The following is a 55731-nucleotide window of genomic DNA, read 5'->3' as shown; positions in this document are numbered from 1 at the left end:
CCCGCGCGGGCCACTGGACGAAGGGGGCGCGTGGGATGTGGATCGGTCGATGCAGGCCGAGGGCGACTGGACGTCCGTGACGCTGACGATCAGCGGGCCATGGGAATGGGGCGAGGCACTGGTGGCGGCATGGGCGTCCACACACCATTGACGCCTATTTGTCCTTGCAAATCATGGAACACCGCTCCGCAATTGCAAGGATGTTTGATCGCCAAGCCACCCCCCGCCTGCTGCGTGGCCTGATCGACCAGGCGCCTGCGCCGCCGCCCGCGCCCGCGCCAGCCGCTCGCGCACCTCGGGGTGGGTGCCCGCCGTCAGCAGGGGCGAACCTTTCACCTCGGCGCCGTGGATTTTCGCCAGCGCGCTGGCCATGGCCGCCGGGCGGCGACCAACCTGGCGCAGCAGCTCGATGCCGCGCAGATCAGCGGCGTGTTTCTGCGCATGCAGCACCTCGCGCGCCTCGCGTGCCAGCCGCGAGTGCGGGTTGAACATCTGCAGGCCCATCTGCTCGCGCGCGGCTTCGATGCTGAGCTGCGGCTGCCCCAGGCGGTCCAGCAAGCCGCAGGCTTCCACCAGCGCGTCGTGGTTTTCGATGTGCGCCAGCTCATGCGCGATGACCGCCGCCAGCTCGTCTTCGTCGAGTGGCGCCGCGCCACGCCACAGTGCGCTGCTGAGAATGACCAAGCCGTGGTTGGCTGCGTAGGCGTTGTACTCGGGGTCGTCAAAGGCGAGCAGGTGAATGGCCGGCCCGGCCTTCAGGCGTGGGGAGGCAGCCACGAGGCTGCGCAGCATCTGGTGCAGCGTCTCGGGCACGGCCAGCACCGGATGCTGCTCCACCATGTCGGTAAGCTCCATTTCGTCCAGCACGCGCAGCTCGTGCACGCGGGCCGGGTCGCGCACGCAGGCTTCGCGGGCCAATGCGGGCGAGGCGGCCAGAACACCACCGAGGACGAGGCTGAAAAAACGAGCCATACCGTTCATACCGTTTCTCCGACGAACCCTTTGTACGCCAATTCCACGGCGCAAGCCAGTCAGCACGGCACCCCATGGCGCGCTGGCGCGACGAGCGGCAGGCGTGCGGCCCCGCGGGCTGGTACGCCACATCGATGGCGTGACCGAAGGCGCGGCCGACCCGCGCAGCGATGGCCTGGGGGCGAGCGTCTAGCCGGAGATGGCGCGCGCCGTCTGACCGAACAGAACCTGCCGCGACGTCGCGTCCGTCACCACCGGCACCTCGTTCACCCGCGCGCCCGCCTCATACGCCCTTTGCACCGCCGGTCGCTCAGCGATGCGCGCGAGCCAGGCCTGTATGGCGGGGAACTGCGAGATTTCCTGCTGCGCCCGCTTGTGCAGGATCATCCACGGGTAGCAGGCCATGTCGGCGATGCTGTAGGCTTCCCCCGCAATGAAGAACCTTCCACCCAGGCGCTTCTCCAGCACGCCATAGAGGCGGTTGGTCTCCTGGACGTAACGCGTCATGGCGTAGGGCAGTTTCTCCGGCGCGTAGTAATTGAAGTGGTGGTTCTGCCCGGCCATCGGGCCCAGCCCCGCCATCTGCCAGAACAGCCATTGGTCGATCTCCAGCGCCTCGCGTGCCGTGGCGCCGTGGAAGAGCCCGGTCTTTCCTGCGAGGTATTGAAGAATGGCGCCCGACTCGAACACCGGAATCGCACGCCCGCCGTCCGCGGGAAGCAGGTCCACGATCGCAGGGATCCGGTTGTTCGGACTGATCTCCAGAAAGTCGGGGGCGAACTGCTCCCCTTTCGAGATGTTGACCGGCACCAGCCGGTAGGGCAGCGCCGCCTCTTCGAGGAAGATCAGCACCTTGTAGGCGTTGGGTGTGGTCCAGAAATGGAGATCGATCAAGCGCAGCTCCTCAGAGAAGCACCGTGACCAGCTTCGGGAACACGATCAACAGAACGGTGACGGCCAGCATCGCGGCGATGAAAGGCAGCACGCCCTTGAAGATGGTGGCCAGCCGGATGCGCTGATCCGCCAGGCTGGCCTTCACCGCGAAAGCCGACAGGCCCAGCGGCGGCGTGAGCAGCCCCACCTCCACCACGATCACCGTGATCAGGCCGAACCAGATAAGGTCCATGCCGAAGGCGCGGGCGATCGGCACGGCCAATGGCGTGATGATCAGCAGGATCGACGTGGAGTCGAGGATCATGCCCATGAGCAACAGGATGACGATGTAGCCGCCGAGAAAGACGTATTCGCCATGGCCCTGCAACATCATGCCCAGCCACTCCGGCATGCCCGCGAGGGTGATCATGCGGCTGTACATGGCGGCGGTGATCAACAGGAAAAGGATGGCCACCGAAACGTAGCCGGTCTCCAGCAGACACTTCCACAACCGGGCCAGGGTCAGCCGTCGCTTGGCCAGCGCCAGCACCAGCGCACCGAAAGCACCGACTGCCCCCGCTTCCGTGGGCGTGAAGACGCCGGAGTAGAGCCCCCCCAGCATCACGACCACGAGCGCCATGATGGGAACGAACTTCGCCACCGCCTCGGTCCAGCGCATGTCCGGATCGACCTCGGTGTCCTGCCGCTGCATGGTGCCGGCAAAGCCCTTGAAGAAGATGGCGGTCACGTAGATCGTGAGGCAGAAGGCCAGCGCCATCAGGATGCCGGGCACCAGGCCTGCGATGAAGAGCTTGCCGATCGACTGTTCGGCAATCACGCCGTACATGATCAGCAGGACGCTGGGCGGAATCAGCATGCCCAGAATGGACGAGCCCGCCACGGTGCCCACCGCGAACGCAGGTGAGTAACCGTGCCGAAGCATTTCGGGCACGGCCACCTTGGTGAACACGCTCGCCGATGCCAGGCTCACGCCGGTGACGGCGGCAAACACGGTGTTGGACGCCACCGTCGCCATGCCCAGCCCACCCGCCACCTTGCGCAGTGCCCAGCCCGCGACGTCGAAGGTGTCCTTGCCCACGTCCGAGACCGCAATCAGCATCCCCATGAGCACGAACAGCGGGATGGTCGCAAACACATATTCCTGAATGCCGCTGTAGGCCGCCATGGACACCAGCTTCTCGGCAATCACCAGGTTGTCCTTGATGAGCCAGACCCCCAAGAACGAGAGGGACAGCAGGGCAATGCCGATGTCGACGCCAATCACGACGAGCGTGACCATCAAGCCCACCATGGTGAGCGCGATCTGGATGTCGGTCACGGTTTTTTCCCCTGGGTGAAGAAGAGGGATATCTCTTTGAACACCAGCGTCAGGTAACACAGCGTGGCCAGCACGCTGCCCAGCAGCACCATGCCGCGGAACGGCCAGGTGGCCACCTGGAACACACCGGCCGTTCCCAGGGTCTCGTGGTCCATCCATGCGGAAACAAACGGTTCCAGGCTCACGCGCGCCAGAAGCCCCATGGTGCAGGCACCGAGCAGCTGGAACAACGCGCCGAGCAGATGGCCCAGACGGGGCAGCTTGCGCGCGACCCACTGCGAGATGAAGTCCGCCTTGACCATGCGCCCACCCTGCACGGCGGAAGCCAGCTGCAGGTAGACGATGCCGACGATGGAGAGCCCTGCCACCTCGGCCACGCCGTCGATGGGGCGGTTGAAGAGAAAGCGCATGCCGAGATCGGCCAGCATCATGCACATCAGCCCGAAGATCCAGGCCGAACCGATCGCGTTCAGCACCCGGGCCACGGCACCCAGGCCGGTGTTCCAGAGCGACGAAGGACCTGATGCCTGGAAACGGTCCTCCTGGCGCACGGAGTTCAGCGCGTGCGTCTCGATGGACGACATCATTTGTCCCAGTCGCGGCCCGGCTTGTCTCCCGCCTTGCGCACCTCGGCCATGTAAGCCTCCATCACCTGGCGTGCGGGCTGGCCCTTGGCTTCTGCCGCCTTGATCCAGTCGCCCCCAATGTCGGGCAGGCCAGCGATCCAGCGCTTGCGATCGGCTTCGGGCAAGGTCTGGATCTTCGAACCGCCGGCCTCCAGCGTCTTCTTGGCATCTGCGATCTTGAGTTCGGTTTCCTGGATCACACGCTGGCTGAATCCAGCGCCCGCCTTGACCAACGCGTTCTGCACTTCGGGCGGCAGCTTCTGAAAGCGGCTGCGGTTCACGGCCAGCGCACCGGGCACCATGGGCCCAATGCCGGTGGCGGTGACGTGTTTGGCGACCTCGAAGATCTTGAGGCCCATCATCGCCGTGTGCAGGCTCACCGCGCCATCGGCGACGCCGGTCTGGATGTTCGTGTAGAACGAAGGCAACCCACCGTCCACCGCGACCGCGCCCGTGCCTTGCAGCCAGCGCGAGGCCGTTCCCGGTGCCATGAGCTTGCGCCCCTTCAGGTCGTCGAGCTTCGCCACCGGAAAGCTGGTCCACAGGTCATAGTGTTCCACCACGATCGGCGCCAGATAGACCAGGTTGTTGCGCTCCCACTCGGCGGCCACCGCCTTGTTGTTGCGCACCAGGTTCTCCACCGCGCGGGCCTGCACGGCCATGCTGTTGCTGGCGAAGGGCGTGAAGAAGGTAATGCCCGACAGCGGCATCTTGTCCGACTCCCACACGGTGCCGACGTAACCGACGTCGGCCAGCCCATCCTTCACGGCCGCCAGGGTTTCGGTGAACTTGAACAGCGTGCCGCCATAACCCTCGTTCCAGGTCACCTTGTACTTGTTGCCACCTTCCTTGAGCAGGCGGTCCACCTCGGGCTGGAAGTGGTTCTTCATGACGGCCACCGGCACCAGAGCCGGCCCCGCATGCGAACCGATGGTGAGCTTGATCTCCTGCTGCGCCCAGGCGCCACCGGAGGCTGCGAGGCCCAGAGCCAGTGCGCCGAGCGCGCGGGCCGGAAGGGGGAATTTCATGTGTGTCTCCTGATGCTCGTGATGGGTGGGGAAAGCGCTCGACTCAGATCGCCTCGAATTCATCGGTCCCGACGCCGCAGACCGGGCAGGCGTAGTCCGGTCCCAGCGCTTCGAAACGTGTCCCCGGCGGGATTCCCTGTTCAGGCGCACCGTGCGCCGGGTCATAGACATGGCCGCAAGGCAGGCACATCCATTGCGCGTCCTGCACCTGGGCCAGCGGCTCACTCATAGGCGGCCTCGGGGGCGACATCCTTCTCCCCGCCTTGCGCGGGCAGGAAGTTCGGCGCACGGTCGTAGATGGCGAGAAACAGCGAGCCTTCGTCGCCGCTGCGCAGCGGGCCGTAGTTCAGCCCGACCTGCTCGTACTGCATGAAGCCGGGTCCGAACTTCTTGTTGCCGATGGACCACTCACCCTCCAGGATGTAGTGGAAGACATCGCCTTCGTGCGAATGGCGTTCGACCACCACCCCGGGCTCGTGCTTGACGAGGTAGAACCAGGGGCCCACGCCTTCCTTGCCAAAGAACTTGCATTGAATGCCGGGGATGTCGGTGCCCCCGAAACCAGGGGTGTCCTTGAGCAGTTGCCAGGACAGTTTGGCTTCTTCGGCAAAGGCGACGCGGATGTTGGCGAGCGACATGGTGGATCTCCTGTGACGGCGGGTGGAAATGTCTCAGATTGCGAGACGACTCCAAGTCAGAGCCGCACTGCTTGGCGTGGTCAGATCAATGTAGGCACGAGGAAGATGCACGTCAAAAGGGTTTGCACCAGTTTCTTGGTATCACTTTGTGGAACAAACTCGGGGCATGCAAACCACCCAAGGCGCTCAGAGCATTCGTCGGGCTGCGGCCCTGCTTCGCATCGTTGCCATGGCCGGCGATCGAGGCACCTCGCTCACCGCCGTCGCGCAGGTCTCGGGGCTGCACAAGGCCACCGCCCACCGCATCCTGCGCGTGCTCTTCGAAGAGGGCCTGCTGGAGTTCGATGACGGCTCGAAGCACTACCGGGTGGGTGCCGAGATCTACGCGCTCAGCCGCGCCATGAGCGACAAGTTCGACATCGGTGCGATCGCCCAGCCCTCGCTGGACAAGCTCTGCCACGAGTCGGGCGATACCGTGTACTTTGCCGTTCGCAGTGGCTACGACGGCCTCTGCCTGGGCATGGCCGAGGGCAGCTACCCGGAAAAGGCACTCCGCCTGAACCTGCGCGACCGCTGGCCGCTCGGGGTGGGCGCCTTCAGCATGGCCTTGCTGGCCTTTTTGCCGGACAACGAGGTGGCCGATATCGTTCGCCACAACGCCAGGCGGCTCGCAGACCACGACCAGTACACCGAGGCCCGCCTGCTCGAGCAGGTCGAACAGGCGCGCAAGCTGGGTTATGCCGTCACGCAGATCCTGTCGTATCCGGTGACCTGCGCGGTCGGCGTGCCGGTGTGCGATCCGCACGGCCGCCCCATCGCCTCGTTGTGCATCACCGCCGTGGCCGCGCGCATGGACGAGGCCCGGCGCAAGCAGCTCTCGCGCAAGATGAAGGACGAGGCCCGGCTGATTGCAGACACCTGGTCGGCCCTGCGCGGCGGCACCGGCACCGACTCCTGGCAGGGCGTCGCGCACGCGGTGCGCTCGGTCAAGGCCAGCGGCCCTTCGGGATCAAACGTCTCATGATGTGATCCCAAAAATCCGGTAGAAACCCCCTCAAGGTCTTTCCACCCTCCCTCCTAAACTGACCTCGGCCAGGTGCAACCGTGTTGGCCTGCATCTCGAGTATCACAGGATGGGACCATATGCAAATCGAGGGATCTGACGAAAACCTGTTGAAGGTCAATGGAGCAGAACTTTTTGTCAGCATGAAAGGCCCTGTTGGGGCGCCATGGGTGGTGCTGTTGAATTCGATGGCAGCCGACACCAGCATGTGGGCACCGCAGGCGCAGGCGCTTTCCCACCGCTACCGCGTGATGTGCATGGACTGGCGCGGTCACGGCCGCTCCCGCAACGAGCCCGCACCGTACACGCTGGACATGCTCTGCAGCGACGTGCTGGAGACCATGCGGGCACTGGGCATTCAGCGTCCCCACCTGGTCGGTACGTCGCTGGGCGGAATGATCGGCATGATCATCGCCATCGAACGGCTTGCGCCCCTCGCCAGTCTCACGGTCTGTTCCGCGTTGCCCCGCATTGCGCCGGCCATGGCGGCCTGGTGGAGCGAGATCGCTACCCAGGTGCGGCGCGAAGGCATTGCGATGGCGGTGGATGGCACCATTTCGCGCTGGTTCACGCCCGCCTACGCCGAAGCCAACCCCGCCGTGGTCGAGCAGACGCGGCGCATGATCGCGTCGACCACCTCAGACGCCTACACCGGCTGCATCGCCGCCTTTCGCGAGCTGGACCTGTTCGAAGGCCTGTCCAGGATTCAGGTGCCCTCGCTGTTCGTGGTGGGTGAAAACGACCCCGCATCCACGCCGGAGATCATGCGCGGCATGCACGAGCGGGTGCTCCACTCCCGTTTCGAGATGATTCGCCAGGCGGCGCACCTGCCCAGCCTGGAGCAGCCGCAGGCCGTCACGCAGGTGCTGCTGGATTTCTTTGACACCGTCCAGGCGCAAGGCACCGCATGAACCTCGCCAGGCTCCTGGCCAGCGCCGCCAGAACGTACCCCGACCGGATCGCGATCACGGACCTGGACGCGCCTGGGGGTCGCAGCGACATCCGCTACCACGAGCTGTGGCAGCAGGTGCAGCACACCGCCCAGGCACTTCGCGACCTGGGCATGCGGCCCGGCGACCGGGTGGCCATGCTGCTGGGCAATTCGTGGGAGTACGTGCAGACCTTCATGGCCATTGCCAGCGCGGGCATGGTGGCGGTGCCGATGAACATACGGCTGCTGGAAGACGAACTGCTTCACATCCTCAAGGACTCGGGCGCAAGTCTGCTGATCGCGCAGCACGCCTTGCTGCACACCCGCCCCGGGTTGCGCGGCGTGGCCCCGCTGGGTGAGGTCATTGCTCGGCCGATCGCGCCGCTGGACAACGGGCAGCGGACTTTCGAGTCCTTGGCATCTGCCAACGCCACGCCCGAACCCGAGGAGGTGAGCGCCGATCAACTCGCCGTCATTGCCTACACCAGCGGCACCACGGGCGCACCCAAGGGCACCATGCTCGCGCACCGCACCTGGACCATCGTCTCCGAATACACAAGATCCCTGCTGTCGTTTGCCGAAGACGAAGTCACCATCCACACGGCCGCGCTCACGCACGGCTCGGGCTACCTGCTGCTCCCGACCATGGAGGTGGGCGGCAGGGCACTGCTGTGCAGCAAGTTCGATCCGGCCCTGACGCTGGACCTCCTGCGCGAAGAACGCGTGACCAGCGGGTTCATGGTGCCTTCGATGATCCAGATGCTGCTGGACTCGCACGGCGACAGCCCCCCCCTGCGCGGCCTTGCCTTGCGCTCGCTGTACTACGCCGGCTCGCCCATCGCCCCGTCCACGCTGGCAGGCGCGCTCCATGTCTTTGGCGATGTGCTGATCCAGTCTTTCGCCCAGACCGAGAGCCCGATGTTCCTCACCGCCATGGGGCATGAGGACCATCGCCGCATCAACGGTGACTGTCCCCACCTGATCCGCGCCGCCGGACGCGTCGTGCGGGGCGTCACCTTGCGCATCGTGGACGACGAGGGGCACGAAGTCCCGCTCGGCGAACCGGGTGAAGTGACGGCGCAAGGCCCGCACGTGATGCTTGGCTACTGGAACCGGCCGCAGGCCACCGCCGAGACGCTGGCACAAGGCTGGCTGCACACGGGGGACATCGGGCGCATGGACGAGCAGGGCTACCTCTTCATCGTGGATCGCAAGAAGGACATGATCATCAGTGGCGGCTCGAACGTGTACGCCCGCGAAGTGGAAGAAGTGCTGCAGCGGGCGCCCGGCATCAAGGAGGCGGCGGTGATCGGACTGCCGCATCCGAAGTGGGGCGAGATGGTCGCGGCGGTGCTGGTGGCGCAGGAAGGCACCGCGATGTCGGAGCCCGAGCTGGAAGCCTTCTGCCGGCGCGAGATCGCCGACTACCGGCGTCCCAAGGCCTTCTTCCTGGCCGCAGCCTTGCCCCGCAACGCCTACGGCAAGGTGCTCAAGCGTGAGCTGCGCGATCGCCTGGACAGCTTTGCCACCCCCCTCTGAAGGAATCCCCATGAGCTCGCACATCATCGGCTGGGCCCACACCCCGTTCGGCCGGCTGCCTCAACAAAGCATTGAAGATCTGATCCGTGAAGTGGCGGTGCCCGCCATCGAGCATGCGGGGCTGGTGCCCGAGGACATCGACGCCGTCTTTGTCGGCCTGTTCAACAACGGCTTCCTGAAACAGGATTTCCCTTCGTCGCTCGTGTTGCAGGTGGCGCCTGGGTTGCGCTACAAGCCCGCCACGCGACTGGAGAACGCCTGCGCCACGGGATCGGCCGCCATCCACGCGGCCTTGCATTTCGTCGAGTCGGGTCGAGGACGCACCGCGCTGGTGATCGGCGCCGAGAAGATGACCGCCTTGTCCAGCCGGCAAGCAGGCGAAGTGCTGCTGGCGGCCTCGTACCACGCCGAGGGCGAAGGCAGCGGACCCGGTGGCTTCGCCGGTGTGTTCGGCGAAATCGCCCAGGCCTACTTCGCACGGCACGGCGACCGCTCCGACAGCCTGGCGCGCATCGCCGCCAAGAACCACCGCAATGGCGCGGCCAATCCCCTGGCGCAGATCCGCAAGGACCTCGGCTACGAGTTCTGCCGCACCGCGAGCGACGGCAACCCCTACGTCGCCGGTCCGCTTCGTCGCACCGATTGCTCCCCGATATCCGACGGCGCCGCTGCGCTGGTGATCGCGATCGACGACGTTGCCCGTCAGGCGCCGCAGGCGGTGCGGTTCCGCGCGGCGGCCCACGTCAACGACTTCCTGCCTTTGTCCAGGCGCGATCCAACGCGCCTGCAAGGTTGCGAGGTGGCCTGGAAGAAGGCGATGCACGAGGCGACCTTGAGCCTGGACGACCTGGACCTCGTGGAAACGCACGACTGTTTCACCATCGCCGAACTCATGGAATACGAGGCGATGGGCCTGACACAGGCCGGTCAGGGGTATCGGGCCATCGACGAGGGATGGGTCGAGCGCGACGGCAAACTGCCGGTCAATCCTTCGGGCGGTCTCAAGGCCAAGGGCCACCCCATCGGAGCGACCGGCGTTTCCATGCACGTCATGGCGGCCATGCAACTGACGGGAACGGCAGCAAACCTGCAGATCCCGAATGCACTCCGTGCAGGTGTTTTCAACATGGGCGGCACCGGCGTGGCCAACTACGTGTCCATCCTCGAGCGCAGTCGCTGAAGAAGCCAGCCCCATGACCTGCACCCTGTTCGAACTGCGCGCCGCCGACGGCCGCGCTTTCAGCCCCTTTTGCTGGCGCGCCCGCATGGCACTGGCGCACAAGGGCGTGGAGCCGGCGCTGCGCGCGGTCCGCTTCTGCGACATCGCCGACATCGGCCATGGAGCGACCACCGTGCCCGTATTGCTCGACGAGGATGCGGTCGTGCGCGACAGCTGGGACATCGCCATCCACCTGGATCAGCGCTGGCCCGACCGGCCCCCGCTGTTGCCCACCGAAGGCGACCGCCGCATGGCGCAGTTCGTCCACCAGTGGACCGTGACGCAGCTTCACCTGCCCATCTTCAAGATCATCGCGGCCGACATCTGGGACGCGCTGGACGCTCAGGATCAGCCCTACTTCCGGGCGTCGCGCGAGAAGCGGCTGAATGCGACGCTGGAAAGCGTGCGCAACGTGCAGGCAGGCAACCTGGCGCAATTGCGCGCCAACCTGGCGCCCCTGCGCGGCGTGTTCAGCACACAAGCGTTCCTCGGGGGCGCACAGCCCCTCTACGCCGACTACATCGTCTTCGGTGCCCTGCAATGGGCGCGCGTGGTCGGCCAGGTGAAGTTGCTCGACGGTGACGACGCGGTCAGCCAATGGTTCGAGCGTTGCCTGGACCTGCACGAAGGCCTCGGACGGCGCGAACCCGCAGGCGTCTAGCGCCCCTGAAACCGCGCCACGCGCCGCTCCTGGAACGACAGCACGCCTTCGCGCGCGTCCTCGCTCTGCGAAAGCCGCTGCTGTGTCGACTCGAATTCGGCCGCCGCCGCCATCGGCCCTTCTTCCACCGCCTTGCGCGCATTGAGCCGCGTGGCCACCACGGCCAGCGGCGCCTGCAGCGCGATCTGGCCCGCGATGCGCAGGGCTTCGTCGAGTTCGCTGCCAGCGGGCACCACGCGCTGCACGAAGTTCAGCCGCAGGGCCTCGGCGCTGTCGAACACATCGGCCGTGAGCAGGTGCAGCATGGCGTTGCCCAGGCCGGCGCGTTCGGCCATGCGCAGCGTGGCACCGCCCGTGGCCATGATGCCGCGCTGCACTTCAAGCTGCGAGAAGCGACCATCGTCGGCGGCCACCACGATGTCGGCCGCCAGCATGAGTTCGATGCCGATGGTGTAGGTGATGCCCTTGACCGCCACCACCACGGGTTTGTCGCGGCGCCGGTAGCCCGCGCGGCCCACATCGGTGGGGTCGACCAGGCCAGGTGTGATGGCGCGTTCACCACGCTGCATGAACGGCGCGAAGGCCGGCAGGTCGAGCCCGGCCGTGAAGTGATCGCCGACGGCGTGCAGCACGCCCACGCGCAGGGCGGGGTCGTCGTCCAGCCGGGTGTAGGCCTCGGCCAGCGCCTGCAGCATGGCCGGCGTGAAGCCGTTGCGCTTGGCCGGCCGATCGATGCCGATCAACAGGATGTGATCGCGCACCTCGGTGAGGATGCGGCCTTCGGAGGACGGGGTGGCGGTGTGCATGCCGCTACCATACCGCGTACTCCAAAGGCCATATGTCGCCCACCTTCCCAGCCAGTCAGCGCATGCCGCTCATCGACGCCTTCAAGGCCGTCGCCTCGCAGCTCATCGTGCTGCACCACCTGGCCTTCTACGGCCCCATGTCCGACTGGACGCACCGCATGCTGCCCGACCTGGTGGCCTGGTTCAGCCAGGACGCGCGCATGGCCGTGCAGGTGTTCCTGGTGGTGGCGGGTTTCCTGGCGGCACGCGGCCTGGCGCCCGATGGCGCGCTGGTCACCACCCCGTCGCCCGGTCGCCTGCTGTGGCAACGCTATGTGCGCATCGCGCTGCCCTACATCGCCGCGCTGGTGGTGGCGATGCTGTGCACCGAGCTGGCCCGCCAGTGGATGGCACACGACTCACTGCCGGATGCGCCCGAGTTCTGGCAATTCGTCTGGCACGCGCTGCTGCTGCACACGCTGCTCGACGTGGACTCGCTCTCGGCGGGCGTGTGGTACGTGGCAATCGACTTCCAGCTCTACGCGCTGCTGCTCGGTCTGCTGTGGATCTCGCGCGGTGTGCGCAGCCCCTGGCCGCAGGTGCTGGTGGCGGTGGTGGTGCTGGCCTCGCTGTTCCATTTCAACGTGGATGCCGACTGGGACAGCTGGGCGCTGTATTTCTTCGGCGCCTACGGCATGGGCGTGCTCACCGCGTGGGCCACACGCAACCCGGCCGCATGGCGCGAAGGCCGCTGGGCCATGGCCGCCCTGCTTGCCCTCGCCCTTCTTGCGCTGGCGCTCGACTTCCGGGGCCGCATCGCGCTGGCGCTGGTGGTCAGCGCGGTGCTGGCCGCAGCGCAACTGCACGGCTGGCTCAGCACCTGGCCCCGCAGCCGCGCGGTGGCCTACCTGGGGCGCATTTCGTATTCGGTGTTCCTGCTCAATTTTCCGGTGGCGCTGGTGGTGAACGCGCTGTTCACCCGCTATGGCAGCGCAGACCCGCTGGTGCAGACGCTGGGTGTGCTGCTGGCCTGGCTGGCCTGCAACCTGGCCGGCGCAGCGTTCCACCACGCGGTGGAGCAACCCCTTGGCCGCCTGGGCCGCACACCACGAACCGCCGTCAGCGCGCCGGCGCCAGCACCGGTGCCAGTGCCGCCTGGCTCATCAACTCCGTGAACCACACGCGGTAGCCCGCGTCGCTGGGGTGCAGGCCGTCCACGGCGTTCAGCTCGCGTTGCTGCGCAAACGGGTCGCTGGCCTTGTCCTTGTACAGGTTCACATACACCGCGCCGTGGCGCTGGGCGGATGCCCGCACCAGGCCATGCAGCGTGCGCGAGCGCGAGCTCATCCACCACGACACCGGTGGGTAGAAAAACGGCGCATTGCCCACGTTGCCGGCCGGCATCAGGATCACGCGTTCACCGCGCGACTCGGCCAGCGTGAGCACGCGCTCGATGTCGGCCCCCACGGTGTCCATGTTGCGCAGGCGGATCACGTCGTTGCCGCCGGCCTGGATCAGCACGAGGTCGTAGCGATCAGTGCCACCCAGCTGGTTCGCCAGGTCGTCGAATTTCGCACCGTCGCGCGCGCGGTTGTCGATGCGCAGGCGCGGGTATTCGCGCGCCAGCAGGCCAGCCAGGCTGGTCTGCGGTGAACTGGCGCCGGTGCCCACCGCCGTGCTGTCGCCCACGATCAACAGGCGCAGGGCCGGGCTGGCCGGCGTGTGCTGCAGCGGTTCGCTGCGTTTCGCCAGATCGCCCGCCTGGCCGATGCGCCAGACCGTGCAGCCAGACAGGCCGAGCAGCGCCAGCGCCGCCAGGCCGGCAAGCAGCAGGGTCCAGGGCCAGGAGGTTGGGGTGGTCATGTGGCACAAACTAACATAGCCTCCAGCGTGAGCCCGCCCACCTTCTCCAAAGCCCCCATGTCAGCCGCCCCTTCAGCCCTCGACCCCACACGCTGCCCGCTCTGCGGCGCAGACAACCGCTGCGCGATGGAGATTCAGCGCGAGACCGGCCTGGCGCAGCCCCCTTGCTGGTGCGTGAGCGCGACCTTCCCGCCCGGTCTTCTGGACACCCTGCCCGAGGCCGCTCGCGGCCAGGCCTGCCTGTGCGCCGCTTGCGTGGCCGCAGCGCTTGAGGCCCGCCATGGCTGAGGAACGCGACAACTCCCTGCCCGCGCTGCAGGCGCGCCATGGGCCGCGCTTCCGTTGGCTGCTGCTGTTCGTGGTCATGGTGGGCACGATGGCGTCGATCATGTCCTCGACCATTGTCAACGTGGCGATTCCCGACCTGAGCCAGCATTTCGCGCTGGGCCAGGAACGCGCGCAATGGGTGTCCTCCGGCTTCATGGCGGCCATGACCGTCTCCATGCTCACCACGCCCTGGCTGCTTTCGCGCTACGGCTATCGACGCACCTACATGGGTTGCATGTGGCTGCTGCTGCTGGGTGGCGTGGTGGGCGGTTTCGCCAACAACTACCCGCTGGTGCTGGCCGCGCGCGTGGCCGAGGGCCTGGCCGCGGGTGTGGTGCAGCCGATTCCGGCCATCATCATCCTGCGCGCCTTCGGACCGAACGAGCAGGGCCGCGCCAGCGGCATCTTCGGCATGGGCGTGGTGCTGGCGCCCGCGCTGGGTCCCAGCATCGGCGGCCTGCTGGTGGACGGCTTTGGCTGGCGCTCCATCTTCTTCATGGTCGTGCCGCTCTGCCTGATTTCCCTGTGGCTGGCCAGGCGCTACGTGCCCACCACCGCGCCCGGCGGCGTGGCGGCCGACCGCACCGGTGCCGCGCTGGACTGGCGCGGCCTGCTGCTGGCCACCGCCGCCACGCTGTGCCTGCTCAATGGTCTGGTGGAACTGCACGGCGGCACCATGCCGGCCGCTCTGGCGCTGCTGGTGCTGGCCGCGCTGCTGCTGCTGGTGTTCGTGTGGTTGCAGCGCCGCACCCTGAAAAAGCGCAGTCACGGCCACGGCGTCGATCCGCTGATGAACCTTTCGCTGTTCAACGACCGGCGCTTCGCCATGGGCAGCGTCGTGGCGTTCATCTACGGCATCGCCCTGTTCGGCTCCACCTACCTGCTGCCGGTGTACATGCAGATGGGCCTGGGCCTCTCGCCTTCCTATGTGGGCACCATCCTGCTGCCGGCGGGCATCGTGCTGGCGGTGTGCATCGCCATGGTGGGCCGCATGGCCGACCAGCAGCCCACCCACCGGCTGGTGACCATCGGCCTGGTGCTGCTGGCCGCATCGTTCGCGCTCATGGTCACCGTGAACCCGGCGCGGCCTGCGCAAGTGATTCCGCTGCTGGTGATCTGGGCGGTGCTCGGGCGCATCGGCCTGGGCTTCATCCTGCCTTCGCTCAACATCGGTTCCATGCGCGGCCTGGAACGCATGCACATTCCGCAGGGGGCGAGCGTCATCAACTTCCTGCGCATGCTCGGCGGTTCGGCCGGCGTGAGCCTGTGCGGCATCGTGCTCGAGTGGCGCCTGGCCGCGCACGGCGCCGACCGCATGGCGGCTTTCGACGAGACTTTTCTCATGCTTGCCGGCATTTGTGCACTGGCGATCGTGGCGGCGCTGAAGATGCGCGCGACACCTGTTGCCGAAGGGGCAAAATAGCTTTCATGTGCCAGCTTCTCGGACTCAACTGCGCCACCCCGACCGATGCGTCGTTCAGCTTCACCGGCTTCTGCCAGCGCGGCGGCAAGACCGACCACCACGCAGACGGATGGGGCATCGCCTTCTTCGAAGGCAAGGGCCTGCGCCTGTTCGTCGACCACGCGAGTGCTCACGACTCGCCCATGGCCGAGTTCCTGCAGAGCTACCCGCTCAAGAGCCGCAACATCATTGCCCACGTGCGCAAGGCCACCATTGGCGAAGTGGCGCTGGAGAACGCCCACCCCTTCGTGCGCCAGCTCTGGGGCAGGCAATGGGTGTTTGCCCACAACGGCGACCTGAAGGACTACCACCCGCCGCTGCACAGCCTGTTCCGCCCCGTGGGCACCACCGACAGCGAGCGCGCCTTCTGCTGGCTGATGCAGGAGCTGGCCAAGTCGCACGCCAGCCTGCCCGATGTGGATGAACTCACCCTGACCCTGCGCGAGCTGGTGCCGCAGGTGCGCCGCTTCGGCACCTTCAACTTCCTGCTCTCCAACGGTGAGGCGCTGTGGGCGCACTGCAGCACCAAGCTGCACTGGCTGGTGCGCCAGCACCCATTTGCCCAGGCCACGCTGATGGACCGCGACTGGACCGTGAACTTCGCCGACCTGAACCAGCCCGGCGACCGTGCTGCCGTGGTGGTGACCACGCCACTGACCAGCAACGAGCAGTGGACCGCCTTCGAGCCCGACGAGCTCAAGGTGTTCGTCGACGGCCTGCCCCAGCCCTGAACACCGAACGCGGCGCGTGTCGGGGATGTCCCGGGTGGCACCGGGGGGAAAGTCAGGGCCTACTATCATGGCTCGCCGTGGCGCCACCGATGTGCTGCGCTGACTTCCCGCCATCCACCCAGGAGACAACACCGTGCAAAGACGACACCTCATCGCAGGCGGCCTCGCCGCCGCCACCCTGCCCTCGTTCAGCTTCGCGCAGAACCTGGAGAAGCCCAAGGCCACCATTGCCGTGGGCGGCAAGAACCTGCTGTACTACCTCCCGCTGACGGTCGCCGAGCAACTGGGCTACTTCAAGGCCGAGGGCCTGGACCTCACCATCGTGGACTTTGCCGGCGGCTCGCGCGCCCTGGCCGCCGTGGTGGGTGGCAGTGCCGACGTGGTCTCGGGCGCCTTCGAGCACACGGTGAACATGCAGTTCAAGGGCCAGCCCATGCGCGCCTTCGCGCTGCAGGGCCTGGCGCCGCAGATCGTGCTGGGCGTCAACCCCAAGACGATGGCCAACTTCAAGACCATCACCGACCTCAAGGGCAAGAAGATCGGTGTGACCGCGCCCGGCAGCTCCACCAACGTCATGGTGAACTTCGTGCTGGCCAAGGCCGGTCTGAAACCGAGCGACGTGAGCATCGTCGGCGTGGGCGCGGGCAACGGTGCCGTGGCCGCCATGCGTTCGGGCCAGATCGACGCCATCAGCAACCTCGATCCCGTCATCACGCTGCTGATGCGCTCGGGCGACCTGAAAATCATCTCCGACACGCGCATCGTCTCCGAATCGGAGAAAGTGTTCGGCGGCCCGATGCCCGCGGCCTGCCTGTACGCACCGCAGCCCTTCATCGACAGGAACCCCAACACCGTGCAGGCGATGACCAACGCCATCGTGCGCGCCAACAAGTGGATCCAGAACGCCGGCCCGGGCGACATCATCAACGCCGTGCCCGAGAGCTTCCTGCTCGGCGACCGCGCGGTCTACATCGACGCCTTCATGGCCGCCAAGGGCGCGCTCTCCAAGGACGGCACCATCCCCGCCAAGGGCTCCGAGACCGCCTACAAGGCGCTGGCCAGCGTGGACGCCGAGATCGCCAAGGCCAAGCTCGACCTGAACGCCGTCTACACCAACACCTTCGTGCAGAAGGCCAACGCCAAGTACCCGAAAGGCTGAAGACGAGATGACGAGCCCCGCGATCGACCTGCAGGGTGTTGCCTGCACCTTCATCAGCAAGGACGACCCCGGCCAGCGCTACACCGCCGTGAGCGACGTGACGCTGACCGTGGGCGCGGGCGAGTTCGTGAGCGTGGTCGGCCCCACCGGCTGCGGCAAGAGCACGCTGTTGAACGTGGCGGCCGGCCTGCTGGCCCCCAGCACCGGCCACGTGAACGTGTTCGGCGAGCCCCTGCAGGGCATCAACAAGCGCGCCGGCTACATGTTCCAGACCGAGAGCCTCATGCCCTGGCGCACCGCGCTGGGCAACGTGATGGCCGGCCTCTCGTTCCGCGGCGTGCCCGAGACGGAAGCGAAGCAGCAAGCCGAGGACTGGCTGCGCCGCGTGGGCCTGGGCGGCTTTGGCGACCGCTACCCGCACCAGATGAGCGGGGGCATGCGCAAGCGCGCCAGCCTGGCGCAGACCCTGGTGCTCGACCCCGACATCATCCTGATGGACGAGCCCTTCTCCGCGCTGGACATCCAGACGCGGCAGCTGATGGAGAACGAGGTGCTGGACCTGTGGGCAGCGAAGAAGAAGGCGGTGCTGTTTATCACGCACGACCTGGACGAAGCCATTGCCATGAGCGACCGCGTGATCATCCTGAGTGCCGGCCCGGCCAGCCACCCCATCGGTGAATTCGCCATCGACATCCCGCGCCCGCGCGACGTGGCCGAGATCAAGACCACCCAGCGCTTCATCGAACTGCACGCCGCCATCTGGGCCGTGATGCGCGAGGAAGTGCTCAAGGGCTACGAACAGCAACTGAAGAAGGCGGCCTGAAGGACATGTGGAACCTGATCAAGCCTCAACCCAAGACCCTGCGCCTGTGGCAGTTCGGCCTGCTGGTCGCACTCATTGCGTTCTGGTACCTCATGACCACGCCAGGTCTGGTGCCGCCCTTCATGTTCGACAACGACCGCCAGGCCGCCTTCTTCTTCGGCGAGCCGGTGCGCGTGGCTGGCCGCATCTGGACCTGGTTCGTCACCGACGCCGACATCTACGAACACCTGGGCGTGACGCTGGCCGAGACCATGCTGGCGTTCGCCATCGGCGCCATCGGCGGCCTGCTCGGTGGCCTGTGGCTCGCGCTCAGCCCCATGGCATCGGCCATCCTGGAGCCGTACATCAAGGCCATGAACTCCATGCCCCGCATCATCCTGGCACCCATCTTCGCCGTGTGGTTCGGCCTGGGCATTGCCAGCAAGGTGGCGCTGGGCGTGACGCTGGTGTTCTTCATCGTGTTCTTCAACGTCTACCAGGGCGTGAAGGAAGTGAGCCCCGTGATCCTGGCCAACGCCCGCATGCTCGGCGCCAGCCAGAAGCAACTGCTGCGCCACGTCTACCTGCCCAGCGCCACGAGCTGGGTGTTCAGCTCGCTGCACACCTCGGTCGGCCTCGCCTTCGTGGGCGCGGTGGTCGGCGAATACCTCGGCTCCAGCCGCGGCGTGGGCTACCTCATCCTGCAAGCCGAAGGCAGCTTCGACATCAACACCGTCATGGCTGGCATCGTGGTGCTCACGATGTTCGCGCTGGTGCTGGACGCGGTGGTGGGCAAGATCGAGCGGCGGTTGATGAAGTGGCAGCCGAAGGTGGGGGAGACGGAGAAGCTGTAGGGATGACGAGGTTTTGATTACAACCCAACGACGGAGTACCGGATGTCGTGAAGAGCCATGGCTAGGTCGTTGATGCTCTCTGAGGGTTGACAGCCAGAAGCAGTCGTTCGTCACGAACCTCTATTCTTCCTTCGTGCGACCCTAGTGGTGACGCTGACTTGGCTACATGTGGAAGTCGTTCGGGATGCAACTAGGTGCTTAAGCGACTATGGAAATTCGCCAATGCAAAGACTGCCTTAAGTCGTACCCGTTGACTCGGGACAACTTCGGAAACACGCCTAGCGGCGGGTTTCGGTTCAAGTGCCGTTCCTGCATGCGAGTTCATGTTGGGGCGTATAGCGCGGTGAATAAGGATGGCGTAGCTGAGCGCGCTGCTATTCGTCGGGAGCGTGAGACTCGTGCTGGCGGCAAGGGCTATTCCGAGGCTGACATTTCTAACATTCGCCGACACCTCGGAGATTGCTGCGCCTACTGCGACATCCCACTCAATGCGGCTGGGCATGTCGACCACATGACGCCGATTGCGCAAGGCGGGAAAAATGAATCATCCAACATCACACTTTGCTGTGAGAAGTGCAACCTCGCCAAGCACGCAAAGAATGTGGAGCAGTTTCTTCGATGGCGGATTCAACGTGGACTCAAAAATCGCAATCCACGCGTCGTGTAGGTAAGCCCTTTGCCAGGCACTCAGGCAAATCGCCACCGGCAAACCTTGGAAGCGAAGGCGAGCGGCCGAAGGGCAGTTTCGCAGCAAAGCCAAAGGCAGTTGGCACCCTTAGCGGCTACACCCAACGAGCTACACCTGCGCCGCCACCGAAGCTGCATCCAGAAACACAAACGCATCACAAGCCGCCACGAACGCCGCATTCGTCTCCCGCTGCCCGAACCCGTACACCGGCAACCCTGCTTCCTGAATGCGCCCGGCCAGGCCGGTGAAATCGCTGTCGGACGAGACGATGCAGAACCCGTCGACGCTGCGCGCGTGCAGCAACTCCATGGCGTCCATGATCAGTGCCGAGTCGCTGGCGTTCTTGCCCTTGGTGTAGCGGAACTGCTGGCAGGGACGGATGGCCATCGTGTGCAGGATCTTTTTCCACGGCGCGAGCTGGGTCGTGGTCCAGTCCCCGTACGCGCGGCGCACGGTGGCTTTGCCGTGATCGGCGATCAGGGCCATGAGTTGGGTGGCTTGCGCGGCGTACGCGTTCTCGGCGTCAATGAGTACGGCGAGTCTGGGCCGGTGTGGTGTGGCGGGTGGCATGCGTCAATCTCCTGAACAGATGGTCAAGCAAGAAAGCCGCAAGGCTTGCAATGATGCGATGCGGCTTTACCCGAAATGGTTCAGGATGCCAATCCCGGTCGCACTTTGTGTGTACGACGAAAGTCGTATAGATGAGCTGCCACCACGCTTGCCAAGACTCCCAATCCATATATCCTGCAGGCCGAAAGCAGCTTCGACATCCACACCGTCATGGCCGGCATCGTGGTGCTCACGGTGTTCGCGCGGGTGCTCGACGCGGTGGTGGGCAAGAAGATCGAGCGGCGGTGGATGAAGTGGCAGCCCAAGGTGGGCGAGACGGAGAAGTCTGCCAGTGACCGAGTTGCTGCGGAACTTGCCGCTGGACATCGCGGCCGTTTTATTCTGTAAGTTTCCCGTCCATTTACGTTGCACCTCCTAAAAGCGAGTAGCCTTGTGATCCCGTTGGCTCCCTAGGAGATCACTCATGGTCAAAGTCGCTTTGTTCGTTCGCCTCGAAGCGAAACCCGGGAAGGAGAGCGCGGTTGAGAGCTTCCTGATGAGTGGCCTCCCCCTGGTCATGGAGGAGCCCGCCACGACGGCCTGGTTCGGGATACGTCTTGGGCCAACAACCTTCGGGATCTTCGATGCCTTCCCCGATGAAGCGGGAAGGCAAGCGCATCTCTCCGGCAAGGTCGCAGCGGCCTTGATGGCAAAGGCCGGAGAACTGTTCTCTACGCCGCCGGCCATCGAGAAGGTCGACGTGCTCGCAGCCAAACTACCCGGCTAGCAAGCCGACGCCGATCTGGTCGCGAGTGGCCTGCACGGCACCTGACAATGAGCAACTCCGCGGAAGACGGGCCAAAACGTGATGTCCGCTTCGGGCTAAGAGTTGTCTCATGGATTTCCGGGAATCAGACTTTCAGCGAGTCCCACCGACAAACCGCTGACAACTTCTGTTTCCGCGCCGCCTTCGTCGGAGCCTTCGCGAAAAACTGCGCAAGTTGCCGTTCTGGTGCCGTCGACGGATTGGTAGATGGCGATGGTGCTACCCGGCCCGCATCCGGTGTGGCCACGCATGTTCAAGCCCGTTTCCACGGTGCCTTGCATGAGGCCCAGGCCATATCCCGGAGCAGTCCACGGGCGGCCAGGTATGGGTCCGCCAAGCGCGTGTGCCGCTTGCATCTCCCGCAGTAGCGAATCGGGGAGAAGATGCCCTGCCAGCACGCGGTCAAGGAAGAGAGCCGCACTCGAGAGAGGTCCGACAAGCAAGCCGTGGTAGACCCATCCGGGGTCATATGTCGCGACAGTCCCAAGGTGCACCCCGTCCAGGTCGACTCGCGTCCTGGCAACGCGAATTCTTGACAAGCCTAGCGGCGCCAACGCTTGTTTTATCAGCACCTCTTCCAGCCCAAGACCGGTCTCACGCTCAATGAGCCTTGTGACGTACATGTACCCAACGTTTGAGTATCGCCAGTTGGCCCCCGGCGCATAGCGCAGTCTTGTGGCGTCAAGGCGTTGCATCATTTCATCTGCTGGCCATGGTGCCTCGTCGCGAGCAACGGCAGCGTGGTACTCGGCCAGTTCGCCGTAGTCCGCCAGCCCAGCCTCGTGCCTCAGTAGTTGGCGCAGCGTGAATGGGCCCTCAAGGACCGCATCGTCGAGCTTGAACAAGCCGTCGCGCACCAGTGTCAGCGATACAACCGACAGCACCGTCTTGGTAAAGCTCCACCAGGGCACCATCACATCATGCCGCTCGCTCTCCAGGGGTACACCGTTCGAGATGAGGGAGAAAAACATGAAGTGGTGCTCTGAACCGGGACACTGGGATTGAGCGTCGAAAGTCCGCTACTGACCGATCAACGCCATGGTATCCATGGTCTTCTCTGGTGCACAGCAACCACAAGCGAAGAACTGCACAAACGTGGTACGAACGACGGAAACGGTATAGAGGACCCTCGGCACACCCGACGAACTCAGTGCGCGATCGCAGGCCCTTCCCGTCCCTTTTCTTTCCGTGCAATGGCCTGCGCCGTCGCATAGGCCATCGTCATGTGCGGCCCATGGTTGATGCCGGGGCCTGGGTAGGCACCACCCATCATGCTCACGCGGTCGGCCCCCACCACGTACAAACCACGCACCGCAGACCCATCCGGTCTGAGCACGTTGCCCGTGATGTCGGCGCGCAGCCCATCGAAGGTGCTGAGGTCGCCCACCTGCAGCTTGAGTCCGAAGAAGGGTGGTTTCTCGATCGGGGCCACGCAGGGGTTGGGCTTGCGGTCGGAATCACCGAGGAAGCGGTTGAAGGCGGTGGAGCCGCGACCGAACTGCAGGTCCTTGCCTTGCCGTGCGCCCACGTTGAACTCGGCGACCGTCCTGGCCAGGGCTTCGCCGTCGATGCCCAGCCGTTTTCCCAGGTCGGCCAGGTGATCGGCGGTGTGCAGATAGCCGCTGCGCACGTGCTGGCGGTAGGACAACGGTGCAGGCTTCGCATAGCCCAACCCGTAGCGATCGAACGCCTGCTTGTCACAGATGAGCCACATGGCGGCTTGCGTCCCTCCGGCGGCATGCGCCAGGGCGGCCATGCAGACGTCGTGGTAGGAATTCGATTCGTTGGTGAATCGCTGGCCCGTGTCCAGCACGGCGATGACCCCAGGCTTGTAGCGATCGAGCAAGTGGGGAAAGACGGTCTTCTCGCCGCGCGGCATGGGCACGAGGGACAGGGGCATCCAGGCCGCGGGCTGTGGCAGTGGGTCGGCCAGGCAGCCACCGGCCGAGAGTCCCAGGCGGATGCCGTCGCCCGTGATGGAAGCAGGGGTCGCGGACAACAGCGCCTGCCCACCCTTGGGGGGGCGAAACCACGGCGCCGTGCGCGAGCGCTCGTGCGAGAACCCGCCGCACGCGAGCACGACGCCGGCCGACGCCGACAGGCGAAACGGCTGCCCCTGGCTCGCCGTGCCCTGGACACCCACGGCTTCTCCGTCTTCGGTGATGAGGTCGGTCACCGTGGTGCTGGTCAGGATGGGAATCTGCAGGTCCAGCGCAGCCACCTTGAACAACGCGGCCGCCAGTGCGTTGCCTCCTGTCACGTGAACGGCCTGCCCATACCTGGCCAGTTCCCACAGGTGCGATGCCAGCCGCCGGACCACGTACACCAGCGAGGTGAGCGAACGGGTCGCCCGAAAGAAATGCTTCAGATCGGCATTCGACGAGTTGAACATCATGCCCATGAAGGTGATGGTCTTGAGCGGCGGGCTCAAGCGCTTGCGCTCCGGCCCGAGTCGCCGGATGTCGAAAGGCGCGGCCACGACCGCGCGCCCCATTTCGCATCCCCCGGGTGCATCGGGGTGGTAGTCGGGGTACAGGGTCGGGGAAAACTTCAAGGCGGTGTGCTTCTCGAAGAACTCGACCATCTCGGGTCCTTTCTCAAGCAGCAGCTCGACCTCTTCACTGGCGTAGCAAGCGCCGGTCTCGTGCCGAAGGTATTCGCGCACCGCGGCCGGGGAGTCGTCGGGATTCTGCCGACGCCCCTGCGTGGTCAACGGAATCCACAGCACGCCACCGGAGATGGCCGTCGTCCCCCCGACCACAGCGGCTTTCTCCAGCACGACGACGCGCAACCCCTTTCGCTTTGCCGCAATGGCTGCGGTGAGCCCGGCCGCACCGGAGCCCACCACCACCAGATCGGTCTCTTGAACCTGCATGGTCAGAACAGGGGTTCGGTCCAGCGCAATTGCTTGGGTTCAATGCCTTGCTGGATCGAACGCGCCGCCGCCAGGCCGGCGATCTCGCCTGTCTGTGTGCACCAGGGGAAATTGCGCATCACCATGAAGATGGTCTCGAAGCTGAACGACAGCGAGGCGCCCGTCAGCAGGAGGTTGTCCACCTCTTTCGGGAGGAAGCAGCGGTACGGCACCTCGAAGGTGTAGCGCTTGTGCGCATCCCAGAAGAAGACCTTGCTCATGGGCCGGGTCACGGCGTCCTCGAAGTGGCGGCCGGTGCGGGCGTCGTCGATGGAGAAGACGTGTTCGCCGATGGGATGACGGCCATCGCGCACGCCGACATAACGACCCACGTGAACGATGAAGGCCTCTTCGAAGCCGGGCACGTAGCGCGTCAGGAACTGCGACTCGGCATCGATCAGGCCACGCAATGCCTTCTTGGCGCGCGTGGCGTGTTCGGCATCTTCATCCAGGTGCAGCGCCCACTCGTAAGGCACGTTCTGCCAGAGGATGAAAGTGCCGGGGCCCTGGATGGGGCTCATGTCGAGCGTCGGGTGCCCGATGTAGTGGTGACCGTACACCCCTTCGCCTTCGAGACGTGGCCGGTACAGCAGGTCGGGAATGTCACCCGCCGCGCGCGCTTTTTCGATCAGCTTGCTCAGGGTGGGATCGTTCTCCCGCTTCTGGTAGGCCGCGGTCCTTGCAAAGTCGATGCCGCTCATGATCCACAGCAACCCACCCGGCACGGGGCGGCTCTCGTCACCGATGCCCACGGACTCGGGTTGCCGTCCTCCGCCACGCGCGAACGGCGCGCCAGCGCGGGCCACCACTTCGGACGTGCCGGTGCCGTCCACGAACACACGCCCGGCCACCGCCTGGCGGCCTTCCACCGTTTCAAAAATGGCGTGCGTGATGCGGCGACCCAGGCCTGACGGCTCCATTTCCACGCCCGTGAAGGCGGCACCGTAGATCGCCTGAACGCCGGCTTCCTCCAGCATGGCGATCATGATGTTGCCGGCGCCGTCGGGGTTGAAGGAACTGCGCTTGAAAGCACCACCAGGCGGGTGGTACTTCTCGTAGTGCGACAGGGGATTGCCGGCCCAGTCGGGCAATTCTTTTTCCGTGACGGTGTAGATGGCGCCTGCCTCGGCAAAGCGTTCCATCAGTTCGGTGTGAATGCCACCGACGCCGTCGTTGGCGGTGCCCTGCAGGCCGGACGTGTGCACGCCGCCAGGCATGTCGAAGCGCTCCAGCAGCAGCACGCTGCAGCCTTCCCGTCGCGCCCGCAGGGCTGCGGCAAAACCACCCGGCCCACCTCCGATCACCACCACGTCGACCTGCGCCATCACGGGTATATCCTGCCGGATGGTTCCCAGGGCTGGGCGGCGGGTCGTTGTCGTTGCTTTCATGAGGGTATCCGTTGGTTTGAGAAGTGGGTTCATTTGTCCACCGTGGTGCACGCCCATCGTGCCCATCGTGAGTGGCGTGAGGTCCTTGACGGGGTCGTAGGCCATGTTCTTGATGGTCTGTTCATGTCGGTCTCCTTTACCGTTGGAATCGTGTGGGGATGGACACCCACGCACTCGCAGGCGGGTGCAAGGATCAACGGGCTCAGTGTGGGGTGACCAGCCGCGCCCAGCCAGTCAGTGTTCTCGTATACGAACGCTATTTGCTGGCGGCGGCCGTGACGGCCTCTGCCATTTCTGCGGCGGCCGATTGCAGCGCGGCCAGCAGCTCGGACTTGCGCTCGTCGGCGAAGCGGCTCTCCGGCAGCGTGATGCCCAGCGCCGCCATGACCCGGCCATGCGCGTCGCGCACCGGCACGGCCATGCCGACGAGGCCTGCGGTGAACTCCCCCCAGGACCACGCCACACCTTCATCTCGCACGGCCTGAAGTTGCCGCCGCAGCACGCTGACCGAGCGGATCGTCTTCTCCGTCCTCGGCTTGAGCGACACCTTTCTCAGGTAGGCCTCGCGCTCTGCAGGCGATAGCCAGGCCAGCAGCACCTTTCCGCACGAAGACGCGTAGAGCGGCGAGAGAACCCCGACATGCGTGGTGTAGAGCACGGCACGGTGGGTCGCCGCCGCGGCGATGCGTTCCGACAGGTCGTCTCGCAACACATTCAGGACGGCCGACTCACCGGTGACCTGGACCAGGCGGTCCAGCCACGGTTGGCTCAGCCGGACGAGATTGCGGTGATGGGCACCGCGCCTGGCCAACTCGTAGGCGCGTTCGCCCAGTCGGTAGTCGTGCGTGCCCGTCCCTTGTTCAACGTAGCCGCGCGCCGCCAGGTTGCGCAGCAGAGACGTCAGGCTGCTTTTGGGAATCGACGTGCGCCGCGAGAGCTCGGCATGGCTCATGGCCCTGCCTGCGCCGGCCAGCAACTCGAGCAGGTCCAGCACGCGATCGGCCGACTTGACGCTGGATGCTGGGTGCTCGGCAATCGCATGCATAAGGCTTCGTTCGGGGTGTGGACGTTCGTCCATGTTAGGGTGCTGACGTGCGCAGACAGCACCCCGTTCACGGACATGAACAGAAGTTGCCCTTGCTGCCGTTCACTTTGCCACGACAATCAAGGGTTTCATGCCCCCTACCCCTGATGGACGCGCATGCGAATCCTGTACGTTGAAGACAACCGCGAACTGAGAGAGACCATCGGCATGCTCATGGAGGCCGATGGCCACGAAGTGACTGCTTGCAGTACCGCAGAAGACGCGCTGGTGCTGGATGCCCGGGAGCCATTTGACCTTCTGATGTCGGACGCAGGCCTGCCGGGCCTTTCCGGCACGGAGCTCGCCCGCCGGTTGCTGGCCGCCGATCCGCAGCGCTGGGTGGTGCTCTGTTCCGGCTACGAACTGGGCAGCTATCCCCAGGAATGGGGTCCCAACGTGCGCACCCTGCTCAAGCCCTTCGAACTGGAAGATCTCGAGCAGTTGCTGAGCACCGTCAGCGCGGCGCTGGATGGTGGCTCGGCGGCCCGAACGGGGTTTTAAGCAGCGTTGCCCTCGTCGTGGGAGGTCACGCGGGGCAATTGCAGGGTGAAGCAGGTGGTGCTGTCGGCGGACTGCACTTCCATCCACCCGCCGTGCAGACGCACGATCTTGTCGGCAATGAAAAGGCCCAGGCCTTGGTGGCGCCCGGTGGACCGCGCCTGGCGGCGGAAAGGCACGAAGAGTTGCGGCAGCAATTCGGCCGGAATGGTGCCGCCGTTGACCACTGTCACCGCCACGCTGTTCGCCTGGGTTCCATCGACGCTCACCCGCACGGGCTGATCGGCATCACCATGGTGGATGGCATTGCCAACCAGGTTGGCCAGCACCTGGCCGATGCGCTCCACATCCCACACGCCTGCCATGTCGCCTTTGAATGCCGACTCGAGGACGCGATCCGGAAAGCTGCTTTGCAGTTCGTCCAGCGTGCGTTGCACGAGCGAGTCCATGCAGGTGTTCGCGGGGTGCAGCGACATGCCCCCCGCCTGGCGGATGCGGGTGACGTCGAGCAGGTCTTCCACCATGCCGGCCATGCGCTTGCTGCTGCGCATGACGCGATCGGCCACCACGGCCACCCGATCCGCAGGCAGCGGGCGCTGGAGCACGGTGGCCGCTGCCGAGATCGACATCAGTGGCGTGCGCAGGTCGTGGCTGAGCACGGCCATGAACATTTCGTTGATCTGCAATGCTTCGGTGCGCTCCTGCAGCTCCTGCGCCAAGGCCTGCTTGCGACGGTGCAATTCGAAGAAGACGTTGGCTTTGCAGAGCAGCACCTGGGGATCGATGGGCTTGTACAGAAAGTCCACGGCGCCGCTCTCGTAACCCTGGAATTGCCACTGTGGTTCATGCGAGGCGGCGGTCAGGAAGATCAGCGGGATGTGCTGGGTGCGTTCGTTGCCGCGCATGAGTGCAGCCAGTTCGAAGCCGTTCATCTCGGGCATCTGCACGTCCAGCAAGGCCAGCGCCATGTCGTGCTGGACCAGCAGCAGCTCCAGCGCCTCGCTGCCTGAGTGGGCGGTGAGGATTTCAAGGTCTTCTCGCTGGAGCAGCGCTTCGAGGGCGATCAGATTCTGCGGGACGTCATCGACAAGCAGACACTTGATGCGGTCGGGTTTTCGCATGGTCGGGGAGGCCACTTTCTTCTGCAGAACTGGGATGGATCAGAGGTGGCCCTGCCGGTGCAGGTCCAGAAACAGGGTCCCGATGTCGGCGGGCGCAAGGACGTGATCGGCACGGACCCGCGCCAGCGCGGCCAGCGGCATGGTGGCGACGGGAGCGCTCGTGGGTTCCTGCACGACCACCAGCCCGCCGGCGGCGTGAATGGCCTGGATGCCGCGCGCGCCGTCTTCATTCCCACCCGAGAGCAGAACGCCCACGAGTTGCTCGCCCAGGAGGTCGGCGGCGGATTCGAACAACACGTCGATCGAAGGGCGCGAGTAGTGCACCGGCGCATCCACCGACAAGGCCACGCGCGGCCCCTGGTCCAGCAGCAGGTGGTAGTCGGGCGGGCAGAAGTACACGGTGCCAGGCATGAGTGCGTCCTGGTCTTGCGCCTCTCGCAGGGGCAATGGACAGCGCGGCTTGAAGATGTCGAGCAGCAGGCTGTTCGGGTGGCGAGGCATGTGCATCACGATCAGCACGCTGGCGCGCAGGGTGGGTGGCAGCGCGGGGAGCAGGGTGATGAGCGCCTCGATGCCGCCGGAGGACCCACCGATCACCACCGCTGCATAGCGCGTGCTCACAGGCCCGCTTTCTTTCGGTAGATGCGGTCCTCGGCCACGAAGTCGTCGAACGCTTCGGACTGATCCGAGAACCGCAACGACTCCTTGGAGCCCAGACCCAGGAAACCCCGGTGGCACAGCGCCTCCCGGAACAGGCCGAGTGCGCGGTTCTGCAGGTCTCGCTCGAAGTAGATCAACACGTTGCGGCACGACACCAGGTGAACCTCGGCGAAGACGTTGTCGGTGGCCAGGCTGTGGTCGGAGAAAACGATGTGCTTGCGCAAGGCTTTGTCCATCACCACGCGCCCATAGAGCGCCGTGTAGTGGTCGGAGAGCGAGCTGCGAGCGCCGGAGCGGGCATGGTTCTCGGTGAAGCTGGCCACGCGCTCCATGTCGAACACGCCCGATTCGGCGGCGCGCAAGGCCTGGGGGTTGATGTCGGTGGCGTAGATCAGGCTGCGCTCGAGCAGCCCTTCTTCCTGCAGCAGGATGGCGAGCGAATAAACCTCCTCGCCCGCGCTGCACCCGGCCACCCAGATCTTGAGCGAAGGGTAGGTTCGCAGGATCGGAATCACCTCTTCGCGCAGCGCCCGGAAGTAGCTCGGGTCGCGGAACATGTCGCTCACCTGCACGGTGAGGTATTGCAGCAGCGCAGGGAACACGCTGGGATCGTGAAGCACGCGATCCTGGAGTTGCGACAGGGTCTTGCAATCGAACTGCTGCAGCGCGGTTCCCAGCCGACGCTTGAGCGACGCCTGCGCATAGCCACGGAAGTCGTAGTGGTAGCGGTGGAAGATGGCGTCGATCAGCAGGCGCTGTTCGATCTCAGCGGTGCGGGCTTTGCGGTGGGGCATGTTGCGCTTACGCCCTACTTGGGCATCCAGACACGCACCAGCGACAGCAACTTCTCCACGTCCAGCGGTTTGGCGATGTAGTCGTTGGCGCCCGCGGCCAGGCACTTTTCCTGGTCGTCCTTCATGGCCTTGGCCGTGAGGGCGATGATGGGCAGGCGGCGCCATGCGGGACGGTTGCGGATCTCGCGCATCGCGGTGTAGCCATCCATCTCGGGCATCATGATGTCCATCAGCACGAGGTCGATGGCCGGGCCACCGGCCGCCTCCAGGCGTTCGAGTGTTTGCAGCGCCTCGCGTCCGTTGCGCGCGATCTCCAGCCGGATGCCGGTGGATTCGAGAATGCTGGTGAGCGCGAACACATTTCGCACGTCGTCCTCCACCACCAGCACCGTGCGGCCTTCGAGCGCGGTGTCGCGGCTTCGGGCGGCCTCCAGCATGCGCCGATGTGCGGGCGAGAGCTCCGACTCGACCTGGTGCAGGAACAGCGTCACCTCGTCCAGCAGCCGTTCGGGCGAGCGCGCGTCCTTGATGATGATGGACTTGGAGAAGCGCCGCAGCTGTTGCTCTTCGTCGCGCGAGAGGGCGCGCCCCGTGTACACGATGACCGGAGGAAAGGACACGCCGTCCTGCTCGCTCATCTGCTTGAGCAGCTCGAAGCCGGTCAGGTCGGGGAGGTTCAGGTCCATGACCATGCAGTCAAAGGTGGCACCACTCAGATGTTCCAGGGCCGCGCTGGCGGTGCCTGCACAGACGATTTCCACGTCGTCGCGGCTGAGCAGTTCCTTCACACTGTCCCTCTGCCGCTCATCGTCCTCCACCACCAGCACGCGGCGCATCGCCTGGGTGAACTTGGCCTCCAGGCGTTGCAGCGCCTGCGTCAGCGCGCTCAGCTCGATGGGCTTGAGCGCATAGCCCACCGCACCCCGGCCCATCGCCTCCTGCGAGTAGTCGGCCACCGACACGATGTGCACGGGAATGTGGCGGGTGGCCGGGTTGCGCTTGAGCTGGTCGAGCACGCCCAGGCCGGAGAAGTCGGGCAGGTTCACGTCCAGCACGATGGCGCTGGGCTGCAGGCGCACCGCCATGTCCAGTCCGTCGGCCGCGTTGTGGGCCAGGTGGCACTCGAAGTCCATGTCGCTCGCCAGGTCGCACAGGATGCGGGCAAAGTGCACGTCGTCCTCGATCACCAGCATGCTGCGCACGCCGCTGGCGAGTGGCTGCTCGGATACCGATGGCGATGCAGCAGCTGCAGAAGAAGCCGTGTTCAGCGGCGGCCATGCGCCCACGGCGGCGCTGGCGCTGTGGGGTGCCAGCAAAGGCGCCGAAACCTCTGCATCCTTCCGATGCAAGGGCAAGGTCAGGGTGAACGTACTGCCTTCGCCCGGCGTGCTTTGCACGGTGATGTCACCGCCCAGCAGATGGGCCAGATCGCGCGATATGGACAGGCCGAGCCCGGTCCCGCCGTACTTGCGGTGGGTGCTGCCGTCGGCCTGGCGGAAGGCGTCGAAGATCAATGACTGCTGATGCAGGGGAACGCCGATGCCGGTGTCCTTGACCTGGAAGGACAACGTGTCGTCGTGACCCCGCGAGACTTGAAGCGCTACCGATCCCTTCTCGGTGAACTTCAGCGCGTTGGACAACAGGTTCTTGAGCACCTGGCCCAGGCGCAGCGGGTCGGTTTCGAAGGTGGCCGGCACATCGGGATCGACGCTGGCGGTGAATGACAGGCCCTTGTCCCTGGCGATGTGGCGCAATGGCTCCACCAAGGCCTGAACCGTGCGGCCCAGGGAGATGGACTCCATCGCAATATCGACCTGGCCGGCCTCGATCTTGGACAGGTCCAGGATGTCGTTGATCAAGGCCAGAAGGTCCTTGCCTGCCGCATGGATGGTCTTGGCGTACTTCACCTGATCGGGACTCAGGTTGCCGGGCTTGTTCTCGGACAACAGCTTGGCCAGGATCAGCGTCGAGTTGAGCGGCGTGCGCAGTTCGTGGCTCATGTTGGCCAGGAACTCGCTCTTGTACTGGCTGGCCAGCTCCAGTTCTCGCGCCTTGGCGGTCAGGGCGTCCTGCGCTTTCAGAAGCTGCTCGCGCTGGTGCTCGAGCTGCTGGGTCTGCTCTTCCAGATGGGCGTTCGTCTGCTCCAGCTCGGTCTGCTGCACCTCCATCTGGGCCTGAGACTCTTGCAGCACGCGGCTTTGCTGTTCCAGCTCTTCGTTGTTGACGCGCAGTTCTTCCTGCTGGGTCTGCAACTCTTCCGCCTGGCGACGGGTTTCCTCCAGCAGCGCTTCCACGCGCTGCCGGTCGACGCCAAGCCGAACCGCCACCGCCAGCGTGTGGCTGGCGCGCTCCAGGAGGCTGCGTTCGGCCGCCCCCACCGCGCGCAGGAACCCCAGTTCGATCACCGCGACCACTTCGCCGTTTTCCGTGGCCGGCGCCACCAGCAGTTCGGCGGGACGCGATTCGCCTGTGGCCGAGGACACCTGCAAGTGACCCGCGGGCACGTCGCGCACGTGAAGGATCTCGCGCGCGGCCACCGCCTGCCCGACCAGGCCTTCCCCGGGCAGCAACTGCTGCTGCAAGCGTTCGCGTGGCAAGGCGTAGCCGCCGAACAGCGCCAGGCCCCCGCCAGACTGGATCGCGTAGCCGGCGCCCACCGTGGCGCCCAGGTAGTCGCCCAGGTAGCTCAAGGCGCGCGGCCCCAGTTCATCGATCCGCTGTACGCCCTGCAGCTGCACGCTCAGCCCCGCCAGTCCGGCCGCGACCCAGGCCTCTTCGGCCTTGACCCGGTGGTTGCGGATGGTCAGCCACCCGGACAGACAGATCAGGACCAGCAAGACCACCGAGCCCATCCATGAATAACGGGTGGACTGGGAAGCCGCTTCGACCCAGGCACGGCGGCGTGACTCGAACGTCTGGTCCTGCCGGGACAGCATGTCGCTGGACAGCTGGCGGATGTTGTCCATGATCAACTTGCCGGTGTCGCTTTGCACCCGTGCCGTGGCGGCTTCCTGGCTGCCCGCCTTGTAGAGCTCGATGGTCTGCCCCAGTTCGTCCAGTTTTTGCCGAATCAGCTGTTCCAGGCGCAGCGTGAGCTCCTGTTCCTGCGGCGAGCTGCCCATCAAGGTCTTGAGCGTGGACAACCTGCGGTCCAGCGAACCGATGGCCGACTGGTAAGGCTGCAGGTAGCTGGTGTCGCCCGTGATCAGAAAACCGCGTTGCCCGGTTTCGGCGTCCTTCACGCCGGCCACGACGTCGTTGAGCGCCCGGATGGCCTGCGTGGTGCGCTCCATGTCTTCCACGGCCACCCGGCGCGTTTCCGACGAAACGTAGTTCACGTAGGTGATGACAAAGATGGCCAGCAAGGCCACCACGAACCCGGCCAGAATCGGCAGCGGAACATTGAACTGCCGGGCGCCGGGGCTGGTGTTGGATCGGGGCATGTCTGTGTCCAGAAAGGGTGGGCCATTATCGGGTAGGCAAACAGCGTCTCTCGCTCGCTCCGGCGGCCTCACCGCCGCGCCACATCGTGGGGTCGAAGCGGCCTTCTGTCCTACACGGCACGACGCACCTTTCCTACGGATTCGCCGGGGCACCGGCGAGAAGATGCAGACCTCGAAACCACTCTCCGAGGAAACAACATGTACATCAAGACCATGACCGCCGTCGCCCTGTGCGCCGCATCGGCTTTCGCTTCAGCGCAATCGATGACCAAAGCGGAATACGACGCGGCCAAGGACCGCATCGAAATGAACTACAAGAATGCCAAGAAGGCGTGTGATGACCTGAAGGCGAACGCCAAGGACGTCTGCGAAGAAGAAGCCGAGGGCAAGGAGAAGGTGTCGAAGGCCGAGCTGGAGAACCAGTACAAGCCAACCGCCGACCACGCCCGCAAGGTCGAAGAAGTGAAGGCCGACACCACCTACGACATCGCCAAGGAAAAATGCGAAGACCAGAAGGGCGATGCCGAGAAGGTGTGCAAGTCCGAGGCCAAGGCCGTCCATGACCGCGCCATCAAGACCATCCGTGCCGCCAAGTCTTGAAGCGCTTTTGCCTTCAAAAAGCCGCCCCTTCCGAGGGCGGCTTTTTTAATTCAGGGAAGGGTCTGCGAGGGGCCGGAGTCTGGCCAGGGTGTCAGCACTTCATGACCGGTGGGCGTGACCGCCACCATGTGCTCCCACTGGGCCGATAGCGACCGGTCCTTGGTCACCACCGTCCAGCCGTCCGCCAGCGTGCGCGTGTCGCGCTTGCCGGCGTTGAGCATGGGTTCGATGGTGAACACCATGCCCGGCTCGAGCTTCAACCCTTCGCCACGCCGGCCGTAGTGCAGCACTTGCAGGTCTTCGTGATACACCTGCCCGATGCCGTGGCCGCAGTACTCGCGCACCACGCTGAAGTATTCCCGATGGGCGACCGACTGGATGGCGTGGCCGATGTCGCCCAGTGTGGCGCCGGGCCTCACCTCTCGGATGCCCGCCAGCATGGCTTCGTAGGTGGTCTCCACCAGACGCCGGGCCAGCACGCCGGGCTCGCCCACGAAAAACATGCGGCTGGTGTCGCCGAACCAGCCGTCCTTGTTGACGGCCACATCGATGTTGACGATATCGCCCTTCTTCAGGATCTTGTCGGGCGAGGGAATGCCATGGCACACCACCTGGTTGACCGAGGTGAGGATGGTCTTGGGATAACCGTGATAGCCCAGGTTGGCAGGAATGACGCCCTGCACATTCACGATGTGGTCATGGCAGATCCGGTCGAGCGCCTCGGTGCTCACCCCCGGCACCACGTGGCGCTCGACGATGGCCAGCACTTCAGCCGCGAGTCTGCCCGCCTCGCGCGCCATGGCGATCTCGGCGGGCGACTTGATGGACACGCGGCGCGTCACGGTTGTCGTGCGCCTGCCGGGGCACGAGCCCGCAGAGGCGCGGGCGCCACAGTCATCGCAATGTCCAGCCCACCGGCGAGTTCCGCCCGCACCAGCATCTGGCAGATGTCCCGGTGATCGAGTTCCGGATGCAGTTCGGTCAGCATGCCGATGCGCATCCAGTGCTCGGCCTGCGCGTTGATCGACCTGCTGAGGGCCGTGCCGGCCACCCGCAGATCTCGTGCATGAGGTCTGAAATCTTGACGATGCCCATGGTCGGCCTCATATATGAAACGTATATGAATTATATACGCCTCCCTGAGGCCGCCCTGCGGTTCGTCAAGCCGTCAACTCAGACCAAAGAAACTCAGAATGAAGCCGATGACGACGACAAGGCCCACGATGTAGATGATGGTGTTCATGCGTTGCTCCTTTGCGCTTGCTGTGAAACCATCGTAAGCGGCAGGCATCTCCCAGCGCGTCAGCTGTGGCGACGCGCGGCTGTAGGACGGGGACGACACGGTCTGGCCGGCTTGCCGCAGCCCTCAGCCGCCAGGCAGGGTCTTGCCGCGCCAGTGGCGAACCGTGAACGGGAACACGGGGCGGTGATCCCTGGCCGCCACTGCCGCATCGGGTGTGGCGCCCAGGTCGCCCCATCCACTCGCCTGCGCCCAGTACCGGAAACCGTGCTGGAGAACGCTGTGGCTCTCACCCGGGATGCCCAGCGCGGTGGTTTCGTACACACCTTCCCGGGACGGCGTGCCGTTGGCATCGATCGTGAACCAGGCAGTGAAATCGTCGGACATGGCATCACCTCTTTGAATCGAAGAGGCCAAGAATAGGGCGGGCCGCAGGGCCTCACTGTGCGCTGGGAAACACAAGCCGGCGCCTCACGGCCCTCGCCGCGCCGCCTCGATGGTCGCGATGTCGATCTTGCGCATGGTCATCATGGCTTCGAACACGCGTCGGGCCGCAGCGGGGTCGGGGTCGGCGATGCCCTCAGTGAGCACCCGGGGTGTGATCTGCCAGTTCAGGCCCCAGCGGTCCTTGCACCAGCCGCACTCGCTTTCCCGGCCACCGTTGCCGACGATGGCGTTCCAGAGCCGGTCGGTCTCGGCCTGGTCGTCGGTGGCGATCTGGAAGGAGAAAGCCTCGCTGTGCGGGAACGTGGGACCGCCGTTGAGGCCGATGCAGGGGATGCCGGCCACGGTGAATTCCACCGTGAGCACGTCGCCCTGCTTGCCGGAAGGGTAGTCGGACGGGGCGTGGAAGATCTTGCCGACGGTGCTGTCGGGGAAGATGGTGGCGTAGAACCGGGCGGCATCGAGAGCGCCGCTCTCGTACCAGAGGCAGATTGTGTTCTTGGGCGTGATGGTGCTTTGCATGGCTGTTTCTCCTTTTGTGGGTTGATCCCATCTGCAAGACGAACGGGAGTGGGCTGAATCGACAAGGTGGCGGTGCCATCGAGGAACTTAGCTTTCCGCAGGAGGTTCTTTCCTGTCAAACCCTCTCACATCCCGTTTCACGTCGATGCAATGACCCTCGTCTTCCGTGCCCTGCTCGCCTTGTTGATCGCGGCTGCGGGTCTGGCCGTCTGGGCCGTGCACAGCGGCCGCATCGTGGTGCCGCCGCACTGGAACCCCTGGGCACCGCTGGATGTGGCCGAATCCCCGAACTGGCTCACCCGTCACAAGCTGCAGCGCACCGCAGCCGACCCCGCGCTGTGCAGCGCCGCGCTGGCGGCCTCGACGCTGAAACACACCGGGGTGGTCGACAACGACATTGGCGACGGTTGCGGCTGGCAGGGTGCCGTGCGCGTGAACGACACCCGATTCGCTCCAGCCTTCACACTCACCTGCGGTGCCGCTTTGTCATTGACGATGTGGGAGCGGCATGCGCTGCAGCCCGCGGCCCAGGCGCACTTCGGCCAGCCGGTGGCGCGCGTCGAACACTTCGGCAGCTACGCCTGCCGCAATGTGCGCGGTGCGGGCGGCGAAGGTGGGCGACGCAGCCAGCACGCCATTGCCAATGCATTCGACGTGGCCGGATTTCGCTTGCGCAACGGGCGCCAGATCAGTCTGGTGAATCACTGGGAAAGCACGGAGCCCGAAGCCGCTTTTCTGCGCGAGGTGCGCGACGGCGCCTGCCGGTTCTTCAAGGGGACGCTGGGCCCGGAGTACAACGCCGCGCACCGCGACCACTTCCACCTGGACCAGGGGCCTTACCGCATCTGCCGCTGAGACAGAAGCACAGGATCAATCCTCGTCGCTGTCGGCCAGCAAGGCGCGCCAGATCAGCGCACCGATGGCAGCACCCGCAATCGGCGCCACCCAGAACAGCCAGAGTTGATCCATCGCAATGGATGGGCCGAACAGGGCCGGGCCCGTGCTGCGCGCGGGATTGACCGAGGTGTTGGTCACCGGAATGGCGATGAGGTGGATCAGGGTGAGGCACAGGCCGATGGCCAGCCCGGCAAAACCAGCGGCCGCGCGCCGGGCGGTGGCGCCCAGGATGACCAGCAGAAACACCGCCGTGAGCACGACCTCGGTGACCAGTGCCGCCGTGAGACCGTAGCCGCCGGGGGAATGGTTACCGTAACCGTTGGTGGCGAAGCCGCCAACTTCCGCGCCGGGTTTGCCGGTGGCTATGAGGTAGAGCACACCAGCAGCAGCCACTGCGCCCAACACCTGCGCAACGACGTAGCCCGGCAGTTCAGCCGCACGGAAACGCCCACCCAGCGCCAGCCCCACCGACACGGCGGGGTTGAAATGACCGCCCGAAATGGGCCCGAAGGCATAGGCACCGGTCAGCACCGTCAAGCCGAACGCCAACGACACGCCGACGAAGCCGATGCCCAGGCCAGGAAACGCCGCCGCCAGCACCGCACTGCCGCAGCCGCCAAAGGTCAGCCAGAACGTACCGAGAAATTCGGCGGACCACTTCTTCAGATTGCTGCTTTCCATACCGTTTCCCTTTGAGTCATGAGGACAAGGGATGCAACGGTAGGCAGGCATTCCGGTCTGTGCAAACGCTTTAACAATGCGTTGACAAAGCAGGGCGTCCGCTGGAGGAAGGCAGCAGACACAGGCCGGTCTACAACGCCTTGACGACGCGCCTGGCCGGTGCCGCGCCGCGCGAGTCCGCCGCGTTGAGCCGGTGCTCGATGCGGCGTGCATGCGCGTTCAGCATGCGCACGAGTTCCGGAATGCGCCGGGGCGGCATGCGATCGTCGATGGCCGCCAGGCTGACGGCCGCAATCGCGCGTGACTCCTTGTTCGACACCGTCACCGCCAGGCCTCGAACGCCTTTGAGCACCAGGCCTTCACTGAAGGCATAACCCTTCGCGCGAGCCTCCACCACCGACTTGCGCAGCGCACGCACGCTGACGTTCGGATAAGCGCCCAGGTGGTTGTCCGCATCGAGAAAGAAGCGCTCCACGCGCTCATCGTCGAGCGCAGCCAGCAACGCAATACCCCCGGCCCCGACACCCAGAGGTCGCCGCGTGCCGACGTCCACCGTGAAAGCCTTGACGGGATAGGAACCCGATTGCCGGTCGATGCAGACGGCCTGGTTGCCCGATCGGATGGTGAGGAAGCTCGTGTCGCCAGACCGGTTCGCCAAGGCCACCATTTCTTCTTCACACAGGTCGCGCAGGTCGTGCACGTCTCGCGCAGCAGACCAGCCGATCACGGCGAGTTCGCCGCCCAGTCGATAGCGGCGCGTCTCGGGTAGCTGCTCCACGAACCCGTGTCCCTTGAGCGTGTCAAGGATGCGATGAACCGTGGGCCTGGTGAGGCCTGAGTGCTGCTGAAGATCCACCAGCCGCAGGCCGCCCGTGCCACCCGATGCCAGCAGATGCAGCAGGCCGATGGCCCGGTCCAGCGTTTGTGTCGTCATGAAAACCTCCTTTGCAATCAAACAAGTCCGTATTGCGGAACTTTTTCAAGCTTCTTTGACGATGATACCCATTGATCTTAGATTCACGGCTCTTCATTAATTCCAATCTACGGACTCTGCGAACACCATGTTCCGAATCTTCGATCTGCTCAACGGCGCCCGCCTGACACCCGGCTATGCGCAGCAATCCCTGGCCCACGGGGTTGAAGCCATCCACATCACGTTGAACAACTACCGCGGCATCAATCCGGTCCCCGATCTCAGGCACTCGCTCAACGAGCTGGCCGCCTACCGCGCCCACCTGGCGACGATGGGCGACCTGGTCCATGTGGTGGAGCGGTTTGACGACTTTGCTGCGGCCCGCCGCATGAACAAACTGGCCATCGTGCTGGGCTACCAGAACGTGCCGGGCGTGGATCGCGATCTCAAGCTGCTGGAGCTGTTTCACGGTCTCGGTGTGCGGGTCATCCAGATCGCCCACAACATCCGGAACCTGTATGCCGATGGCTGCGCTGAACCGGACAACGCGGGTCTGTCTTCGCTCGGCCGCAACCTTGTTGCCGCCCTGGACGACCTGGGCATCGTGATCGACCTGTCGCACGTGGGTGACCAGAGCGGCATCGATGCGGTGGCGGCTTCGCGCAACCCGGTGTCGGCCACACACGCCAACTGCTTCAGCCTGTGCGCCAACGCCCGCAACAAATCGGACGCGCTGATGACCGCGATGGCGGCCCGAGGCGGTGTGCTGGGCATCACCTACCTGCCGCCGCTGGTGCTGCTGCCCGGCCAGACCCCTGGTCCGAACGACGTGCTGCGCCACATCGAGTACGCGATCAAGCTCATGGGCGTTGACCACGTCGGCATTGGTTCGGACTTCATCACCGATCAGCCCGCCGAGCGCTACCAGGAATTCATGAAGCACCCGGAGGTGTATGGCACCTGGCCGTGGCGCTATCCCGTGAACACGCTCGAAGACCAGCAGGCGCTGTTGAACGTGCTGCAGGACCGGGGCCTGCGGACCGAGGACGTCCAGACCATCGCGAGAGACAACTTCCTGCGGCTGTTCAAGTCCGTGCTCCGATGAGCGGGCCTGCTCTGTACGTGATGTTCGCAGAGGACATCGACCACAGCGAGGCCTTGCGCGCGCCTCTGCGCACGGCGCACATCCAGCGGCGTGCCGAACTGGCGGCACAGGGCCGCGTGGTGGTGTCCGGCCCGCTGTGGGATCAGGACAGCGGCGCGGGCGACTACTGCGGCAGCCTCTTCGTGGCGCGCTTCGACTCACTGGCCGAGGCGCAGGCCTGGGCCGACGAAGACCCCTATGCAAAAGCCGGCATCTACCGCCGCATGGTGGTCCGGCGCATCAACACCCACTTCATTGCAAAAACGGAGACAGAAACATGATTCAGAGACGACATTTCACGGTGGCGGGCCTGGCGGCGCTTGCCACGCCCACCTGGGCAGCCTTCCCGGACAAGCCGATCCGCATCCTGGTGGGCTTTGCGGCCGGCGGGCCGGCAGACACCTGCGCCCGTCTCGCGGCGCGCCTGATGTCGGAGACCCTGGGCCAGCAGGTGGTGGTCGAGAACCGCGCAGGAGCGGGCGGCGCACTCGCCACCCAGGCGGTGCTCAAGTCCGCGCCCGACGGCTACACGCTGCTGCTGTGCGCCTTTGCCGACGTGCTCAATCCGATCATCCGCCCCAAGGAAGCCACGTTCCACCTGCCGGACGATTTCACGCCCATCACCCGCATCACGGGGGTGGGCAACATGCTGGTGGTTCACCCCTCGGTGCCGGCGGCCTCGGTGGCGGAGTTCGTGGCCTATGCGCGCGTGAATCCCGGCAAGCTCAACTACGGTTCGGCCGGCGTGGGGTCGGCCAGTCATCTGGCTGGCGAACTGCTGGCAGGGCTTGCCAAGGTCAAGGTCACCCACGTGCCCTACAAGGGCACCGCGCAGGCCCAGGTGGACCTGCAGGCCGGAACGCTGCCCTTCATGTTCGACAGCATCATCAGCGCCCAGCCCAATGTGCAGGCCGGCAAGCTGAGGTCGCTCGCCGTGACCACCGCCACGCGCTCGCCCGCCGTGCCGCAGGTGCCCACCATGGCCGAGGCCGGCGTGGCCGACTACGACCTCACCTCCTGGTTCGGCCTGGCTGCGCCACGCGGCACGCCAGCGGCCATCACGGAACAGCTTGCCAGCGCCCTGCGGCAAGGACTCAGGCGCGCGGAGGCGCGCGACGCCTTGATGTTGCTGGGCGGCCAGCCCGACGACATGTCGACGCAGGAGTTCGAGCGCTACCTGCGCAGCGAGAGCGCGCGCTGGAAGAAGCTGTTTGGCGACGGCACCGTGCGCATCGATACCTGAAGTGAACCCCGGAGCATTCATGAGCAACAAGCAACCCCTCGGCAAGGTGCCGCCCGAAACCATCCATCGCATGGACATCGATCGCTATCCCCAGGAAGTCATCGACGGCTTCATGGCGCTGGGCGATCTGACAGGCACCGTGTCCGACGCGATGGACGAACTCGGTCTCGACGGTGTGATCCCCGCCTCCGTCCTGGCGCCCACCCTGCCCCTTTCCCGCATCGTCGGCCCTGCGCTGACGCTTCGCAATGTCGAGCAGCGCGACAACGCCTACAAGGGCGCTCGCGAGCGCGTGTCGAAGATGGCCGAAATCGAGGCCCACCACCTGGCCGAGCGCGGCGACGTGCTGGTGATCGAAGGGGTGATCGGCATTTCCAACATGGGCGGACTCTCCGCCACCATCGGCAAGCGGCAAGGCGAGGTGGGTGCCATCGTCGACGGTGGCGTGCGCGACATCGAACAGCAACGCGAGATCGGTTTTCCGGTCTGGACGCGCGGCGTGAGTTCCATCACCGGGAAATGGCGCCTGCAGACGGTGGCGATCAACAGCACGGTGCGCATCTGCGGGGTGCAGGTGCGTCCTGGTGACCTGGTGGTGGCCGACGAGGGCGCTGTCTGCTTCGTTCCCAGCGAGTCGGTGCAGGCGGTTCTGAAGCGGGCCATCGAAATCTCGGAAGGCGAAGCGCGCCGCTACGCCGACATCCAGGCCGGCATGCCCGTGCCCGAGCTGGCCAAGCGCACCCATGTCTACAAGTTCAACACCTGAAGTGACCAGCTTGATCGTCGAGCAACGCATCTACACGTTCCATCCGGGCAAGCTGCAGGCGTTTCTGGCCATCTACGAACAGGACGGCCGGTCGGTGCAGCTCGAGTACCTGAACAGGCTCCTGGGCTACTACGTCACGGAGACCGGCATGCTCAATCGCATCGTGGCGCTTTGGGGCTATGCGTCGATCGAGGAGCGCACGCGGCAGCGCACCGCGTTGTTCGCCGACCCGCGATGGATCGACTACCTGGCCCGGGTGAGACCGCTGATGGTCTCTCAGGAATCCGTGCTGCTGCGCCCGGCCCCCTTCTTTTCCGACAACCTGGCCGCGATGCTGGCCACCGACAAGGAGACATGAAAATGAACGACCTGAACCACTGGCACCTGGCAAGAAGGCGCTGGCTGGCCGCCACCGCCGCCATGGCGGGCGCGGCACTCTGGCCGGCGGGCGCGCAGGCGCAAGGCGCCTTCCCCTCCCGATCCATCCGGTTGCTGGTGCCGTTCTCGGCGGGCGGTGGCATCGATCTGCTGGCGCGCATCACCGCCCAGCAGCTGTCCGACATCGTCGGGCAACCGGTGGTGGTGGAGAACCAGGGCGGGGGTGGGGGCGTCGTGGCGTCGCGCATGGTGGCCAAGGCGCCGCCCGACGGGCACACGCTCATCTTCCATTCGGTGTCGTCGGCGGTGGTCAATGCCCAGGTCCACAAGGATCTGGGCTACGACCCCATCGGTGGCTTCGTTCCCATCTCGCTCGTCGCCCAGTTTCCGCTGGTGCTGATCGTCAACAACGAAGTCCCCGCCAGGGATCTGCGCGAGTTCATTGCCTTGCTGAAAGCCAACCCCGGCAAGTACAGCTACGGCTCATCGGGTGTGGGCACCGGCATCCATTTCGCCGCCGAACTGTTCCGCTCGATGGCGGGTGTCGATGTCCAGCACGTTCCCTACAAAGGCACGTCCGCGGCACTGGCCGATCTGCTGGCCGGGCGCATCCAGATGCTCATCGATGGCGTGCCGCCGCAGGTGCAGAACATCGGATCGGGCCGCGTGCGCGCGCTGGGCGTGACCACCAGCACCCGCTCTGCCGTGCTGCCGAACGTGCCGACCCTGGCCGAGAGTGGTCTGACGGGCTACGACCTTCCCTTCTGGGTGGGCATCTATGCACCTGCGTCGACGTCTCCCGCCATCGTGAACCAACTGTCGGGCGCCATCGCCCAGGCGGTTCGCACCCCGGTGGCGACCGCGCGCTTCCAGGAGGCAGGCGCCGAGGGCGTGGGTTCGAACCCGACCGAACTCGACCGGTTCTGGAAAGACCAGATCGGCGTCTATGCCCGCATCGCCAAGGCCTCGGGCATCAAGCTGGAGCAGTGATCAGCCCCGCCCAGCGCGCTTTTCCTCGCGCAGCATGAAGAGGTAGAGCCCCTCCACCTTCTCGCGCGCCCAGGGCGTCTTGCGCAGGAAGCGCAGGCTGGAGGGGATGCTGGGATCGAGGTTGAAGCAGCGCACCGGAATGCGCTCGCCCAGGCCATCCCAGCCGTAGTGGTCCACGAGCGCGGTGACGATGGCCTCCAAGGTCAGGCCGTGCAGGGGATTCCTGGGTTGCGCTGGTTTTCCAGGCGCGTCGGCCGTCATGCCAGCGCCTTCTCCAGCGCGTCGACGAACATGGCCGGCACATCGAAACCGGTCTGCTGCTGGATTTCCTGGAAGCAGGTCGGGCTGGTGACGTTGATCTCGGTCACCTTGTCGCCGATCACGTCCAGCCCCACGAGCAGCAGGCCGCGCTCGGCGAGTTTCGGGCCGATGGCCCTGGCGATCGCCCAGTCGCTTTCGGAGAGCGGCATGGCCACGCCCTTGCCGCCGGCAGCAAGATTGCCGCGGATCTCGCTGCCCTGCGGAATGCGCGCCAGGCTGAACGGCGCGGCCACGCCGCCAATGACGAGCAGGCGCTTGTCGCCGTCCACGATCTGCGGCAGGTAGCGCTGCACCATCACGCTGGTGCTGCCGCCCTGGTTCAGCGTCTCGATGATGGAGCCGAGGTTCATGCCGTCCGCGCCCACGCGGAAGATGCCCATGCCGCCCATGCCATCGAGCGGCTTGAGGATGATGTCCTTGTGCTCTGCATGGAAGGCGCGAATGGCGGCCGGCAGGCGCGTCACCAGCGTGGGCGGTGCGTACTCGGCGAACTCCATGAGCGCGAGTTTTTCCGGGTGGTCGCGCAGGGCGCGTGGGCTGTTGAACACGCGCGCGCCTTCGCGCTCGGCCTGTTCCAGCAGATGGGTGGCGTAGAAGAACTCGCTGTCAAAGGGCGGGTCCTTGCGCATGAGCACGGCGTCGAAGCTGTGCAGCGGATCGCGCACCTCGGCGGTGGTCTTGAACCAGGTGTGGGCGTCGCCGGTGAGCGTGACGTGTCGGGCCAGCGCGGTGACGGGGTGGCCGCTTTGCCACTGCATCTGCTCGGGCTCGCAGGTGGCCAGCGTGTGACCGCGCTTCTGCAGCTCGCGCATCATGGCGAAGGTGGTGTCCTTGTAGATCTTGAAGGACTCGAGCGGGTCGGCGACGATAAGAATCTTTTTCATTCGGATGGCTTCGAGGATGTGAGCCCGTACTGTTGCACAAACAGCGCCACCGCGCCGGCCACCACCCCCCAGAAGGCCGAGCCGATGCCGGCAATGACCACACCGCTGAGCGTGACAAGGAAGGTGATAAGTGCCGCCTCGCGGTGCGCCTCGTCCTTGAGCGCGGCGTGCAGGCCGCCGCCGATGCTGCCCAGCAGCGCGATGCCGGCAATGGCCATGACGAGTTCGCGGGGGAATGCGATCAGAAGCCCGGTGATGGCCGCGCCGAAGAGGCCGATGAGCACATACAGCGCGCCGCAGACCACGGCGGCGGTGTAGCGCTTGTCGCGGTCGGTGTGCGCCTCGGGACCCATGCAGATGGCGGCCGTGATGGCGCTGAGGTTGAGCGCGAAGGCGCCGAAGGGCGCAAGCACCAGGGTGGTCACCCCACTCATGGTGATGATGCGCGAGATCGGCATGTCGTGATAACCCGCCGCGCGGATGGCGGCGACGCCGGGCAGGTTCTGAGAAGCCATGGTGACCACGAACAGCGGCAGCGCCAGGCTGGTGAAGGCGGCCAGGCTGAAAGCCGGCAGGGTGAACACCGGCCTGGCGAGTTCGAACGACACCGCCGCCCCGTTGAACTGCCCATGCGCCACCACCCAGACCACACCCACCAGCAGCGTCACCGGCACCGCATAACGCGGCAACAGGCGCCGGCCCAGCAAATAGGACAGCAGCATCAGAACCACCAATGCCAGCTCGGTCTTCGCGGCGTCGAAGGCCTGCAGGCCGAAGCGCGCCAGCACCCCGGCGAGCAAGGCGGCCGCAATGGCCATGGGAATCCGGTTCATCACCCGCTCGAACCAGCCGGTGGCACCCACCAGCACGATGAGCGCCGCGCTCACGATGAAGGCACCCACCGCGTCCGCCATGGTGAAGCCCCCCGCCACCCCCGCCGTGGCCAGCACCGCCGCGCCCGGTGTGCTCCACGCGATCATGATCGGCTGGCGCAACATCAATGAAGGAATGACCGAGCACAGGCCCATGCCCAGCCCAAGCGCCCACATCCAGGACGCGATCTGCGCCGGCGTGGCGCCGAAGGCCTGCGCTGCCTGGAAGACGATGGCCACCGAACTGGTGAAGCCGACCAGCACGGCGACGAAGCCGGCGGTGGCGGCGGAGAGGTTCACATCGCGAAAAAAGGACATCTCGCGATTGTGCCGGGAGGAGCAACGCTTGGAGCGAATGCGAGACGCGGGGATGAAAAGTTGGATTGATCCATAAAACCATCAACTCGGATCCATAAACAATCGATTGGTGAAAGCATTCGCGGGAGTCTGGAAGACCACATTCATGATCGCCGGCAACATTCAGGGACGGCATATGAATCAAACGAAGAACAAGGGTGCACCTGCCCATGCGTGCATCTGATGGCCATCATCCTCATTGGCACCGAGGTTCCCGAGGGTATGGGACATGTAGCGCCTTGGCTGGACTTCTGCCGCCTGGCCATCGGGGAAAAGCACACGGTGCACATGGCAGGTCCCGATCTGCTGGTGCTTCAACGCTGCATCGCCAGTCGGGCTCCCGTGAAAATCTGGGCGGCACCCCGGGTGAGTCCCATGCGAACCCTCGCTCCCACACGCAGTTGGCCCGAACTGCTCGTGTCGCTGGGCTACGCCCAACCTGAATGGCTGGCGGGGGCCGTGCTTTCGTGGGCCAGCATCCTCAATGCCGCACAACCAGACGTGGTGTTGACCGACTACGCGCCCGCTTTAATGGCGGCCTGCCAAGCGATGGGCGTTAGGTATGCGGAAGTGGGAGGCGGATTTTGTGTTCCACCCTTGGACCGAGACGGGTCGATGCCACCATTCCCAGGCCTTGATGCCGCAGACGCCCGAACCACGAGCCAAGCCCTAGCGCAACTCACAAACGCCCTTCGGCGCGCAGCCGCTGCGATCTCTTCATCTGGGGAAAACGCCAGAGCCTCTGGCGATTGGATCGCGCTGCATCTGCAAGCACATCGCCGGATCGTGCTGTCACCCCGAGAGCTTGATCACTACGACGAGCGCGAACAAATTCTCGGGCCTGTGAACCACATGGGCCTCCTGGGACTGCCTGAGGCATCACCTCATTCCGCAGCGTCATCAGACCAGCAGGCCGACAAAACCAGCGTCCATATCGTGGCGTACCTGAAGTCAGATACCCCGAGGCTGGATGACATCATCGATGCGATGGCATCAACGGGCATGCCCGCTCAAATTCACAGCCCGGGCTGGCACAAACCTTCGCCACATCCCTCGATTCGGTTCAGTGAACGCCCCCTGGATCTCATGGGCATCCTGGGCAGCAATTCGGTGTTTGTAGGTAACGGTGGCCTGGCCTCCACCGGCCTGGCCTTGCACCGGGGCTCGACTGTGCTGATGCTGCCACAGCACGTCGAACAAATTGCCATGGCAAGGCGCTTGGTGAAAACGGGCGTGGGCGGGCTTTTCTGGTCCAGCAACTTGAACACCGTCGCCCTATCACTGGCGCGAGGAGCCTTCACAACTTCACGATGGACGTCCTCCTCCGAAACCGAAAAGCGCATCCTTGAAATGATGGGCCTTGGCCATAGCGACCATGCGCAATGGAATAGCCAACCAGGCGGGAGCCTTGCAGCATGAAAAGCCCGACTGGCCGCTTGGTACGACCGACCGGCCACCACGTTCGCAGCCGCCCCCTTGAAGCCAACACGACCGATCCTATCGCCGTGCAGACCAAGATCATTCAAGCAATCAACGATATGAACTGGAGCCTCGCAGCATGAAAAAAAACGCAAAACCCTTCCCGTGGCTACCGCTGGTATTGAGCCTGCTTGTACTTGGCGCTTCCGCCGTCTGGGGGTGGAACTGGTATCAGAAACGTTACCCCAGCTGGTACGAAGAAGTGCGCTTGTCTGACGGACGTGTGATCACTATCCATCAGAAACGCGAGTATTACGAAAACTACGGAACTGCGCAGAGCTGGATAACTATCGAATTACCAGAATTGGGTGGCAAGCAGGTGTGGCATTCCTATTTAATGCCTCAACGAGTAGACGTGGTCAATGGAAAAGTATATGTGTTTGGGATTCCAAGAGGGGATGTTCAGTACAGCTTCTACAGTGATCCAAAAAACTACATTGTTGCCTTTTCTTGGGATGGGTCGAGCTTCAGGAGAATTCCATTTTTATCTGTTCCTGAGGCTAGCAGGCAGGAAGAGAACGTTTACCGCTGCCTTCCAGAAGGAAGGATCACTATTGATATAGCAAGAAAGGATTCCCAATGGTGCGAGCCTATCGGAGATGAGCAGCAGTTTACGAAAAGAATTGAACTATCTGAATACCAAGAGGCATCCAAAATATTTGCCCGTCGTGGCGGCCGTACTCCTTCATCTGATTAAACATAAAGGGGGATGCCCATGATTTCAAACGTCGAATATGCGGCCTTGTCAGCACACGTCTACAACGATCAACGAGGGGGTGGCGGTGCAATTGTAAATATCAACAAACTTGATTTGCCGGATGAGTGGTTGCAACTTTCCGCAAGCACCGGTTTTGCCGCTGGTGACAACATCAACACACTAAACCCCTTCAGCTTCACCGGTGGCGCCTATCTGAACCAATCCACAGGCGAAATCGTCATTGCCTACAAAGGAACGGATTTCCTCTTGGAATTCAGCGGTCGCGCTTGGAACACGGTTGCCGACTTGGCGGCCGATTTAGGCCTTGCTTTTGCCGCCCGGTTGGTTCTGGGCATTGGCCATCAGCTAAATGCTTCCGCCTACTATCTGGCTGTGAAGGATTGGGCGGTGGAAAACGGCCACGACCCCAGCAAGATCAGCTTCACTGGCCACAGCCTGGGCGGAGGCTTGGCCGCCAACATGGCGGTCTGGTACGACCGCCCGGCCACCACCTTTGCAGCAGCCCCATTTGAAGCGAACACGATCAATCCCATCGCGATCGGCGCGGCCATCCTTGCAACGACCGTGCAGGCAGCCGGTAGCGGGAGCATCGCAGTTCTCGAAGAAATCAACAAATTGAGTGAGTTGTTGGTTGAGAAACTACTCGTTCAAGGCGAGCTGGATCGGCGCGAAGCGGCAGTGACCAACTTCTACAACGAGGGCGAGTTCCTGCAATACGGTCGCCTGTTCCTTCCCACGGTGGTGGGTGAAGACATCGGCATCGACCTGCGCGACGACGCGATGCCACTGGAGCATGCGTTGGGCCTGCACAGCATGAACCTGCACGCAGCGTTCCTGTTTGATGACCAACTGCGCCAGTTGGCAAAGACCATTCCCGAGCTGATTCCTGCATTACTGGACACAAACCTTTACGCGTTCGATCCCAACGGAGCCACGCGCGATCTGGTGACCTCATTGGTCAACGATCAATTGCAGAAGGGCCTTGGCAACCCCAGCGCGCTGACCCGCTTCAGCTCGGATATCGCGGTGCTGCAAGCCTCGGACGAGGCCAGCGCCAACCCTGCGATCCAGAAGGCCTTGATCGCATTGGTCATGGATTTCCACTACCACGCACCTGCAAACAACGCGGCGACATTGCTTCGTTTCGAGTCTGGCGCGTTGCATTTCGATCTGGCCGACATCAGCAGCGACTTCCTCAAAGGGCTCGCCTTGCTGCGCGACGCGGTCTCAAACACCGCAGTCGGTGGCGATCCGTTCGAAACCAGGGTCTTGAACGAGGGCAGCGTCTGGCACATCCAGCGCGGCAGCGGCGCAATGAACTGGCAGGAGACAAGCTTGGCCAACGACGTGGCAGTCGGTGGTGCGGGTGCCGACATCTTGCGCAGCGGCGGCGGATCGGATCATCTGATCGGAGGCGCTGGCGACGACGTGCTTGATGGCGGAGCGGGCAACGACCTGCTGCTGGGCGGCAACGGCTCCGACACCTATGTCTTCCAGACCGGCCACGGCCAGGACGTGATCATCGACGCTGACGGTCTGGGTTCGCTGGTCATCAATGGCCAGACGCTCGCAGTGGGCGAGCAATCGGCCATCAACAGCGGCGTCTGGGAGGACACCACGGGCCAGTACCGCATCGCCCGCATCGACGAGACCATCCTGCTCATCACCGCCAAATCCGGCCAGGACAGCATCACCATCAAGAGCTGGAGCGATGGCGACCTGGGCCTGGTGCTGGGTGACGACGTCGGAGAACCCGAAACACCCAAGTACAACGCGCTGTACCTGGGCGACCAGCGCGCGTTGCGCCTGGGCATCGAGGTGCAGCAAGGTGAAGTCCCACCGCAGGACCCCAACTACGGCCGCTACCGCTGGGGCGAGACAAGCTGGCTGGCCGACGGCACGCTGCAAGGCGGGATGGCGCAAGCCGACTTCGCCGATGTGATCTCGGCGGCCTGGCGCACCGACGCCGTCCAGATGTTCGGACTCGGTGGCAACGACGCGCTCACCGGCGGCAGCGGCGACGATCGCATTGAGGGCGGCGATGGGGACGATCTCATCAGTGGTGGCGAAGGCGCCGATCACATCCTGGGTGGAGCCGGCAGTGACGTCATCCTGGGTGGGCACACGGTGGATGTCAAACAGCGCCAGGAAGTGGAGGATAGCTTCAGCGCCCCTGCGGGCAGCATGTTGCTGCAACACGGGCCCACATGGGCGCGGTACTGGAGCGCGGCCATGGGCAGCTACGTCATCGACGGCGGCCTGGGAGGCAGCGGTGCCAACACTGGCATGGGCAGTGCGCAGGGTGACTACATCGACGCCGGGGACGGCGACGACTGGGTAATGGGCAGCGAAGCGGCCGACACCATTCTGGGTGGCCAGGGCAACGACGCGCTGTGGGGCGGTGGTGGTGGCGACTACCTGCTGGGCGGAGAGGGCCGTGACTTCATCCACGGTGACGGGTCCATGGAGGCTGGCTCGTACAACTCTACAGCCGCATCACTGCACGGCAATGACCTCGTTGAAGGCGGTGCGGGGGATGACGTGATCGTGGGTGGTGGGGGCGCCGACTACCTGCTTGGCGGGGCCGACAACGACCTCATCTTCGGCGACAACAACGCCGATTTTGTGCTCGACGGGGTTTACCACGGGCAAGACGTGCTCCTGGGTGAGGGCGGTAACGACCAGCTGGTGGGCGGCGGCGGCAATGACATCCTGTTCGGTGGCGAGGGCGATGACATGCTCTTCGGCGACGACATCAGCAATACGCCTGGAGTCTTCTCGATTGACGTGGCTTGGCATGGCCATGACCAGCTCTACGGCGGTGCCGGCGACGACCTGCTGGTAGGCGGCGCGGGCAACGACTATCTGGATGGTGGAGACGACAACGACGAGATCTGGGGTGATGGTCAGGCATTGGATATCCGCTACCACGGCAATGACACCTTGATCGGAGGCAAAGGCGACGACGTGCTTCACGGCGAAGGAGGAGATGACGTCCTCGACGGCGGGGAGGGAACCAATCACCTCTATGGCGGAGCGGGCAACGACACCTACATCGTGCGCACCGCCGATCTGGCGCAGGCCACTCCTCCCGAGGGCCAACAGGCGATGGCCCGCACGGTTATTGGTGATACCGAGGGCAGGAACGTACTGCGGCTCGACGTGCTTCGACAGGATGTGCAACTGGTGCCCAGCGCGGGTGCCGGGCTGGGACTGATGTGGTCGGCCGGAAGCGATGCCCTGGGACAGCCGCAGGTGGCGGTGGTGTTGATCGACTCACTGACCTCGGCAGCCACGCTCTCGCTGGAGTTCGCCGATGGCCAGCGCCTGGACTTGGGGCGCTGGATGGGAGATGAACTCAATGCCGCCGTGGTCATCCAGAGCTGGGAGCAAGGCGCGGCTGTGGCCGGTGGGGCTGGCAACGATGTCCTGGCAGCGCTGGGCGGGCGCTCCCAGGTGATCGGTGGCAAGGGAGACGACTCGATCGAATTGGCCTACGACCGCACCGTGGTGCGATTCGATCGAGGTGATGGCCGCGACGAGGTGCAAGGATGGGGCAGCGGCCACACCATCGCGTTCGGTGCGGGCATTGCACCGGCTGATGTGCAACTGCGCCTTAAACCATCGGGGCAACTGGCCATCGGCATCGATGGCCCGGAAAACGACGAGATCGTGCTGCCGGTGTGGCGATGGGAGATCGCGTCCACCACTTTCCTGGGTGGCCTTGAGTTTGCGAACGGAAGCACGATGAGCTGGCAGGCACTGCTGGCCACTGGGTTGAACATAGAAGCCGAAGCGTCCGCCACCACGGTCAGCGGCACGGATCTGAACGACCGCTTCGTCGGCATGCCAGACGGCGCAACGCTGCATGGTGGAGAAGGCAACGACGAGTACGTCTTTGCAAGCACAGAGGCCACCTTCTCGATCAATGACTCAAGGGGGCTCAACCGCATCACCCTGGGCGATGTGAGCAACTGGAACAACGTGACGGTCGAGCGTGCGCCCTCCGAGCCCAACGACCTGCTGTTGACTGTCGGCGACTTGTCGATCCGTTTGACCAATGCGCTGGTGCTGAGCGACCGATTCGAACTCGCGCTGGGCAATGGCAGCGTTCGCCATCTCGCGGCCGTCATCCGCGAGATGGATGGATTGAGCATCATGGGCACCCCCGATCACGACGTGATCACGATGAGCGATCAGGCGTCGACCGCCTTTGGCGACTGGGGCAACGACATCCTGACCGGTGGTGCCGGCAACGATCTCCTGGAAGGTGGCTCGGGGAACGACACGCTGAATGGTCGGGCCGGCAGCGACCTGTTGCTGGGTGGAGAAGGTGATGACGTCTACCTGGTGGACTTCAGCCTGGGCGAGGACGAGATCATCGACACACAGGGCAGCAACACTGTTCGCTTCGGCCCAGGTGTGCTTCCCTCCCAGATATTGGTCGAGCGGTTGGAAGACTCCACGGATATTCGCTTCTCGGTGGATGTGAATCGCACCTTGACCGTGCGCCGTGCGCTCGAAGGCACGATAGATCGCTACGAGTTTTCCAATGGCGCGGTGTGGACACCCCAGACACTCGTCAACCAGACGGTTTCGCTCAACGGATCGGTATTGGCTGGCGACGACACCGACAACACCATCCAGGGCACATCGGGCGACGATTTCATCGCCGGCCGCATGGGCAATGACGTTCTCAATGGCCACAGCGGTGATGACGAAATCCTCGGCGGGGAAGGAGACGACACCATCACCGGTGGGTGGGGCAACGACATCCTCAACGGCGGTGCCGGCAACGACCGCTACGAGTTTTCCCTGGGCGACGGGGTGGACATCCTCAACGACCTGGAAGGTGAAGAAACGGTGCGGTTCGGTGCGGGCATCCTGCCCTCGGCACTGGTGGCCACCCGCGAGTCGATCGAAGGGGTGGACTACATCCGCCTGTCCTACAGCACGAACGACGCGATTCTGATCCACGAAGGCGTGCAATTCGCTGCCGTGGCCTTCGAGTTTGCCAACGGCGCGCGATGGGGTGCCGATGCCCTGTTTTCCGAGGTGCTTGCCGGCACAGGTGCCGCCATCGTGGGCACTTCGGGGCATGACAATCTCTTCGGATATGCCTCGGCCGACACGCTAGAAGGCATGGAGGGTGCCGACACGCTGACAGGAGGCGCCGGTGACGACACGCTGGATGGTGGCGAGGGCGCCGATCTCTTGATCGGCGGGGCCGGCACCGACAGCTATGTGATGGCGGCTGGCTCGGGTGCGGACCGCATCGAGGAGATCGCTGGCCAGTCTTCACGCCTGGTGCTCAGCGGCATCGCTATCGGGGAGCTGAGCTTTGCCCGCATCGGCAGCGCCTTGATGGTCGCTCACACGAAGTCCAACGCAACGGCCTTTGTCAGGAACGCGTTCACACCTGGCTCCAGTTGGACGCTGGTGGAAGAGCTGGGCATGGAGCACGATCTGCTGTCCATCGCGGCCAGCGCGATTGCCTCGCAAACCCAGGCGCAACGCAAGGCTGCTTTTGCGCAGGCCGTGGGTGCCCAGGCCGGGCCTGCCTGGGTCTCTGACCAGCTTTTCTCCGAACCGGACAGCGTTTCGACCGGGGTCGGCACGAAGGACGAACGAGTCTTCCATTTCTCCACCACGACGCAACGCATCGAAGATGACACTGCATCCGTTGCGCTCTACGGTAATGCCTATGCGAACAACTACTCGTCCGAATACCTGGGAAGCGTGTCGGGTAGCCGTTCGTACCAGATCACGAACGTGACCTACAACGTCACTGAATCCTGGATAGCCGGAAGAACCTACGACGTCACACACCTGATATCCGGTCATTCCAGCGTGCCGATTCCCAGCGGGGCCGTGATCACGGAAGACAACGGTCGCTTCTACCTGACGGAAGCCCCGCGCCTTGAAACCTTCTTCACCCCGGTCACCACGCAGCAGACCATCACCGAAAACTACACGGACTACTACTTCCGAACGACCTACACCGGTGAGCGCATCGTTGAAGAGTATGTGGGCGGTGCCAGCTCCAACCATGTGAAGCTTTACGGCAGCGCTTCGAAGATCGTGAGCGCCGGGGGAGGCGACGACGTCATCGAGCGGGTCGACGAGAAGGGGCTTGAGGACACCCACTGGGGCACGGCTTCTGGCGCGGACGACTGGATCGACGGCGGCGACGGCGATGACCGCATTTATGCGGGCCTGGGCAACGACGAGGTCACGGGAGGCGCCGGCAGCGACTACATCGACGCTGGCGCAGGTTCCGACACCTACGTGGTGAGCGCCGATGAAGACGGTTGGGACGTTCTCTACGACAGCGCCGCGTCCACCGTGTTTGTCGAGTTGCGGTCGTCCTACTATGGCCATCTGGATCCACAGATGGAGGCCGAGTTCCGGGCATTGCTGCGTGGGGCCATGGATGAAAACGAACTTCCAGGTCATGGCCATGGCAGCTACTTTGGCTACGATGCGGTCGGCGGGTACCTGCCCCTCACGGCGGCGAGCCTCAATGCGCTCATGGACATCGACAGCCGGCGCCCGGCAGCGGGCCAGGACAATGGCGCATGGGGCGTGACACACATCCGTTCCGACGGGCTGGATGCGTTGATCGCACAAGTCACCGGGACACCTCTCATCTCGTACACCTACAGCGGCGATGGTCCTGAGACGAAGCGCCCCAATGTGCAGTTCCAGGACCAGCAACTGGTCTCCCCGGTGGTGGACACCGTGCGTTTCGAGGCGGGCGTGCAGACCTCCGCCTTGCAACTGGGCTGGACGCTCGTGGCCACCGACCATGGGCAGAAACAGGCGCTGTCCGTCAGTTGGGGAGGTGATGGAGGCGTGCACGTCGTGGTGCCCGACGAGGACTCCCCGCCCGGTGTGGGCATCGAACGTTTCGAGTTCTCGGACGGTACGGTCTGGTCGCTGCAGCAGATGCTCGACATCGCGCCCGCCAGGCCTGCACATGCGCCGCAAATTTCGATCAATACACCCATCAACCCGGTCGAAGTGCTGGAGGGTGATGCGTGGGGCTACCAGATTCCGGTTTCCGCCTTTGCAATCACGGGTGATCGGACACCCTCCTTCGAGTTGCGCCGCGCCGATGGGGCGGACTGGCTGCCCTCTTGGCTGAGTTTTGATCCATTGACGGGCACCCTGTCTGGGACTCCGGGCAACGCCGATATCGGGGAACTACAACTCCAGGTCACGGCCATTCTCACGGACACACAGCGTGCAACGCAGATGCTGACCTTGAACGTGAACAACACCAACCATGCACCCGTGATATCGGGCGGGTTGAGTGACCTGAATGTGATCGCTGGCGAGGTGCTGAACTGGACGTTGTCTCCCTACGATGTGCATGACGAGGATTTGAATGACCGCTACAGCTACACGGTGCAACGCATGGATGCGCCCAACATGCCGGATTGGCTCTCGTTCGACCCGATGACGGGCCGGCTTCAGGGGCAACCCGCCAGCAGCGATGTCGGTCAGGTACAACTTCGCCTGACGGTGCGAGACAGCAGCGGTGCGACAGACCAACGCGTGTTCATAGTGAACGTGAATGCGGCTCCTACACAGTACGTATGGGGCACTGAAGGCAACGATGTGCTGATTGCTGGTCTGCTGGCATCACATCTGTATGGACTGGCCGGCGATGACGAAATCTGGGGATCCACCGCGTCTGATGTGTTCTCCGGCGGCCTTGGAAACGACACCTACCTGTTCGGCAGAGGCGACGGCTCGGACACCATCCTGGCCGAATCCGGGGCCGAGCCCGGTCAGCTCAACACGCTTGAATTCAAAGTCGGCATCGTCCCCACCGAGGTTCTCCTCTCTCGCGTGGACGATGCCCTTGTGCTCACGATTGCAGGCACCACCGACTCGGTAACGGTCAACGCCTTCTTCGACTCGAACGCCGCCCTCAACCCCGTGCAACAAGTCCGCTTCGCCGATGGCACGGTGTGGAACGTGGCCCAGATGCAGACGATCCAGGCACAGAGCACCCCACCTCCGGCCCCCGACTACACCCTCCCCATCGAATCCAGCACCACCCACACCCTGGCCGACGGCTACCTGAGCCTCGTCCTCACCGGCACCGCCGCCATCGACGGCAGCGGCAACGCCGAAGCCAACCACCTCACCGGCAACAGCGCCGCCAACGTCCTCAGCGGCGGCGCAGGCGACGACACCTACCTCTACCACCTCGGCGGCGGCACCGACACCCTCATCGAACTCGATGGCCAGGGCCATGACACCCTGCGCCTGGGAGACGGCATCCACCCCACTCCCACCGGCACCCGCCCCAGCCGGGAAGGCTCCGACCTCATCCTGACCTTCGGCGGAGCCGGCAACGACCAGGTGCGGGTGAGTGGCTACTTCGACGCCGAGCGCGGCACCGTCGAGACCATCGCCTTCGCCAACGGCAAG

55 protein-coding genes and 2 pseudogenes (1 of these 57 only partly in view) are annotated in these 55731 nt (G+C 64.7%); 29 read left to right on the top strand and 28 right to left on the bottom strand.

The window, feature by feature from the left end; translation table 11 throughout:
* Positions 1 to 151, top strand: partial view of a hypothetical protein gene (locus tag ACTIF6_RS14440; protein WP_439588615.1) — the final stretch only. It extends 176 nt beyond the left edge of the window; 151 of the gene's 327 nt are visible here — the last part of the coding sequence; its start codon lies beyond the left edge, outside the window; its stop codon occupies positions 149 to 151.
* Between the two features lie 20 nt (positions 152 to 171).
* Here ACTIF6_RS14440 and ACTIF6_RS14435 read toward each other — a convergent pair whose 3' ends face one another.
* The 7 genes from ACTIF6_RS14435 to ACTIF6_RS14405 form a co-directional block, all read right to left on the bottom strand.
* Positions 172 to 981, bottom strand: coding sequence for a M48 family metalloprotease (locus tag ACTIF6_RS14435; protein WP_439588614.1), 810 nt, complete (start codon positions 979 to 981; stop codon positions 172 to 174).
* 180 nt (positions 982 to 1161) lie between these two features.
* Positions 1162 to 1866, bottom strand: coding sequence for a glutathione binding-like protein (locus tag ACTIF6_RS14430; RefSeq protein WP_439588613.1), 705 nt, complete (start codon positions 1864 to 1866; stop codon positions 1162 to 1164).
* Positions 1867 to 1876: 10 nt separating this feature from the next.
* Positions 1877 to 3184, bottom strand: coding sequence for a TRAP transporter large permease (locus tag ACTIF6_RS14425; protein WP_439588612.1), 1308 nt, complete (start codon positions 3182 to 3184; stop codon positions 1877 to 1879).
* Positions 3181 to 3768, bottom strand: a complete 588-nt coding sequence (locus ACTIF6_RS14420) for a TRAP transporter small permease subunit (RefSeq protein ID WP_439588611.1) — start codon at positions 3766 to 3768, stop codon at positions 3181 to 3183. The genes ACTIF6_RS14425 and ACTIF6_RS14420 overlap by 4 nt, the downstream gene beginning before the upstream one ends.
* Positions 3768 to 4838 carry a C4-dicarboxylate TRAP transporter substrate-binding protein gene (locus tag ACTIF6_RS14415; protein WP_439588610.1) on the bottom strand — a complete coding sequence of 357 codons (1071 nt, stop codon included), beginning with the start codon at positions 4836 to 4838 and terminating at the stop codon, positions 3768 to 3770. The genes ACTIF6_RS14420 and ACTIF6_RS14415 overlap by 1 nt, the downstream gene beginning before the upstream one ends.
* Positions 4839 to 4881: 43 nt before the next feature.
* On the bottom strand, positions 4882 to 5067 hold the full coding sequence (locus tag ACTIF6_RS14410) for a rubredoxin (RefSeq protein WP_439588609.1): 186 nt from the start codon (positions 5065 to 5067) through the stop codon (positions 4882 to 4884).
* The gene (locus tag ACTIF6_RS14405) at positions 5060 to 5476 is read right to left on the bottom strand and encodes a cupin domain-containing protein (RefSeq protein ID WP_439588608.1); all 417 of its coding nucleotides are present in this window, start codon (positions 5474 to 5476) and stop codon (positions 5060 to 5062) included. Before ACTIF6_RS14405 ends, ACTIF6_RS14410 begins: the two co-directional genes overlap by 8 nt.
* 166 nt (positions 5477 to 5642) lie before the next feature.
* Between ACTIF6_RS14405 and ACTIF6_RS14400 the strand changes: the two genes are divergently transcribed.
* From ACTIF6_RS14400 to ACTIF6_RS14380, 5 genes are all read left to right on the top strand, one after another.
* Positions 5643 to 6500, top strand: coding sequence for an IclR family transcriptional regulator (locus ACTIF6_RS14400; RefSeq protein ID WP_439588607.1), 858 nt, complete (start codon positions 5643 to 5645; stop codon positions 6498 to 6500).
* 182 nt (positions 6501 to 6682) lie between these two features.
* The gene (locus ACTIF6_RS14395) at positions 6683 to 7450 is read left to right on the top strand and encodes an alpha/beta fold hydrolase (RefSeq protein ID WP_439588606.1); all 768 of its coding nucleotides are present in this window, start codon (positions 6683 to 6685) and stop codon (positions 7448 to 7450) included.
* The gene (locus ACTIF6_RS14390; RefSeq protein WP_439588605.1) at positions 7447 to 9009 is read left to right on the top strand and encodes an AMP-binding protein; all 1563 of its coding nucleotides are present in this window, start codon (positions 7447 to 7449) and stop codon (positions 9007 to 9009) included. The genes ACTIF6_RS14395 and ACTIF6_RS14390 overlap by 4 nt, the downstream gene beginning before the upstream one ends.
* Positions 9010 to 9019: 10 nt before the next feature.
* Positions 9020 to 10189, top strand: coding sequence for an acetyl-CoA acetyltransferase (locus tag ACTIF6_RS14385; RefSeq protein ID WP_439588604.1), 1170 nt, complete (start codon positions 9020 to 9022; stop codon positions 10187 to 10189).
* Between the two features lie 13 nt (positions 10190 to 10202).
* Complete coding sequence (locus ACTIF6_RS14380; RefSeq protein WP_439588603.1) at positions 10203 to 10889, top strand: glutathione S-transferase N-terminal domain-containing protein; 687 nt, start codon at positions 10203 to 10205, stop codon at positions 10887 to 10889.
* Here the strand turns inward: ACTIF6_RS14380 and ACTIF6_RS14375 are convergent.
* The gene (locus tag ACTIF6_RS14375; RefSeq protein ID WP_439588602.1) at positions 10886 to 11695 is read right to left on the bottom strand and encodes a crotonase/enoyl-CoA hydratase family protein; all 810 of its coding nucleotides are present in this window, start codon (positions 11693 to 11695) and stop codon (positions 10886 to 10888) included. The genes ACTIF6_RS14380 and ACTIF6_RS14375 overlap by 4 nt on opposite strands.
* Positions 11696 to 11727: 32 nt before the next feature.
* Here ACTIF6_RS14375 and ACTIF6_RS14370 point away from each other — a divergent pair, with 32 nt between their 5' ends.
* Positions 11728 to 12849: an acyltransferase family protein gene (locus tag ACTIF6_RS14370; protein WP_439588601.1), complete on the top strand. Its 1122-nt coding sequence runs from the start codon at positions 11728 to 11730 to the stop codon at positions 12847 to 12849.
* Here ACTIF6_RS14370 and ACTIF6_RS14365 read toward each other — a convergent pair.
* Positions 12794 to 13537: an SGNH/GDSL hydrolase family protein gene (locus ACTIF6_RS14365; RefSeq protein ID WP_439588600.1), complete on the bottom strand. Its 744-nt coding sequence runs from the start codon at positions 13535 to 13537 to the stop codon at positions 12794 to 12796. The two genes, ACTIF6_RS14370 and ACTIF6_RS14365, sit on opposite strands and share 56 nt — an antisense overlap.
* A 57-nt stretch (positions 13538 to 13594) precedes the next feature.
* On the opposite strand from ACTIF6_RS14365, the gene ACTIF6_RS14360 reads away from it, so the two are divergent.
* The 7 genes from ACTIF6_RS14360 (at position 13595) to ACTIF6_RS14330 (ending at position 19539) form a co-directional block, all read left to right on the top strand.
* Positions 13595 to 13825: a cysteine-rich CWC family protein gene (locus ACTIF6_RS14360; protein WP_439588599.1), complete on the top strand. Its 231-nt coding sequence runs from the start codon at positions 13595 to 13597 to the stop codon at positions 13823 to 13825.
* A complete protein-coding gene (locus ACTIF6_RS14355) occupies positions 13818 to 15287 on the top strand; it encodes a DHA2 family efflux MFS transporter permease subunit (protein WP_439588598.1) in 1470 nt (489 codons plus the stop codon). Before ACTIF6_RS14360 ends, ACTIF6_RS14355 begins: the two co-directional genes overlap by 8 nt.
* A gap of 5 nt (positions 15288 to 15292) precedes the next feature.
* Complete coding sequence (locus ACTIF6_RS14350; protein ID WP_439588597.1) at positions 15293 to 16057, top strand: class II glutamine amidotransferase; 765 nt, start codon at positions 15293 to 15295, stop codon at positions 16055 to 16057.
* Between the two features lie 133 nt (positions 16058 to 16190).
* Positions 16191 to 17216, top strand: a complete 1026-nt coding sequence (locus ACTIF6_RS14345) for an ABC transporter substrate-binding protein (protein WP_439588596.1) — start codon at positions 16191 to 16193, stop codon at positions 17214 to 17216.
* A 7-nt stretch (positions 17217 to 17223) separates the two neighbouring features.
* Positions 17224 to 18039: an ABC transporter ATP-binding protein gene (locus ACTIF6_RS14340; RefSeq protein ID WP_439588595.1), complete on the top strand. Its 816-nt coding sequence runs from the start codon at positions 17224 to 17226 to the stop codon at positions 18037 to 18039.
* Between the two features lie 5 nt (positions 18040 to 18044).
* Positions 18045 to 18872: an ABC transporter permease gene (locus ACTIF6_RS14335; RefSeq protein ID WP_439588594.1), complete on the top strand. Its 828-nt coding sequence runs from the start codon at positions 18045 to 18047 to the stop codon at positions 18870 to 18872.
* A 208-nt stretch (positions 18873 to 19080) separates the two neighbouring features.
* Positions 19081 to 19539 carry an HNH endonuclease gene (locus tag ACTIF6_RS14330; RefSeq protein ID WP_439588593.1) on the top strand — a complete coding sequence of 153 codons (459 nt, stop codon included), beginning with the start codon at positions 19081 to 19083 and terminating at the stop codon, positions 19537 to 19539.
* A 129-nt stretch (positions 19540 to 19668) separates the two neighbouring features.
* Here the strand turns inward: ACTIF6_RS14330 and ACTIF6_RS14325 are convergent, their stop codons facing one another.
* The gene (locus ACTIF6_RS14325) at positions 19669 to 20130 is read right to left on the bottom strand and encodes an NYN domain-containing protein (RefSeq protein ID WP_439588592.1); all 462 of its coding nucleotides are present in this window, start codon (positions 20128 to 20130) and stop codon (positions 19669 to 19671) included.
* A gap of 171 nt (positions 20131 to 20301) precedes the next feature.
* Between ACTIF6_RS14325 and ACTIF6_RS14320 the strand changes: the two are divergent.
* Both ACTIF6_RS14320 and ACTIF6_RS14315 read left to right on the top strand, forming a co-directional pair.
* Positions 20302 to 20454 (top strand): annotated as a pseudogene (locus ACTIF6_RS14320) (ABC transporter permease); the annotation flags it as partial.
* Between the two features lie 139 nt (positions 20455 to 20593).
* Entirely contained in the window at positions 20594 to 20896 is a 303-nt protein-coding gene (locus tag ACTIF6_RS14315; RefSeq protein WP_439588591.1) for a putative quinol monooxygenase, read from the top strand.
* Between the two features lie 107 nt (positions 20897 to 21003).
* Here the strand turns inward: ACTIF6_RS14315 and ACTIF6_RS14310 are convergent, their stop codons facing one another.
* The 4 genes from ACTIF6_RS14310 to ACTIF6_RS14295 all read right to left on the bottom strand — a co-directional run bounded on the left by ACTIF6_RS14310 (position 21004) and on the right by ACTIF6_RS14295 (position 26315).
* Positions 21004 to 21906 carry a serine hydrolase domain-containing protein gene (locus tag ACTIF6_RS14310; RefSeq protein ID WP_439588590.1) on the bottom strand — a complete coding sequence of 301 codons (903 nt, stop codon included), beginning with the start codon at positions 21904 to 21906 and terminating at the stop codon, positions 21004 to 21006.
* Between the two features lie 176 nt (positions 21907 to 22082).
* Positions 22083 to 23810, bottom strand: a complete 1728-nt coding sequence (locus ACTIF6_RS14305) for an FAD-dependent oxidoreductase (protein ID WP_439588589.1) — start codon at positions 23808 to 23810, stop codon at positions 22083 to 22085.
* A 2-nt stretch (positions 23811 to 23812) separates the two neighbouring features.
* Positions 23813 to 25342, bottom strand: coding sequence for an FAD-dependent oxidoreductase (locus tag ACTIF6_RS14300; protein ID WP_439588588.1), 1530 nt, complete (start codon positions 25340 to 25342; stop codon positions 23813 to 23815).
* 151 nt (positions 25343 to 25493) lie between these two features.
* On the bottom strand, positions 25494 to 26315 hold the full coding sequence (locus tag ACTIF6_RS14295; protein ID WP_439588587.1) for an IclR family transcriptional regulator: 822 nt from the start codon (positions 26313 to 26315) through the stop codon (positions 25494 to 25496).
* Between the two features lie 123 nt (positions 26316 to 26438).
* Here ACTIF6_RS14295 and ACTIF6_RS14290 point away from each other — a divergent pair, with 123 nt between their 5' ends.
* Complete coding sequence (locus ACTIF6_RS14290; protein WP_439588586.1) at positions 26439 to 26822, top strand: response regulator; 384 nt, start codon at positions 26439 to 26441, stop codon at positions 26820 to 26822.
* Here ACTIF6_RS14290 and ACTIF6_RS14285 read toward each other — a convergent pair.
* The 4 genes from ACTIF6_RS14285 to ACTIF6_RS14270 are packed head-to-tail and all read right to left on the bottom strand — an operon-like array spanning position 26819 to position 32837.
* The gene (locus tag ACTIF6_RS14285) at positions 26819 to 27940 is read right to left on the bottom strand and encodes a hybrid sensor histidine kinase/response regulator (RefSeq protein WP_439588585.1); all 1122 of its coding nucleotides are present in this window, start codon (positions 27938 to 27940) and stop codon (positions 26819 to 26821) included. The genes ACTIF6_RS14290 and ACTIF6_RS14285 overlap by 4 nt on opposite strands.
* A 39-nt stretch (positions 27941 to 27979) precedes the next feature.
* Positions 27980 to 28561 (bottom strand): chemotaxis protein CheB, encoded by a 582-nt coding sequence (locus ACTIF6_RS14280; RefSeq protein WP_439588584.1) that lies wholly within the window; start codon positions 28559 to 28561, stop codon positions 27980 to 27982.
* Positions 28558 to 29394: a CheR family methyltransferase gene (locus ACTIF6_RS14275; RefSeq protein WP_439588583.1), complete on the bottom strand. Its 837-nt coding sequence runs from the start codon at positions 29392 to 29394 to the stop codon at positions 28558 to 28560. The genes ACTIF6_RS14280 and ACTIF6_RS14275 overlap by 4 nt, the downstream gene beginning before the upstream one ends.
* Positions 29395 to 29408: 14 nt before the next feature.
* Positions 29409 to 32837: a response regulator gene (locus tag ACTIF6_RS14270; RefSeq protein ID WP_439588582.1), complete on the bottom strand. Its 3429-nt coding sequence runs from the start codon at positions 32835 to 32837 to the stop codon at positions 29409 to 29411.
* Between the two features lie 198 nt (positions 32838 to 33035).
* Here ACTIF6_RS14270 and ACTIF6_RS14265 point away from each other — a divergent pair, with 198 nt between their 5' ends.
* Positions 33036 to 33437 (top strand): hypothetical protein, encoded by a 402-nt coding sequence (locus ACTIF6_RS14265; protein ID WP_439588581.1) that lies wholly within the window; start codon positions 33036 to 33038, stop codon positions 33435 to 33437.
* 50 nt (positions 33438 to 33487) lie between these two features.
* On the opposite strand, the gene map is transcribed toward ACTIF6_RS14265, so the two are convergent.
* From map to ACTIF6_RS14240, 5 genes and pseudogenes are all read right to left on the bottom strand, one after another.
* On the bottom strand, positions 33488 to 34237 hold the full coding sequence (map, locus tag ACTIF6_RS14260) for a type I methionyl aminopeptidase (RefSeq protein WP_439588744.1): 750 nt from the start codon (positions 34235 to 34237) through the stop codon (positions 33488 to 33490).
* Between the two features lie 38 nt (positions 34238 to 34275).
* A pseudogene (locus tag ACTIF6_RS14255) lies at positions 34276 to 34532 on the bottom strand (ParD-like family protein).
* A gap of 73 nt (positions 34533 to 34605) precedes the next feature.
* Positions 34606 to 34728 carry a hypothetical protein gene (locus tag ACTIF6_RS14250; RefSeq protein ID WP_439588580.1) on the bottom strand — a complete coding sequence of 41 codons (123 nt, stop codon included), beginning with the start codon at positions 34726 to 34728 and terminating at the stop codon, positions 34606 to 34608.
* Between the two features lie 75 nt (positions 34729 to 34803).
* Complete coding sequence (locus ACTIF6_RS14245; RefSeq protein WP_439588579.1) at positions 34804 to 35064, bottom strand: hypothetical protein; 261 nt, start codon at positions 35062 to 35064, stop codon at positions 34804 to 34806.
* An 84-nt stretch (positions 35065 to 35148) separates the two neighbouring features.
* Complete coding sequence (locus ACTIF6_RS14240) at positions 35149 to 35631, bottom strand: VOC family protein (protein ID WP_439588743.1); 483 nt, start codon at positions 35629 to 35631, stop codon at positions 35149 to 35151.
* A 162-nt stretch (positions 35632 to 35793) separates the two neighbouring features.
* On the opposite strand from ACTIF6_RS14240, the gene ACTIF6_RS14235 reads away from it, so the two are divergent.
* Positions 35794 to 36498 carry an extensin-like domain-containing protein gene (locus tag ACTIF6_RS14235; RefSeq protein ID WP_439588578.1) on the top strand — a complete coding sequence of 235 codons (705 nt, stop codon included), beginning with the start codon at positions 35794 to 35796 and terminating at the stop codon, positions 36496 to 36498.
* A 15-nt stretch (positions 36499 to 36513) separates the two neighbouring features.
* On the opposite strand, the gene aqpZ is transcribed toward ACTIF6_RS14235, so the two are convergent.
* The gene (gene aqpZ / locus ACTIF6_RS14230; RefSeq protein ID WP_439588577.1) at positions 36514 to 37221 is read right to left on the bottom strand and encodes an aquaporin Z; all 708 of its coding nucleotides are present in this window, start codon (positions 37219 to 37221) and stop codon (positions 36514 to 36516) included.
* Positions 37222 to 37351: 130 nt separating this feature from the next.
* On the bottom strand, positions 37352 to 38155 hold the full coding sequence (locus ACTIF6_RS14225) for an IclR family transcriptional regulator (RefSeq protein WP_439588576.1): 804 nt from the start codon (positions 38153 to 38155) through the stop codon (positions 37352 to 37354).
* A gap of 127 nt (positions 38156 to 38282) precedes the next feature.
* Here ACTIF6_RS14225 and ACTIF6_RS14220 point away from each other — a divergent pair, with 127 nt between their 5' ends.
* From ACTIF6_RS14220 to ACTIF6_RS14195, 6 genes are read left to right on the top strand one after another with little or no spacing between them, the layout of a single operon-like run.
* Complete coding sequence (locus ACTIF6_RS14220; RefSeq protein WP_439588575.1) at positions 38283 to 39239, top strand: dipeptidase; 957 nt, start codon at positions 38283 to 38285, stop codon at positions 39237 to 39239.
* Complete coding sequence (locus ACTIF6_RS14215; RefSeq protein ID WP_439588574.1) at positions 39236 to 39559, top strand: YciI family protein; 324 nt, start codon at positions 39236 to 39238, stop codon at positions 39557 to 39559. Before ACTIF6_RS14220 ends, ACTIF6_RS14215 begins: the two co-directional genes overlap by 4 nt.
* Complete coding sequence (locus tag ACTIF6_RS14210) at positions 39556 to 40521, top strand: Bug family tripartite tricarboxylate transporter substrate binding protein (RefSeq protein WP_439588573.1); 966 nt, start codon at positions 39556 to 39558, stop codon at positions 40519 to 40521. Before ACTIF6_RS14215 ends, ACTIF6_RS14210 begins: the two co-directional genes overlap by 4 nt.
* 19 nt (positions 40522 to 40540) lie before the next feature.
* Positions 40541 to 41287, top strand: a complete 747-nt coding sequence (locus tag ACTIF6_RS14205; RefSeq protein ID WP_439588572.1) for an RraA family protein — start codon at positions 40541 to 40543, stop codon at positions 41285 to 41287.
* Positions 41265 to 41645 (top strand): NIPSNAP family protein, encoded by a 381-nt coding sequence (locus ACTIF6_RS14200; RefSeq protein ID WP_439588571.1) that lies wholly within the window; start codon positions 41265 to 41267, stop codon positions 41643 to 41645. Before ACTIF6_RS14205 ends, ACTIF6_RS14200 begins: the two co-directional genes overlap by 23 nt.
* A 2-nt stretch (positions 41646 to 41647) precedes the next feature.
* Positions 41648 to 42655 (top strand): Bug family tripartite tricarboxylate transporter substrate binding protein, encoded by a 1008-nt coding sequence (locus tag ACTIF6_RS14195; protein WP_439588570.1) that lies wholly within the window; start codon positions 41648 to 41650, stop codon positions 42653 to 42655.
* On the opposite strand, the gene ACTIF6_RS14190 is transcribed toward ACTIF6_RS14195, so the two are convergent.
* From ACTIF6_RS14190 to ACTIF6_RS14180, 3 genes are read right to left on the bottom strand one after another with little or no spacing between them, the layout of a single operon-like run.
* Positions 42656 to 42916, bottom strand: coding sequence for a VF530 family DNA-binding protein (locus tag ACTIF6_RS14190; protein WP_439588569.1), 261 nt, complete (start codon positions 42914 to 42916; stop codon positions 42656 to 42658).
* The gene (gene gshB / locus ACTIF6_RS14185; RefSeq protein ID WP_439588568.1) at positions 42913 to 43860 is read right to left on the bottom strand and encodes a glutathione synthase; all 948 of its coding nucleotides are present in this window, start codon (positions 43858 to 43860) and stop codon (positions 42913 to 42915) included. The genes ACTIF6_RS14190 and gshB overlap by 4 nt, the downstream gene beginning before the upstream one ends.
* Positions 43857 to 45050, bottom strand: coding sequence for a benzoate/H(+) symporter BenE family transporter (locus tag ACTIF6_RS14180; protein ID WP_439588567.1), 1194 nt, complete (start codon positions 45048 to 45050; stop codon positions 43857 to 43859). Before ACTIF6_RS14180 ends, gshB begins: the two co-directional genes overlap by 4 nt.
* Before the next feature lie 222 nt (positions 45051 to 45272).
* Here ACTIF6_RS14180 and ACTIF6_RS14175 point away from each other — a divergent pair, with 222 nt between their 5' ends.
* The 4 genes from ACTIF6_RS14175 to ACTIF6_RS14160 all read left to right on the top strand — a co-directional run.
* A complete protein-coding gene (locus ACTIF6_RS14175; protein WP_439588566.1) occupies positions 45273 to 46508 on the top strand; it encodes a hypothetical protein in 1236 nt (411 codons plus the stop codon).
* The gene (locus ACTIF6_RS14170; RefSeq protein ID WP_439588565.1) at positions 46505 to 46651 is read left to right on the top strand and encodes a hypothetical protein; all 147 of its coding nucleotides are present in this window, start codon (positions 46505 to 46507) and stop codon (positions 46649 to 46651) included. Before ACTIF6_RS14175 ends, ACTIF6_RS14170 begins: the two co-directional genes overlap by 4 nt.
* A complete protein-coding gene (locus tag ACTIF6_RS14165) occupies positions 46648 to 47265 on the top strand; it encodes a hypothetical protein (protein WP_439588564.1) in 618 nt (205 codons plus the stop codon). Before ACTIF6_RS14170 ends, ACTIF6_RS14165 begins: the two co-directional genes overlap by 4 nt.
* Positions 47266 to 47394: 129 nt before the next feature.
* Positions 47395 to 55731: calcium-binding protein (locus ACTIF6_RS14160; protein ID WP_439588563.1), on the top strand; the 8337-nt coding region annotated here is incomplete at its 3' end.

The organism is Hydrogenophaga sp. (assembly GCF_051860785.1).
In the GTDB taxonomy this organism is placed as follows: Bacteria; Pseudomonadota; Gammaproteobacteria; order Burkholderiales; family Burkholderiaceae_C; genus Hydrogenophaga.
The sequence above is the reverse complement of the archived record's forward strand: the minus strand, read 5'-3'. Positions and strand labels throughout refer to the sequence as shown.

Bases quoted from the DNA above. Each gene is read 5' to 3' on its own strand.
- ACTIF6_RS14435 (WP_439588614.1), bottom strand. From the start codon at position 981: ATGAACGGTATGGCTCGTTTTTTCAGCCTCGTCCTCGGTGGTGTTCTG.
- ACTIF6_RS14420 (WP_439588611.1), bottom strand. From the start codon at position 3,768: ATGTCGTCCATCGAGACGCACGCGCTGAACTCCGTGCGCCAGGAGGAC.
- ACTIF6_RS14415 (WP_439588610.1), bottom strand. From the start codon at position 4,838: ATGAAATTCCCCCTTCCGGCCCGCGCGCTCGGCGCACTGGCTCTGGGC.
- ACTIF6_RS14410 (WP_439588609.1), bottom strand. From the start codon at position 5,067: ATGAGTGAGCCGCTGGCCCAGGTGCAGGACGCGCAATGGATGTGCCTG.
- ACTIF6_RS14405 (WP_439588608.1), bottom strand. From the start codon at position 5,476: ATGTCGCTCGCCAACATCCGCGTCGCCTTTGCCGAAGAAGCCAAACTG.
- ACTIF6_RS14400 (WP_439588607.1), top strand. From the start codon at position 5,643: ATGCAAACCACCCAAGGCGCTCAGAGCATTCGTCGGGCTGCGGCCCTG.
- ACTIF6_RS14395 (WP_439588606.1), top strand. From the start codon at position 6,683: ATGAAAGGCCCTGTTGGGGCGCCATGGGTGGTGCTGTTGAATTCGATG.
- ACTIF6_RS14390 (WP_439588605.1), top strand. From the start codon at position 7,447: ATGAACCTCGCCAGGCTCCTGGCCAGCGCCGCCAGAACGTACCCCGAC.
- ACTIF6_RS14385 (WP_439588604.1), top strand. From the start codon at position 9,020: ATGAGCTCGCACATCATCGGCTGGGCCCACACCCCGTTCGGCCGGCTG.
- ACTIF6_RS14380 (WP_439588603.1), top strand. From the start codon at position 10,203: ATGACCTGCACCCTGTTCGAACTGCGCGCCGCCGACGGCCGCGCTTTC.
- ACTIF6_RS14375 (WP_439588602.1), bottom strand. From the start codon at position 11,695: ATGCACACCGCCACCCCGTCCTCCGAAGGCCGCATCCTCACCGAGGTG.
- ACTIF6_RS14370 (WP_439588601.1), top strand. From the start codon at position 11,728: ATGTCGCCCACCTTCCCAGCCAGTCAGCGCATGCCGCTCATCGACGCC.
- ACTIF6_RS14365 (WP_439588600.1), bottom strand. From the start codon at position 13,537: ATGACCACCCCAACCTCCTGGCCCTGGACCCTGCTGCTTGCCGGCCTG.
- ACTIF6_RS14360 (WP_439588599.1), top strand. From the start codon at position 13,595: ATGTCAGCCGCCCCTTCAGCCCTCGACCCCACACGCTGCCCGCTCTGC.
- ACTIF6_RS14355 (WP_439588598.1), top strand. From the start codon at position 13,818: ATGGCTGAGGAACGCGACAACTCCCTGCCCGCGCTGCAGGCGCGCCAT.
- ACTIF6_RS14350 (WP_439588597.1), top strand. From the start codon at position 15,293: ATGTGCCAGCTTCTCGGACTCAACTGCGCCACCCCGACCGATGCGTCG.
- ACTIF6_RS14340 (WP_439588595.1), top strand. From the start codon at position 17,224: ATGACGAGCCCCGCGATCGACCTGCAGGGTGTTGCCTGCACCTTCATC.
- ACTIF6_RS14335 (WP_439588594.1), top strand. From the start codon at position 18,045: ATGTGGAACCTGATCAAGCCTCAACCCAAGACCCTGCGCCTGTGGCAG.
- ACTIF6_RS14330 (WP_439588593.1), top strand. From the start codon at position 19,081: ATGGAAATTCGCCAATGCAAAGACTGCCTTAAGTCGTACCCGTTGACT.
- ACTIF6_RS14325 (WP_439588592.1), bottom strand. From the start codon at position 20,130: ATGCCACCCGCCACACCACACCGGCCCAGACTCGCCGTACTCATTGAC.
- ACTIF6_RS14315 (WP_439588591.1), top strand. From the start codon at position 20,594: ATGGTCAAAGTCGCTTTGTTCGTTCGCCTCGAAGCGAAACCCGGGAAG.
- ACTIF6_RS14310 (WP_439588590.1), bottom strand. From the start codon at position 21,906: ATGTTTTTCTCCCTCATCTCGAACGGTGTACCCCTGGAGAGCGAGCGG.
- ACTIF6_RS14305 (WP_439588589.1), bottom strand. From the start codon at position 23,810: ATGCAGGTTCAAGAGACCGATCTGGTGGTGGTGGGCTCCGGTGCGGCC.
- ACTIF6_RS14300 (WP_439588588.1), bottom strand. From the start codon at position 25,342: ATGGCCTACGACCCCGTCAAGGACCTCACGCCACTCACGATGGGCACG.
- ACTIF6_RS14295 (WP_439588587.1), bottom strand. From the start codon at position 26,315: ATGGACGAACGTCCACACCCCGAACGAAGCCTTATGCATGCGATTGCC.
- ACTIF6_RS14290 (WP_439588586.1), top strand. From the start codon at position 26,439: ATGCGAATCCTGTACGTTGAAGACAACCGCGAACTGAGAGAGACCATC.
- ACTIF6_RS14285 (WP_439588585.1), bottom strand. From the start codon at position 27,940: ATGCGAAAACCCGACCGCATCAAGTGTCTGCTTGTCGATGACGTCCCG.
- ACTIF6_RS14275 (WP_439588583.1), bottom strand. From the start codon at position 29,394: ATGCCCCACCGCAAAGCCCGCACCGCTGAGATCGAACAGCGCCTGCTG.
- ACTIF6_RS14270 (WP_439588582.1), bottom strand. From the start codon at position 32,837: ATGCCCCGATCCAACACCAGCCCCGGCGCCCGGCAGTTCAATGTTCCG.
- ACTIF6_RS14265 (WP_439588581.1), top strand. From the start codon at position 33,036: ATGTACATCAAGACCATGACCGCCGTCGCCCTGTGCGCCGCATCGGCT.
- map (WP_439588744.1), bottom strand. From the start codon at position 34,237: ATGGCGCGCGAGGCGGGCAGACTCGCGGCTGAAGTGCTGGCCATCGTC.
- ACTIF6_RS14250 (WP_439588580.1), bottom strand. From the start codon at position 34,728: ATGCCTGCCGCTTACGATGGTTTCACAGCAAGCGCAAAGGAGCAACGC.
- ACTIF6_RS14245 (WP_439588579.1), bottom strand. From the start codon at position 35,064: ATGTCCGACGATTTCACTGCCTGGTTCACGATCGATGCCAACGGCACG.
- ACTIF6_RS14235 (WP_439588578.1), top strand. From the start codon at position 35,794: ATGACCCTCGTCTTCCGTGCCCTGCTCGCCTTGTTGATCGCGGCTGCG.
- aqpZ (WP_439588577.1), bottom strand. From the start codon at position 37,221: ATGGAAAGCAGCAATCTGAAGAAGTGGTCCGCCGAATTTCTCGGTACG.
- ACTIF6_RS14225 (WP_439588576.1), bottom strand. From the start codon at position 38,155: ATGACGACACAAACGCTGGACCGGGCCATCGGCCTGCTGCATCTGCTG.
- ACTIF6_RS14220 (WP_439588575.1), top strand. From the start codon at position 38,283: ATGTTCCGAATCTTCGATCTGCTCAACGGCGCCCGCCTGACACCCGGC.
- ACTIF6_RS14215 (WP_439588574.1), top strand. From the start codon at position 39,236: ATGAGCGGGCCTGCTCTGTACGTGATGTTCGCAGAGGACATCGACCAC.
- ACTIF6_RS14210 (WP_439588573.1), top strand. From the start codon at position 39,556: ATGATTCAGAGACGACATTTCACGGTGGCGGGCCTGGCGGCGCTTGCC.
- ACTIF6_RS14205 (WP_439588572.1), top strand. From the start codon at position 40,541: ATGAGCAACAAGCAACCCCTCGGCAAGGTGCCGCCCGAAACCATCCAT.
- ACTIF6_RS14200 (WP_439588571.1), top strand. From the start codon at position 41,265: ATGTCTACAAGTTCAACACCTGAAGTGACCAGCTTGATCGTCGAGCAA.
- ACTIF6_RS14195 (WP_439588570.1), top strand. From the start codon at position 41,648: ATGAACGACCTGAACCACTGGCACCTGGCAAGAAGGCGCTGGCTGGCC.
- ACTIF6_RS14190 (WP_439588569.1), bottom strand. From the start codon at position 42,916: ATGACGGCCGACGCGCCTGGAAAACCAGCGCAACCCAGGAATCCCCTG.
- gshB (WP_439588568.1), bottom strand. From the start codon at position 43,860: ATGAAAAAGATTCTTATCGTCGCCGACCCGCTCGAGTCCTTCAAGATC.
- ACTIF6_RS14180 (WP_439588567.1), bottom strand. From the start codon at position 45,050: ATGTCCTTTTTTCGCGATGTGAACCTCTCCGCCGCCACCGCCGGCTTC.
- ACTIF6_RS14175 (WP_439588566.1), top strand. From the start codon at position 45,273: ATGGCCATCATCCTCATTGGCACCGAGGTTCCCGAGGGTATGGGACAT.
- ACTIF6_RS14170 (WP_439588565.1), top strand. From the start codon at position 46,505: ATGAAAAGCCCGACTGGCCGCTTGGTACGACCGACCGGCCACCACGTT.
- ACTIF6_RS14165 (WP_439588564.1), top strand. From the start codon at position 46,648: ATGAAAAAAAACGCAAAACCCTTCCCGTGGCTACCGCTGGTATTGAGC.